47 protein-coding genes (1 of these 47 running past the window's edge) are annotated in these 57,671 nt (G+C 39.3%); 9 read left to right on the plus strand and 38 right to left on the minus strand.

Annotation, left to right across the window (positions count from 1 at the left end):
• Positions 1 to 374 precede the first annotated feature (374 nt).
• Entirely contained in the window at positions 375 to 3,407 is a 3,033-nt protein-coding gene (locus MLOOGBEN_RS24875) for an efflux RND transporter permease subunit (protein WP_179160976.1), read from the plus strand.
• 277 nt (positions 3,408 to 3,684) lie between these two features.
• On the opposite strand, the gene MLOOGBEN_RS24880 is transcribed toward MLOOGBEN_RS24875, so the two are convergent.
• On the minus strand, positions 3,685 to 4,476 hold the full coding sequence (locus MLOOGBEN_RS24880) for an IclR family transcriptional regulator domain-containing protein (RefSeq protein ID WP_179160977.1): 792 nt from the start codon (positions 4,474 to 4,476) through the stop codon (positions 3,685 to 3,687).
• Positions 4,477 to 4,658: 182 nt separating this feature from the next.
• On the opposite strand from MLOOGBEN_RS24880, the gene MLOOGBEN_RS24885 reads away from it, so the two are divergent.
• Genes MLOOGBEN_RS24885 through MLOOGBEN_RS24895 form a run of 3 tightly spaced genes read left to right on the plus strand, consistent with a single transcriptional unit; the run spans position 4,659 to position 7,169 of the window.
• On the plus strand, positions 4,659 to 5,324 hold the full coding sequence (locus tag MLOOGBEN_RS24885; RefSeq protein WP_179160978.1) for a CoA transferase subunit A: 666 nt from the start codon (positions 4,659 to 4,661) through the stop codon (positions 5,322 to 5,324).
• Positions 5,317 to 5,970, plus strand: coding sequence for a 3-oxoacid CoA-transferase subunit B (locus tag MLOOGBEN_RS24890; RefSeq protein WP_179160979.1), 654 nt, complete (start codon positions 5,317 to 5,319; stop codon positions 5,968 to 5,970). Before MLOOGBEN_RS24885 ends, MLOOGBEN_RS24890 begins: the two co-directional genes overlap by 8 nt.
• 17 nt (positions 5,971 to 5,987) lie before the next feature.
• Positions 5,988 to 7,169 carry a thiolase family protein gene (locus MLOOGBEN_RS24895; protein ID WP_179160980.1) on the plus strand — a complete coding sequence of 394 codons (1,182 nt, stop codon included), beginning with the start codon at positions 5,988 to 5,990 and terminating at the stop codon, positions 7,167 to 7,169.
• Between the two features lie 164 nt (positions 7,170 to 7,333).
• Here MLOOGBEN_RS24895 and MLOOGBEN_RS24900 read toward each other — a convergent pair whose 3' ends face one another.
• From MLOOGBEN_RS24900 to MLOOGBEN_RS24950, 11 genes are all read right to left on the minus strand, one after another.
• Positions 7,334 to 8,425, minus strand: coding sequence for a maleylacetate reductase (locus MLOOGBEN_RS24900; protein WP_179160981.1), 1,092 nt, complete (start codon positions 8,423 to 8,425; stop codon positions 7,334 to 7,336).
• 138 nt (positions 8,426 to 8,563) lie between these two features.
• Positions 8,564 to 9,322, minus strand: a complete 759-nt coding sequence (locus MLOOGBEN_RS24905; protein ID WP_179160982.1) for a gamma-glutamyl-gamma-aminobutyrate hydrolase family protein — start codon at positions 9,320 to 9,322, stop codon at positions 8,564 to 8,566.
• Positions 9,323 to 9,371: 49 nt separating this feature from the next.
• Positions 9,372 to 9,641: a hypothetical protein gene (locus MLOOGBEN_RS24910; protein ID WP_179160983.1), complete on the minus strand. Its 270-nt coding sequence runs from the start codon at positions 9,639 to 9,641 to the stop codon at positions 9,372 to 9,374.
• A 16-nt stretch (positions 9,642 to 9,657) separates the two neighbouring features.
• The gene (locus MLOOGBEN_RS24915; protein ID WP_179160984.1) at positions 9,658 to 11,142 is read right to left on the minus strand and encodes a glutamine synthetase family protein; all 1,485 of its coding nucleotides are present in this window, start codon (positions 11,140 to 11,142) and stop codon (positions 9,658 to 9,660) included.
• Positions 11,143 to 11,172: 30 nt separating this feature from the next.
• Positions 11,173 to 11,766: an aromatic-ring-hydroxylating dioxygenase subunit beta gene (locus MLOOGBEN_RS24920; protein ID WP_179160985.1), complete on the minus strand. Its 594-nt coding sequence runs from the start codon at positions 11,764 to 11,766 to the stop codon at positions 11,173 to 11,175.
• Positions 11,767 to 11,796: 30 nt separating this feature from the next.
• Entirely contained in the window at positions 11,797 to 13,098 is a 1,302-nt protein-coding gene (locus MLOOGBEN_RS24925) for an aromatic ring-hydroxylating oxygenase subunit alpha (RefSeq protein WP_179160986.1), read from the minus strand.
• 128 nt (positions 13,099 to 13,226) lie between these two features.
• Positions 13,227 to 14,054, minus strand: coding sequence for a dioxygenase family protein (locus MLOOGBEN_RS24930; protein ID WP_179160987.1), 828 nt, complete (start codon positions 14,052 to 14,054; stop codon positions 13,227 to 13,229).
• A 54-nt stretch (positions 14,055 to 14,108) separates the two neighbouring features.
• Positions 14,109 to 15,512, minus strand: coding sequence for a purine-cytosine permease family protein (locus MLOOGBEN_RS24935; protein ID WP_179160988.1), 1,404 nt, complete (start codon positions 15,510 to 15,512; stop codon positions 14,109 to 14,111).
• Between the two features lie 100 nt (positions 15,513 to 15,612).
• Positions 15,613 to 17,316, minus strand: coding sequence for a hydantoinase B/oxoprolinase family protein (locus MLOOGBEN_RS24940; RefSeq protein WP_179160989.1), 1,704 nt, complete (start codon positions 17,314 to 17,316; stop codon positions 15,613 to 15,615).
• Complete coding sequence (locus tag MLOOGBEN_RS24945) at positions 17,313 to 19,433, minus strand: hydantoinase/oxoprolinase family protein (protein WP_179160990.1); 2,121 nt, start codon at positions 19,431 to 19,433, stop codon at positions 17,313 to 17,315. The genes MLOOGBEN_RS24940 and MLOOGBEN_RS24945 overlap by 4 nt, the downstream gene beginning before the upstream one ends.
• 4 nt (positions 19,434 to 19,437) lie before the next feature.
• Positions 19,438 to 20,610, minus strand: coding sequence for a M24 family metallopeptidase (locus tag MLOOGBEN_RS24950; protein ID WP_256989265.1), 1,173 nt, complete (start codon positions 20,608 to 20,610; stop codon positions 19,438 to 19,440).
• Positions 20,611 to 20,892: 282 nt separating this feature from the next.
• On the opposite strand from MLOOGBEN_RS24950, the gene MLOOGBEN_RS24955 reads away from it, so the two are divergent.
• A complete protein-coding gene (locus MLOOGBEN_RS24955; protein WP_368737823.1) occupies positions 20,893 to 21,642 on the plus strand; it encodes a FadR/GntR family transcriptional regulator in 750 nt (249 codons plus the stop codon).
• 257 nt (positions 21,643 to 21,899) lie between these two features.
• On the opposite strand, the gene MLOOGBEN_RS24960 is transcribed toward MLOOGBEN_RS24955, so the two are convergent.
• Together MLOOGBEN_RS24960 and MLOOGBEN_RS24965 are read right to left on the minus strand one after the other, a co-directional pair.
• Positions 21,900 to 23,408 (minus strand): sulfatase-like hydrolase/transferase, encoded by a 1,509-nt coding sequence (locus MLOOGBEN_RS24960; RefSeq protein ID WP_179160991.1) that lies wholly within the window; start codon positions 23,406 to 23,408, stop codon positions 21,900 to 21,902.
• 311 nt (positions 23,409 to 23,719) lie between these two features.
• Positions 23,720 to 25,030: an MFS transporter gene (locus MLOOGBEN_RS24965; protein ID WP_179160992.1), complete on the minus strand. Its 1,311-nt coding sequence runs from the start codon at positions 25,028 to 25,030 to the stop codon at positions 23,720 to 23,722.
• 350 nt (positions 25,031 to 25,380) lie between these two features.
• On the opposite strand from MLOOGBEN_RS24965, the gene MLOOGBEN_RS24970 reads away from it, so the two are divergent.
• Positions 25,381 to 26,106 (plus strand): FadR/GntR family transcriptional regulator, encoded by a 726-nt coding sequence (locus MLOOGBEN_RS24970; protein ID WP_218781325.1) that lies wholly within the window; start codon positions 25,381 to 25,383, stop codon positions 26,104 to 26,106.
• A 159-nt stretch (positions 26,107 to 26,265) separates the two neighbouring features.
• Here MLOOGBEN_RS24970 and MLOOGBEN_RS24975 read toward each other — a convergent pair whose 3' ends face one another.
• Positions 26,266 to 26,841, minus strand: coding sequence for a chromate transporter (locus MLOOGBEN_RS24975; RefSeq protein WP_218781326.1), 576 nt, complete (start codon positions 26,839 to 26,841; stop codon positions 26,266 to 26,268).
• Positions 26,807 to 27,430, minus strand: coding sequence for a chromate transporter (locus tag MLOOGBEN_RS24980; RefSeq protein ID WP_179160994.1), 624 nt, complete (start codon positions 27,428 to 27,430; stop codon positions 26,807 to 26,809). The genes MLOOGBEN_RS24975 and MLOOGBEN_RS24980 overlap by 35 nt, the downstream gene beginning before the upstream one ends.
• 354 nt (positions 27,431 to 27,784) lie before the next feature.
• Between MLOOGBEN_RS24980 and MLOOGBEN_RS24985 the strand changes: the two genes are divergently transcribed.
• Both MLOOGBEN_RS24985 and MLOOGBEN_RS24990 read left to right on the plus strand, forming a co-directional pair.
• Entirely contained in the window at positions 27,785 to 28,750 is a 966-nt protein-coding gene (locus MLOOGBEN_RS24985) for a formylglycine-generating enzyme family protein (RefSeq protein ID WP_256989266.1), read from the plus strand.
• 59 nt (positions 28,751 to 28,809) lie between these two features.
• Positions 28,810 to 29,697 carry a LysR family transcriptional regulator gene (locus MLOOGBEN_RS24990; RefSeq protein ID WP_179160995.1) on the plus strand — a complete coding sequence of 296 codons (888 nt, stop codon included), beginning with the start codon at positions 28,810 to 28,812 and terminating at the stop codon, positions 29,695 to 29,697.
• A 239-nt stretch (positions 29,698 to 29,936) separates the two neighbouring features.
• On the opposite strand, the gene MLOOGBEN_RS24995 is transcribed toward MLOOGBEN_RS24990, so the two are convergent.
• From MLOOGBEN_RS24995 to MLOOGBEN_RS25025, 8 genes are all read right to left on the minus strand, one after another.
• Positions 29,937 to 30,740 (minus strand): metallophosphoesterase, encoded by an 804-nt coding sequence (locus MLOOGBEN_RS24995; RefSeq protein WP_179160996.1) that lies wholly within the window; start codon positions 30,738 to 30,740, stop codon positions 29,937 to 29,939.
• Between the two features lie 151 nt (positions 30,741 to 30,891).
• Positions 30,892 to 31,719, minus strand: a complete 828-nt coding sequence (locus tag MLOOGBEN_RS25000; RefSeq protein WP_256989267.1) for an alpha/beta hydrolase — start codon at positions 31,717 to 31,719, stop codon at positions 30,892 to 30,894.
• A 9-nt stretch (positions 31,720 to 31,728) separates the two neighbouring features.
• Entirely contained in the window at positions 31,729 to 31,872 is a 144-nt protein-coding gene (locus MLOOGBEN_RS29490; RefSeq protein ID WP_256989268.1) for a hypothetical protein, read from the minus strand.
• 169 nt (positions 31,873 to 32,041) lie between these two features.
• A complete protein-coding gene (locus MLOOGBEN_RS25005) occupies positions 32,042 to 32,836 on the minus strand; it encodes an XdhC family protein (RefSeq protein WP_179160997.1) in 795 nt (264 codons plus the stop codon).
• Between the two features lie 24 nt (positions 32,837 to 32,860).
• Positions 32,861 to 33,730 carry an FAD binding domain-containing protein gene (locus MLOOGBEN_RS25010; protein ID WP_179160998.1) on the minus strand — a complete coding sequence of 290 codons (870 nt, stop codon included), beginning with the start codon at positions 33,728 to 33,730 and terminating at the stop codon, positions 32,861 to 32,863.
• Entirely contained in the window at positions 33,715 to 34,191 is a 477-nt protein-coding gene (locus tag MLOOGBEN_RS25015) for a (2Fe-2S)-binding protein (protein ID WP_179160999.1), read from the minus strand. The genes MLOOGBEN_RS25010 and MLOOGBEN_RS25015 overlap by 16 nt, the downstream gene beginning before the upstream one ends.
• Positions 34,188 to 36,383, minus strand: a complete 2,196-nt coding sequence (locus tag MLOOGBEN_RS25020) for a xanthine dehydrogenase family protein molybdopterin-binding subunit (RefSeq protein ID WP_256989269.1) — start codon at positions 36,381 to 36,383, stop codon at positions 34,188 to 34,190. The genes MLOOGBEN_RS25015 and MLOOGBEN_RS25020 overlap by 4 nt, the downstream gene beginning before the upstream one ends.
• Positions 36,384 to 36,503: 120 nt before the next feature.
• Entirely contained in the window at positions 36,504 to 37,115 is a 612-nt protein-coding gene (locus tag MLOOGBEN_RS25025; protein WP_179161001.1) for a nucleotidyltransferase family protein, read from the minus strand.
• Between the two features lie 207 nt (positions 37,116 to 37,322).
• Here MLOOGBEN_RS25025 and MLOOGBEN_RS25030 point away from each other — a divergent pair, with 207 nt between their 5' ends.
• Entirely contained in the window at positions 37,323 to 37,832 is a 510-nt protein-coding gene (locus MLOOGBEN_RS25030; protein WP_256989270.1) for an HXXEE domain-containing protein, read from the plus strand.
• 193 nt (positions 37,833 to 38,025) lie between these two features.
• Here the strand turns inward: MLOOGBEN_RS25030 and MLOOGBEN_RS29630 are convergent, their stop codons facing one another.
• From MLOOGBEN_RS29630 to MLOOGBEN_RS25100, 14 genes are all read right to left on the minus strand, one after another.
• Complete coding sequence (locus MLOOGBEN_RS29630; protein WP_218781327.1) at positions 38,026 to 38,769, minus strand: DUF4253 domain-containing protein; 744 nt, start codon at positions 38,767 to 38,769, stop codon at positions 38,026 to 38,028.
• Positions 38,770 to 38,999: 230 nt separating this feature from the next.
• Positions 39,000 to 39,818 carry a formate dehydrogenase accessory sulfurtransferase FdhD gene (fdhD, locus tag MLOOGBEN_RS25040; protein ID WP_179161003.1) on the minus strand — a complete coding sequence of 273 codons (819 nt, stop codon included), beginning with the start codon at positions 39,816 to 39,818 and terminating at the stop codon, positions 39,000 to 39,002.
• A gap of 21 nt (positions 39,819 to 39,839) precedes the next feature.
• Positions 39,840 to 42,197, minus strand: a complete 2,358-nt coding sequence (locus MLOOGBEN_RS25045) for an FdhF/YdeP family oxidoreductase (RefSeq protein WP_179161004.1) — start codon at positions 42,195 to 42,197, stop codon at positions 39,840 to 39,842.
• A gap of 153 nt (positions 42,198 to 42,350) precedes the next feature.
• Positions 42,351 to 42,713, minus strand: a complete 363-nt coding sequence (locus tag MLOOGBEN_RS25050) for a Na-translocating system protein MpsC family protein (protein ID WP_179161005.1) — start codon at positions 42,711 to 42,713, stop codon at positions 42,351 to 42,353.
• 96 nt (positions 42,714 to 42,809) lie between these two features.
• Positions 42,810 to 44,081 carry an L-lactate MFS transporter gene (locus MLOOGBEN_RS25055; RefSeq protein ID WP_179161006.1) on the minus strand — a complete coding sequence of 424 codons (1,272 nt, stop codon included), beginning with the start codon at positions 44,079 to 44,081 and terminating at the stop codon, positions 42,810 to 42,812.
• A gap of 454 nt (positions 44,082 to 44,535) precedes the next feature.
• The gene (locus MLOOGBEN_RS25060) at positions 44,536 to 46,938 is read right to left on the minus strand and encodes a S8 family serine peptidase (RefSeq protein ID WP_179161007.1); all 2,403 of its coding nucleotides are present in this window, start codon (positions 46,936 to 46,938) and stop codon (positions 44,536 to 44,538) included.
• Between the two features lie 436 nt (positions 46,939 to 47,374).
• Positions 47,375 to 48,580: a YecA family protein gene (locus MLOOGBEN_RS25065; RefSeq protein WP_179161008.1), complete on the minus strand. Its 1,206-nt coding sequence runs from the start codon at positions 48,578 to 48,580 to the stop codon at positions 47,375 to 47,377.
• 140 nt (positions 48,581 to 48,720) lie between these two features.
• Positions 48,721 to 49,683, minus strand: coding sequence for an SGNH/GDSL hydrolase family protein (locus tag MLOOGBEN_RS25070; RefSeq protein ID WP_256989271.1), 963 nt, complete (start codon positions 49,681 to 49,683; stop codon positions 48,721 to 48,723).
• Between the two features lie 192 nt (positions 49,684 to 49,875).
• Positions 49,876 to 51,177, minus strand: coding sequence for an alpha-glucosidase/alpha-galactosidase (gene melA / locus MLOOGBEN_RS25075; RefSeq protein WP_179161009.1), 1,302 nt, complete (start codon positions 51,175 to 51,177; stop codon positions 49,876 to 49,878).
• Between the two features lie 217 nt (positions 51,178 to 51,394).
• Positions 51,395 to 52,975 (minus strand): ROK family protein, encoded by a 1,581-nt coding sequence (locus MLOOGBEN_RS25080; RefSeq protein WP_179161010.1) that lies wholly within the window; start codon positions 52,973 to 52,975, stop codon positions 51,395 to 51,397.
• The gene (locus MLOOGBEN_RS25085; RefSeq protein ID WP_179161011.1) at positions 52,975 to 54,069 is read right to left on the minus strand and encodes an S-methyl thiohydantoin desulfurase family protein; all 1,095 of its coding nucleotides are present in this window, start codon (positions 54,067 to 54,069) and stop codon (positions 52,975 to 52,977) included. Before MLOOGBEN_RS25085 ends, MLOOGBEN_RS25080 begins: the two co-directional genes overlap by 1 nt.
• 32 nt (positions 54,070 to 54,101) lie before the next feature.
• The gene (locus MLOOGBEN_RS25090; RefSeq protein WP_179161012.1) at positions 54,102 to 55,418 is read right to left on the minus strand and encodes a purine-cytosine permease family protein; all 1,317 of its coding nucleotides are present in this window, start codon (positions 55,416 to 55,418) and stop codon (positions 54,102 to 54,104) included.
• Between the two features lie 50 nt (positions 55,419 to 55,468).
• Positions 55,469 to 57,013 carry a hydantoinase/oxoprolinase N-terminal domain-containing protein gene (locus tag MLOOGBEN_RS25095; protein ID WP_179161013.1) on the minus strand — a complete coding sequence of 515 codons (1,545 nt, stop codon included), beginning with the start codon at positions 57,011 to 57,013 and terminating at the stop codon, positions 55,469 to 55,471.
• Positions 56,997 to 57,671: the 3' portion of a DUF917 domain-containing protein gene (locus MLOOGBEN_RS25100; RefSeq protein ID WP_179161014.1), read on the minus strand. The gene runs 432 nt beyond the window's last position; 675 of the gene's 1,107 nt are visible here — the last part of the coding sequence; its start codon lies off the right edge, out of view; it ends in the stop codon at positions 56,997 to 56,999. The genes MLOOGBEN_RS25095 and MLOOGBEN_RS25100 overlap by 17 nt, the downstream gene beginning before the upstream one ends.

Below are 57,671 nucleotides of genomic sequence, written 5' to 3' on the forward strand. Positions count from 1 at the left end.
ATTATATCAAATTAACGCGGTGAATCATTAAAGTTTATGAAAAAATAAAAGGCTGTCGAGAGTTTCTCGACAGCCTGTGAAGCGTTATTATAACGCTTCTTTTTTCTTTACTTGGAGGGAATACACAGTTAGGAGTAATGCGTAAGACTTAAGACGTAGAAAAAAATCAGTCTCCTCAAAGCAAAGCAAATATGGGATATTTAGGTAGGAATTTTGAAGATTTTAAAAAGGCGGTGTTGATCAAATTCATTTCAATTTTATTAAGAGTTTGTTAATCTCTTGCTACTTTATGGTAAATATTAGCTAAGCATTTCAGAATTTGTGTTAGGATTCAACTTGGAACTTTATATCTATGTTAAAGGAGAGATGTACCTATGTCAGTTTTCACAAAATGGGCTTTTCGGAACAAAGCCGCCGTCTCATTGATGACGATATTAGTATTAATTATCGGGGTCGTTAGTTATTTTAGATTACCGATGGAGTTCTTGCCTTCTGCAGACAATCCGCAGGTAACCATTATCACAATGGGCCAAGGAACCGATTCAAAAACAATGGAAAGTGATGTCACTTCTCCAATTGAACGGGCTGTTACCGGTATTAAAGGAAAAAATTCTATTTATTCCACAACGGGAGACGGTTTTTCAAAAGTAGATTTATTTTTTGAAGCAGGCTCCGACATGAAACAGGCAAAATTAGATGTTCAAGATGCTTTATCAAATGTGGCATTACCAGCTTACATATCAAAGCCAATTATTTCGCAGCTAAATACCTCCATGATTCCTATCTCCAACATCGCTGTAACCTTTAAAGATGGCCTCACGACCGAAAACCTGGAATTAGTAAAAGAAAAAATGGAACCGATGTACAAAGATATTGACGGTGTTGCCCAAGTTCAAATCTATGGTTTGGTTGATCCCGTTATCTCCGTAAAGATTGACAATCAAAAGTTAGCACAACACCAGATATCCCTTCAGAGTGTGCTGGGAATTCTTCAAGGGCAAAACACCGCGCTTGCAATCGGTGAAAAGAATATTGACGGAAAAACAAGCAATATTAAGGTGATTGGCGACCTATCAAGTCTCGAAAAACTAAAAAACCTGCCAGTTGCACCAAATGTAAACCTCGGGGATATCTCATCGATTGAGGAAGCAAATCAGTCCAATTTTCTTAACCGTTTTGACGGCAGCGAAGCATTAAGCATCAGTATTACGAAGGACAGCCATTCAAATGCTGTGACCATTAGTAAAGAAATCGAAAAAGTAACAAAGGAAATTAACAAAAAATACGATACACAAGAATCTACGATTTATGTCGCCTCAGCTGATATGGTTGAAACATCGGTGCAAACGATGATGAAAGAAGTTCTTCTTGGTGCGTTATTTGCAACGATTGTCATTATGATCTTTTTACGTAATATCCGAACAACGTTTATTACGATTGTTTCCATTCCGCTCTCACTTTGTTTTACCTTGTTCTTACTCGATCGTTCCGGGGTAACGTTAAACATTTTAACTCTCGGTGGTGTTGCCGTTGCCGTTGGGCGACTTGTTGACGACAGCATCGTTGTCATTGAAAATATTTACCGAAAAATGCAAACAGAGAAATTCTCGGTTCAAATGGTGATTGATGCCACGAAACAAGTTGGTGTTGCGATTACAGCCTCCACGCTAACAACTGTCGCGGTCTTCCTGCCAATGAGTTTATTAAACGGCGGGCTTCAGGAATTCCTTTTACCATTTGCCTTAACGGTTACCTATTCCCTACTGGCCTCCCTTTTGGTTGCCTTAACATTGGTACCGTTAATGAGTGCTGGTTTATTGAAAAACACGAAACTACCGGAACATAAACCTTCCGTACGTTTTCCAAAAGCCGTTCAATGGTCTTTAAATCATAAATGGATCATATTTACCATTTCAATCCTTTTATTTGCCGGATCGATTGGAGCTTATTTTGTTGTACCGAAGGGTGCCGTTGACAATTCTTCTGCCGACTTTATCACAGCCACCTTGAAATACCCGAATGAAACGCCTTTTGAAACGGTAAAAGAAAAGGCAATTGAACTTGAAAACTCGATAACTGACATGGATGAGGTTGAATATGTTTTTAACCAAGTCGGTTCTTCAGCCGATTCTGCTCAATTTGGACAAATCGGTTCAGCTACCGAAGCGGTAATCAGTATACTATTAAAAGATAAAGACGATACGGATAAGGTTTTAAAAGAAATAGAAAAGAAAAAGGACGACTATAATGACGCTGTATTAGAAGTCGCCACGGCTTCTTTCATGATGGGTGGAGCTGGCACCTCGATTACCATCGATGTGATTGGTGAGGATATCGATCAACTGGAAACAACAGCAAACAATATTAAAGAAACCATTTCTGATATTGACGGTGTTGAAAAAGTAACAACAAATCAAGACGAAAAGAAAACTGTCTACTCTCTAGTTGTTGATCCCGCAAAAGGCAACACACAGCAGATTGCCCAGCAGCTTGGTGTCATGTTAAATCAAACACCACTTGGAACAATTACGGTAAATGAAAAACAAACAACCGTTGTTCTTGAGCCTTTACAAAATACGGAAACAGAAGACGACTTGAAAAATATATCGATAATGACCGAAAGTGGAATGGTACCCGTTTCTGAGGTTGCAAGCTTAAAAGTGGCTGAGAGTTCAACCAGCCAATTCCATAAAGACGGAGAAACCTACCTTCGTGTCATAGCAACCGTCGATCCTGCTAAACTCTCTGATATTTCGACCAAGATAAACCTCGAACTATTCGGTGACCAAAAAGACAATAAAGGAATGGACCTTCCCGAAGACGTAGAAGTTCTTGTTGGAGGTGCAAGTGCCCAGCAAATGGAGGATTTTACCGATCTTTTCTTAACAATGCTTGTTTCCATCGGAATTGTGTTCTTGATTATGGTCATTACGTTTAAGTCAATCAAAGCACCAATCGCGATATTAACCTCCCTGCCGCTTGCGGCCATCGGTGCGATTTTAGGAATCTTAATCAGCCGGATTTCCGTTGATATCACCGCTCTGCTTGGAGCGCTTATGCTGATTGGAATTGTCGTAACCAATGCGATTGTTCTGATTGACCGTGTCAGACAAAATGAAGAAAAAATGACGATTCGCGAAGCAATAATTGAAGCGACAGCTACCAGAATGAGGCCGATTATGATGACAGCCATCGCAACGATCTGTGCGATGATTCCACTCTTGTTTAAAGCGTCTCAGAGCGGAAGCTTGGTTTCGCAAAGCTTGGCTGTAGTCGTGATTGGCGGTCTTGCTCTCGCTACCCTCTTAACCTTGATCGTCATCCCATGTGTCTATGAATTATTGTATTTTAGAAAATCAAAGAAACAAAGAATAGTGGGATCAACAGATCAATCGATTCAAATGTAAAATATAGTTTACACTACATTAGCCGAAAACCTGCAAAAGATAAACTTGCAGGTTTTCGGCTTTTTTTATAGCCAATATGGGAGTTTTAGTAAAAAATACTGGTCTACTAAAAATGGCTCTGTTAAAACTGAATGTTGATTGCACTGTGTTTAGAAAATAAGCGGAGAATTTCCGTTTAAATTGGAAAATAGCCATTTTACCTTATTCTCAACCCTGCACGAAAATCAACAAGGAATAATAATAGAGCCAAAATAGAAGCAGGAGAATCCTCTGCTTCCTAGCCTAACATGCTAACAAGCGTGTTGATCTCTTCTGCGCCATCTTTTAAAAGCGGCAGAAAGAGGTCATTAATTTTTTCTTCTGTGGTTCTTTTAGAGTTCGTTGAAATGTTGATGGCAGCGACCGTTTCACCTTTTTTATTAAAAATAGGGAGAGCAATCGACCTTAAACCCACTTCTAATTCATCGTTCCCTTCGGCATAGCCCTTTTTACGGCATGCTTGCAGACAAGTTTCGAGTAGACCAAACTCAGTAATCGTATGCTCTGTATAAGCTTCTATTGATGCTTGCTCCCAAATCGCTTTTCGCTCCTCCAACGGAAGCCAAGCAACAAGGGCTTTCCCCAAGGATGTCGCATAATAGGGCAGCCTCGACCCTACCCTTAAATTGGTTCCGATTATTCTTTTCGCAGCATTCACCCTTACTACATAAACAATTTCAGAACCATCCAATACGGCAAGATTGGTCGATTCCTTGATGGCTGTGGAGATTCTTTCAAGAATTGGATGGGCTATATCAGGCAAATTAAGTGATTCTAGATAATGTGCAGCGAGATTCAATACTTTAGGGTTTAGTTTGAACTTATTGTCCTCTGTTACGGTTAGATAACCCATATCGGCTAGAGTAAGTGCAAACCTTCTAACCGTTGCCTTATTTATTCCTGTTTTTCTTTCTAAATCACCCAAAGACATCAAGTTGGAATTGGAGTCAAATGCCGTTAAAACGGCAAGCCCTTTTGCAACTGAATGGACGAAATAATTGGCCTCTGTTTTCTCGTACAACTTTTCCACTCTCCTTTTTCCTATTAAACAATAACGCATTACATCAGACAATCTTATTGCCTATTTTCAGAAAATTCATTATAATAAAGGTATATTACACTATTCGTATTTGTGTACGAATAGTGTAACAGATAAACATACAAAACTCAACCATCACAAAAACATAACAATGATTATAAAGGAGGATAAAAATGAATAAGATTGTAACAATTCAGGATGCAATCTCGAATATTAAGGATGGCCATACCGTCGCCGTCGGCGGATTTGGTCTTGTTGGCTGTCCGTTGAAATTAGTCGATGCACTTGGTGACCTTCCTGTATATGGTTTAACTTTGATTAGTAATAATCTTGGAGAGCCTGGTGGAAAAGGCCTTGGCAGGATATTGCTGCAAGACAAAATCACCAAAGCGATCGGTTCTTTCTTTACTAGCAATATAGATGCCGTACGTTATGTCAATGAAGGCAAACTGGAAGTGGAGCTTGTTCCTCAAGGGACACTTGCTGAACGACTCCGTGCTGGTGGTGCAGGTATTGGTGGATTCTATACAAAAACATCGGCTGGCACACTCCTAGCTGAAAATAAAGAATCACGCATGATGAATGGCGAAGAGTATGTTCTTGAACTTCCACTTTGCCCAGATGTTGCCCTTATTAAGGCAAAGAAAGCAGACCGCTATGGCAACCTTGTTTTTTCAAAAACTGCCCGTAATTTCAATCCGGATATGGCAAAGGCTGCGAGAATCACGATTGTTGAAGCTGAGGAAATTGTCGAAATTGGAGATCTAAATCCAGAGGAAATTGTCGTCCCTCATTTATTTGTCAACTATATTGTGAAGGGAGAAAACTCGAATGAATAGTAAACAAAAAATGGCGATTCGAGCGGCCAAGGAAATCAGCAATGGCAATATTGTCAATTTAGGAATTGGGATCCCTACCCTCGTCGCTGATTTTTTACCAAAGGAAAAGAATGTCTACTTGCATACGGAAAATGGGCTGCTTGGAGTAGGTCCTACCCCGTCGAAAGAAGAGCTTGATCCGGAAATCATTAATGCTGGTAAATTACCCGTGACAGCGCAAATAGGTGCCTCCTACTTTTCCTCCTCCGAGTCATTTGCAATGATCCGTGGCGGCCATGTGGATGTCGCCATCCTCGGTGCTTTACAGGTTGCCGAAAATGGGGATATCGCCAATTGGGCTGTTCCTGGGAAAGATATTCTTGGCGTCGGCGGAGCGATGGATCTAGTTGCAGGGGCAAAAAAAGTGATTGTGACGACCCAGCATTGTGCGAAAAACGGTGAACCAAAAATTCTTCAAAGATGTACGTATCCCATTACAGCCAAAAACGTAGTTAGACTTTTAATTACTGAACTTGCTGTGTTTCGCTTTGAGAATGGAAAAATGATCTTAGAGGAAATATCAGAAGAAATCACGGAACAAGAACTAAAAGAAATCACACCTGCAGAATATATTGTTTCAGCGAATCTATCAAAATATCATGTTTAGCAGAAAGGAGAATTATGATGGCTAATGAATATGTAGTGGTTGAAGCGAAACGAACAGCTGTTGGAAAAATTGGAGGAAGCTTAAAATCCGTGAATTCAGGGGATTTGGCGGCGGCAGTCATCAAGGATGTACTTGCTGTTACTGGTCTCGGTGCGGATTCTGTCAATGAAGTGATATTGGGAGAAGTGAGACAATCAACCGAATCATCCAATGTGGCTCGTGTGGCTAGTCTTCGTGCCGGTATCCCTATTTCAGCGAGTGCACAAACGGTAAACCGCCTTTGTGCTTCTGGGATTCAAGCCGTTGTTTCTGGAGTTCAGCATCTTGCCTTCCACCCAGATGAGGTGGTGATTGCCGGGGGTACGGAAAACATGAGCAGGGCGCCAATCTATCTTCGCAATGCCCGATATGGCGAAGGAAACCCCTATACCGTTGACTCTAATCTTGAGAACGGCCAGCAGCCGATTGATCTGTACGGAAAAGATTTGGGAATGGGTGTTACAGCTGAAAACGTTGCAGAAAAGTATGGAATTAACCGTGAGGACCAGGATAGCTTTGCACTAGAAAGCCAGAAGCGGGCAAAACAAGCGTGGGATAATGGGAAATTCGACTCCCAGATTGTCCCGATTGAAGTGAAAACCAAAAGGGAAACGTTCCAATTTGCGAAAGACGAACATATGCGGGAAACCACTTTAGAACAACTTGCCGGTTTAAAACCTGTATTCAAGAAAGATGGAACAGTCACCGCGGGGAATGCCTGCGGTCGGAACGATGGCGCGAGTGCTCTCCTATTAATGACAAAAGAAAAGGCCCATTCACTTGGCTTGAAACCACTTGCAATTGTGAAAAATTGGGCCGTTGCTGGTGTAGACCCACGGTATATGGGCATAGGTCCCGTTCCAGCTGTCAACAAGTTATTGGAGAAAACGGGTCTAGGTCTAAAGGATATTGGTCTTTTTGAATTAAACGAAGCGTTTGCTTCGCAATCACTGGCAGTGATTCGGGAACTTCATTTGGATATTGAAAAAGTTAATGTAAATGGTGGCGCGATTGCACTCGGACATCCACTTGGGGCAACTGGTGCCGTCATCATAACGAAGCTTATCCATGAAATGATCCATCGCCAAACCCAATTTGGAATAGCAACCCTTTGTATTGGCGGCGGTCAGGGAATGGCGATTTTATTGGAATCCCTTTAGATGATGTTAAGGAATTTTCGTTTTTAGTAATCTGTACACGAAGGGGCGGATCAAAGTTAAATTCTAACTTTGATCCGCCCCTTTAAGGTATGAACCCTTGATTTAATTACATTTTTACCTACAAAAATGAACTGAAATTACTAATCTCATCTATTTTAAAACTCTTACTTCACCGTCATCTGTTCAGACACAGGTCGCTTTCCGTGGAAAGCAGATTCAAGCAGGTTACGTATTGATTCCCTGTTTATTGGACGCGGATTGTAATATGGATTTTTCGTTGCTAACTCGGCTGCTCTATCTAAATCACCTTCATTCAGCCCGATACGCTTTAATGAAACGGGCACACCTAATGATTGAATCAGATCGAATAAAGAACCTGCTACATCCTGTGGATCAGACCCAATTGCTCGTGATATTGCTTGAATCGCTTCTGGTGCATGATCAGCATTATAAGCAATGACATAAGGCAGAACCACCGTATGTGTCTCCGCATGTGGAAGATTAAACGTTCCCCCAATTGTATGACAAAGCTTATGATGCAGCGCCATCCCAACAGTTCCTAGTACGGTGCCACCTAACCATGTTCCATAAAGTGCATCAGATCTGGCCTCCATATCGAGCGGGTTTTCAATGATTTTAGGCAAACTCTTTCTTAACGCTCGGATGCCATCCTCAGCCATAAGCGAAGTTATTGGATTGGCACTCTCAGAGTATAACGCTTCTACACAGTGGGCAATCGCATTGACACCGCTTGTCACAGACAGTGCTGCAGGCAAGCTAGTGGTAAGAGCTGGATCATAAAGCACAGTCTTTGGCTTAACAATCAGATTTTTCCCGGTTTTCTTCACACCTTTTTCCGTAATCCCCCAAATCGGAGTCATTTCTGATCCGGCATAAGTAGTTGGAATGGCTATGATCGGAAGTTGAGTTTCAAGTACATTTGCCTTCGCTAATCCCATGGACGACCCTCCACCAACAGCAATCAGTCCATCAATTTTATTCTCGTTAACATAGTCCACTGACGCTGTAACACTTTCGATTGGAACATGTTGAACGGCTTTTGCATACACCCCATGACTGAGTTCGCCTAGATTTCCGGCTAATTCTCTCCCAATTGACACTTCATGTTCACCAGGGGTAGAGATAATAAGAACATTTTTCAGCCCTAAATTTTCTACTTCTTCGCGAATATTTTCAATTACCCCTTCCCCAAACACAACCCGAGTAGGTAATGACTCATATAAGAAACTTTTCATTGTTGTATCCTCCCTAAAACTATCATTTATTAATAATAAGAAAAATAAGAAGCGAACAACTTATTTAGGTTATTCGCTTCTATTAATAAGATAAACATCACTCTTCTTTTGGTATGAATCGGATTCTATACGATGCATCTATGAGGGAACGGCGGTACATTTCCCTGCCATTAGATCTGTCACTCTTTGAATAAAGAAATCAAATACCTTCTGTCCTAAGTGACCAAGCAATTCAGGATGCCATTGGATTCCAAAGGCCAACCATTCGGTATCAGATTGTGCCGCTTCAATCATTCCATCCGAACTCCAGCCAATCGCTTTGAATCCTTTCCCCACTGTTGCAACACATTGGTGATGAAGTGAATTCACCATTAGTTTATCCGTTCGATAGATTTCATCTAATAGACTTCCTCTTTCTAAGACAACCGGATGCTCTAAGTGGGTATGAGGTGGTTCTTTTCCCATTCGCGGATGATTCGGATACCTATCATAAATGTCCTGCATCAATTTACCGCCAAATGAGACCTGTAAGATCTGGTGACCTCTGCAAACTCCCAATATCGGAATATACCTTTTGGCAGCCTCGCGAATGAGTTCAATTTCAAATTGATCCGCAATATTTTGAATCCCCAATGATTGTCCAGTGTTTTCCTCTCCATAAAAAACAGGATTTACATCTCCTCCTCCTGTCACAATTATGCCATCTACAAAATCCAAATATTGGACCAGGTCGGTGATTGGAGCGTGAGGCAAAAGGACAGGTACTCCCCCCGCCTCAGTTACAGCTCGGTGATATTGCACATGCAAGGTATAAAGGTCATTTTCCCCTGTAAAATTTGGTATCTCACGTCTCCAAGTCGTAATCCCAATTACAGGTTTTTTAAAAGTCTTTGGCATGACATATTTCTCCCATCATTTCAATATTAGGAGGTTAAAGCTACTTATCCTACCTGTTATGACGCCTTAAGATTTCCGTACTCCATGGCCTCCAAACATCAAGGTTTGAGAGGGATTCCATGATTTCATCATAATCTTCACGATCAATGGAGAGCCAGTCGTGACTTGGGACTTCTTCATAGATGCTGAAATCCATTGTTTTAGCAGTACGAACGGTCTCAGCAAACTGTCGATATTTTTCAATCGTTTCATTTAATCTAGTAATTTCTGAAACTAATTCTAGTCGTTCTTTTTCCCATTGCTGCTGTTGATCAACCACTACCGCTCCTCCTTTATTAATAGATTTCAAAATATTCTCGATGCTCCCACTCTGTCACGGTATACTGGTCCTCTTCAATCTGATGGTCCTTTAAGAACTGTTTATATCGGTTTAATTCACTCATTTTCAAACTCACTAAGTAGTCAATAAACAATGCACCCATTTTCTCCTTAAAAAATGAATCATTTTTCAAGACATCTATCGCTTCTTCCAGACTCTTTGGAAGAGCTTCTTTCTCGTCACTGTATCCTTCCGTACTAGGATTGCCTGGATCGATATTATTTTGGATGCCATCTAATCCAGCATAAATTTGAGAGGCCAAATATAAATATGGATTTGCTGCAGGTTCCCCGACCCGGTTCTCAAATCGAGCGTTTTTAGGGTCTTCCATCACACGAATCATGGTTCCTCGATTATCCAAGCCCCATCCGGCACGATCTGGTGCAAGGGAATTTTCCCTAAAGCGCTTATACCCATTCACTGTAGGAGTAGTAAACGCAGTGGCAGCACGTGCATGTTTTATTATTCCGCCAATAAATTGTCTGCCTATGTCTGAAATCGGTTCATTCACTGATGTTGGAACAAAAGCGTTTTGTCCTGTACGGAGATCCACTAATGATTGATGCATATGCCATCCATTTGCAGCCATCCCTTGGAAAACAGGTCTACACATAAAGGTGGCAATATACCCATGTCTGCGGCAAATTTGTTTGACTGCCGTCCGTAAAAGCATCATCGCATCGGCCGCTTGAATTCCATCCATTGGAGCAAACGTAAATTCAAGTTGGCTAGGACCGAATTCGTCTTCAATGGTTCGAAGCGGTAAGCCTAAATTGGTAATATGACTTATTAACACTTGGAGAATTTCATCAATTTCATCATTATGTGATTCTAGCTGATATTGATACCCTCTCGAAACCGGACGTACCGTTGGAGGGATGGTTGGAGAACCAGGAGCACCTAAGTTATCCATCGTTAAATTCGTATCCTCGATTTTTGTGAGCACAAATTCCACTTCAAGACCGACCTTCATTTCATACCCTTGATTCCTTAGGTCTGCAAGCGCTTGTTTACAAATTTGTCTTGTGTCATACATGAGCGGCTGACCACTTTTTAAATACGCATCACATAAAATCCACCCCGTGTTTGGCGCCCATGGCAGGATTCGGAATGTCAACGGATCGGGAACCAGTGTATAGTTCGGACACCCGGTCATTTCTTCTAATCCCACACCGCCTCCCCATTCAAAAGGATTATAGACAGGCAAATTAGCCGTATCAAAAAAGAGCGGACCCATGTTAAAATCCATTCCATTTTTTAAGATACTGTCAAAATTATTTGCTGTAATGGTTTTCGCACGGGAAATCCCATGCTGATCAGCCCAAGCAATCCGAATCAACTGCAACTTATTTTCTTCCACTATTTGCTTCACACGGACAACTGCTTCCTTTTGTTCTTCATTCCAATTTGGATGCTCCAACAATGCGATTTGTTCACTCATACACTCATCCCCTTTACCCTAATCTCCTATTTATAAAAGCAGCGTTAAATTTTCATGTGCCTGATCTGAATCCAACAAGTTGTTTTGCTTTACTTGTATCTTCCAGTCGTCCTTTTCTTTTGTTAAAAGATATCCATACCAGCCAGAAAGAAGTTTCATCCTGCCTGCACGAAGCTCAGGCAGCAGAAAATTACATCGTGCTCTGTATAGATTTTCTTCATTTTCCTTCCATACTTCGACATTACTAATCACTCGAATCGTCCGGGAAGCTGGAACTTGGGACCATGCATAACCGGTTCTCAAGCGATAGATTCTATCTTCCAATCTTCTGCGATCATCAAAGGAAATCGTCACTTCTTTTGAAGGGTCGCCTCCACCAGGTGTGACCGGCGTCCAATATAGGCAATCCTTCGTAAATAGCTGCAGCCACTCTTCCATCTTGGCTTCATCTAATAGACGCGCTTCTCGGTACAAGAACTGTTCCACTTCAATAACAGTAGGGGTATCAGCTTTTGTACCTTCTGCTGTCCAGGCATTTATTTTTTTTGCTAGTTCCTTATAGTAGTCAAGATCCATATAATAGGAATATCTAGAAGTATCCTCTCTTACATGACTATCTATCATTTTCCTCACCCTTTCATCAACAATTTCTGCTTACTTCCCACAAATGGCCGCCAATTCAATACTTGCTTTCATTAAACGCTTCCACTCTTGGAAGTAATTGCGCATTGGTAATTCATCGGTTACCGGGCCTTTTATGACTCCCTGCTCATCCACTATTTGTCGTCCTTCGATACCATACCCACGAGAGGTATCCACCCATTCCACTTCTGGAATTGTCAATCCAAAATGACATTCTTCAAAATTGGTCATATCATCGGGTTCTCCAAATGAAGGGAAATCCTCTTGACTGCGCATACGAAGAATATTGATTTCTTCTGGCAGCCCTTCCACTTGGGTTGAATACCAGGTGAGTTCCGTTCTATCCACATCAATCGGCTGAATCACCTGAATTTGATTTCCTATTAGGAGTAAGTTCGGGAAGATGCAGAGATTCATTTGGCCGCCAATCGCTTGATCCAATAGACGGTCAGCTTCCTCTCCATATTTCGCACGGACGGCCTCTTCCATTGCTTCTCTTCCAGGCTGTGGTCGCTGCTGTTTCCAATAATCTCCTACATTCTTATAATTTGGCCGCTGGTCGACAAAGGTGTGACCATTCCCTAGATATTGAATCGTCATCTCGCTATGGTCAGGGTTTTGGGCAAAGTAGGTCATATCCTTATTTTCACCAAGACGTTGACCAACTGCGAGAAGCGAACGATGTGAAAAGGCTACATGATATCCATCTGCACCATTATCATAAGAAAGTTTCCAATTGCCGTTATAGACCATTCGGTTGGCGTTGCGTAGAACAATATTTTTTCCTTCATAACGGTCCAGCCATTGATCCATTAAGGCTGCAGCTGGCCCTAAGTGGTCCATTAATTCTGGTGCTTCCATGTTTAAAGTTCCAAAGATAAAGCCGCGGTAAGATTCCACACGAATATGAGAAAGATTCAAATTTGAACGGTCCATATCTTTTGCATATCCGCTCGGCCAAGGCATCCCAGCTAATTCTCCTGTGTTTTTAAAAGCCCAGCCGTGGTAAGGACAAGTAAAAACCTTACTATTTCCTTTTTCTTCCCGACAAATCGTTGCCCCGCGGTGTGTACAGCGATTAAACATCGCACTAAAGTGGCCATATTTATCGCGAACAACGATGATTGGTCGTTTACCCATATTGACCGTCTTAAAATCATTATGTTTGGGAATTTCACTTTCATGAGCTAAGTACACCCATGAACCCCCGAAAATTTTGATCATTTCTTGGTCGAAAATTTCTTTTTCTGTATACAGCTTCCGATGTACACGATGCGGTTGAACCATATCATCTAAACTAAGATATTTTTCCATTCCGTTGCCTCCTACATTTTCTACTCTCTTTCACGTTCGGAAAAAACATATTTTTCGCTTATTTATAAACCGAATATTACGAATCTTCTGAAATCTATTTGCCCAAGTCATTCTATTTGTACTCAAAGTTATTCTTCATCTATTAATCTAAAATCATACTGACATCGGTAATATGGCTGGTTGACACCTTTCACTTGGCATTCTTCCATGTCTGTAACTTTTTCTACCTTCATAATTAATTGCTCTTTTACCGCTCCAATCGCATCTGAATCTAACCAAGGAACATCTGGCGGGAACAACTGAGTAGTAAGTGTTTTATATCCCTCTCTCTCAATCTTGAAATGAATGTGTGCAGGTCGCATCGCGTGTCGTCCAACGGCTTTCATCAATTCTCCAACCGGACCTCCTTTGCCAATATCATACCCAGCTGGAACAACTGTTCGGAATTCAAAGCAACCATTGTCATCTGCTAAAATCCTTGCTCTTAAATTGTAATCAACCTGACGTTCATCCTCGTTTTCATAATCACCAAGTGCATTAGCCTGCCAAACATCCAATAATGCATTTGGAATTGGCCTTCCATTGGCAGCAGATACGACTTTCCCATGTACAAACAAAATATCTCCTGGTTCATCAATTTCACATAAACTTCCTGGAGTTGTTTGTAATGGGGCTTCTTCCCGATATAACGGACCTTGCACATTAAAGAGTGTCGCATCCCCAACAATTTCATCACGGTGAGTAATTTCATCTACGACAACCGAAACCCCTAATACGTCTGATAATAAATGAAACTCGCCTTTTTTACCTACTTCATTTAAAAAGGAAATTGCCTTGAGCAGTTCATCTTCATTTATTTCGCATTCATTTACGGCATCTATGATCGCTTTGGTTAATTTATCGATCACTTCTATTAATCTTGTATTTTTAATAACTTCTACGGTACTCTTATTCACTAGTAGTCCCCCTTTGTCGTAATATTCAAAATTCAAAAACAGAAAATCTATTATTTATTGACTAACTATTTGTTTTTCCTCCACTACTATTGATTTCTTGAAATAGCATAGGGTGGTATAAAGCAGAAAAGCAATAATAACTGATACAACAAATGGAATCGGAAACCAGCCTAGCTGATAGACAACCATTCCTATAATAGTACTTAGAACAAGGGTAATTATCCCGGACAAATTAAAAGCAGGTAGTTGCTCTAAATTCTCAATACCCCTTTTTGCTTTTCCCATAACACCACGATAAATATAATAATCAGTTAAAACAATCGTTACCCAAACTCCAAATAGAACACTTCCAAGTGAAAGGAACTCTTCAATATAATGCAGAATATCCCCGAAAATAAAGATTAGTGAAATAATATTTGTAAGGACAACCATAATAGGTCTTCCTGGCTTCCAATTAAAACCACTATCGAATAAATTAACTAATGATAAGGCTCCTTCATACGAGTTCCCTACTTGAACTTTTGCTTGAGAAAGTAAAATGATTAATACACCTATCATTCCCCCTGCAAGGGTAAGAGTAACACCAGGATTCGTTATGGCAAGATTACTTGCAGCAGCTGCATTATAACCTTGTTCAAGATAATAATTATAGGTTGTTTGATAACCAAAGTATGTGATTACTGCTCCAATTAGCGTTGTGATAATAAACATGAACATACCTGCAGAAAGACAAACTTTCGCTACATCTTTAGTAGATCGGGCAAAACGTGTAGAATCCGTACAAACTAGGGCGTTCAATCCTGCCAATGTAATAGTTGCATTTAATGCAATGGCAAAACCACCGCCAAGTGAAACTCCTGGAACCATAATTCCATGGGTAAATACCTCGCCTATCGAACCATTTCCGATAAGTTGATAGATCATATAAATCAAAAATAAGAATAAAAATGGTAGAGTAATCTGTGCAACTCGAGCCACCATCTTCATTCCAAACAATGATAGCAATATCCATATTGACGACATAACTAAATACATAATTATTTTTATTGTTAAATTGGCTTCAATATTAAAATAAAATAATATGGAATTTCCAATAAATACACTTTCCATCCCCAGGAATCCTATTATCATAAATGCCATAATAATTGAACTAATAACAGAGCCTCTTGAACCAAAAGCATAGGCACGAGAAATAACATTACTAGAATAGCCTTCTTTAAAAGCAATTTTGCCTAATAAGAAGGAAAAGAACAAACTAATTAAAAATGCGAGAACTGAAGCAAGCATGCCCATCCAAAACCCAGCCATAAAAGTAATTAGACCGCCAGTCATAATAACTGCAAGGCTAGTTACAATTCCAACTTGAAACGAAGCTAATTCTTTCCATGGTTTCCTCATATCTGCTGGAACAGACTCAAGCGAAAAATCCTCCATCATTGTTGACAATTTACCGGCCATAAAATCACTCCATTAATATAGTCTAGATTTGGAAGAGTTCCTTAGATTGAGCCCGACCCAATTCAAAAATGAATCAGGAAGGGCTGCCATCACTTATATATTAAACTGAGATGCCATAAATCTCTTTTGCTTTTTCAGGGGACAATAGACCATCTAATACTTCCTGTTTAATGAGTTCATGGTTTCTCAGTTTCGGATCACCATATCCCCCTCCTCCTCCACAAACCATTTCAAGGATTGTGCCAGTCGGAACATTTGTTACCAAGTCTTTTGAACCAAGTTCAACTTTCTCTCCATTTAGATAGTGAAGAGTAAGTTTATTATGTGACCCTGCATGTCCTCCAAAAAGTCCATAAGGAATTGGAGCACCCTCGTTTTCAACACCATCGCCGATCGTACCAACAGAATTGTTTTCACCGTCAATTCGGATTCTTACATAGGTCCCATAGCCGCCCCGATATTGACCTGCGCCAGCGGAATCTGGGAGAAATTCATATGTTTCTATGAAGAATGGATCTTTAATTTCCATCATTTCTGGATCCTGTGAACGCATACATCCCGCAGCACCAGCAAAGCCAATCCCGTCAAATCCATCGAAGCCTTTTAATGCACCTTGGCCACCTTTTCCGAGAAATCCAAAATCAAAATAAAAATCATTTTTACGCGGATCCCATCCAGAAAAAACAGGAGTACACAATTTTGCCCAAGAGGCTGTTGCCTGATCAGGAACGGCATCTTTGAACGCGTCCATGATTGCTTCTAGTAGTACATCAGCAAGTTGATTTCCAAATAGGGTTGCTGCAGGAAAATTCGGATTTAAAATGGTCCCTTTTTCAAAAATACAATTTAAGGAACGGAACATGCCTTCATTTTGGGCAATCTCATTACCTGGGTTAATAATCATAAGATAGGCAATAGCACATGCTGCCTTAGCAGATGCTGTGGGCATATTCGTAAAACCAGGGGCTTGTGGTGCTGATCCAGTAAAATCCATGGTTACTTCTTCATCATCAATGGTGACTTTTACCACTACCTTGTATTCTTTATCTTGATTAATCCCGTCAGAGACCATTTTGCTTTCACCATAGAAAGTGCCATTTTTCCACCCTCTAATAATTTCTTTTACATGTTTTTCGGTTGCATCAATAATATAATCCAAATGGGCACGGAAGGATTCTAAACCGTATTTCTCAATCACTTTCACCATTGATCGTTCCCCAATGTTACAAGCACCAATCATGGCTTTAACGTCTTCCTCTACAACTTTTAATCGGACATTGGAAAACAACATTTTCCATACATCTGGGATAATCTCTCCACGCTCCACTATTTTTAAACCTGGTATTCGAATGGCTTCTTGCCACACTTCCGTATGCTTAGGGTTGTAGCCGCCAAGTGTTGCCCCTCCTAGATCCGACAAATGACCCTTACTAACAGTCCAACCAACTAACTGATCATGATAAAACACTGGCTTATAGATCCCTACATCATGTGTTTGATTTCCACCCTCAAAAACATCATTGTGAACGATAATATCCCCAGGATAAATACGATTTTTAAACGATTCAATTATATAGGGCAATGCAGGTTGGGCACCAAACCCGATAATGGGAATATTTGCACTTTGCTCTACCATTTTCGCCTCATGATCAAATAATGCGGTTACAAAGTCCCCCGCTTCATTAAATACTGGAGACCTTGAAGTCCTTTGGAGAACTTCAGCCATATCATGTGTAATCGCACTTAATCTTCTTTGAATAACTGACGCTCGTATTGGATCTACCACAACTTTTTCTCTTGTCATGCTTTTACACCTCGATTCGCCTCAATAAAACTTTGGACATAATCTTCTCCAAGTTCTTTATCATAAAGAATGGCATTATCATTTTTATCGTAAATAACATTAAAAGAATCGTGAACAATGGTTGTCGTAACTTTTTGTTCAATAATGGCGGGACCAGATACCCGGTTTCCATGGACTAATGTATCGCCATCATAAACGGGTATGGAAATAAATTTCTCCTTCTCTCCCCTATAAATCAACCTATTCCCTTTTAACGCATGTTTTGGAGACTCTCCTGCATATTCTGTTTGTCTTATTTTCGGTTTTAAAGTACGCCCGATTGCCGATACATTTACATTTACAATCATTACAGGCATTTCTGGTGAATTGTATCCAAACAATTGATTATGCAGCTCATGAAAATGATGCTCAATATACTCTTTAGTCAAGAGATGCTTTTCTTTGATTGAAAACGGTACGCTTACTTCATAATATTGTCCGGCATACTTCATGTCTAAATTATATTGAAACTCAATATTATTTTTATGAACTCCTTCGGAACTTAGCGTTTCCATTCCTTTTAATTCCAAGGAATCTAGAATATCAACAAGCTCCCCTTCCTCTAATTCATTAGTTAACCCTTGATAGACTTTAATATAATCATGACGTAAATCTGACATTAACATTCCGGCTGCACAAAAGATGGATGACTCTTTTGGAACCATGACTAGAGTACAATCTAGTTCTTTTGCAATTGCAGTAGCATGAAGTGGACCTGCTCCTCCTGCACAAACTAAAGGAAAATCTCTTGGGTCAAATCCGCGTTTGATGGTAATCTCACGAATTCCATTCGCCATTGAGACATCTACAAGATCTATAATTCCCTTAGCAGCATCTTCGATTGAAATATTTAATTTATCTGCCACATGAGTCTCGATGGCTTCTCTAGCTTTCTCTAAATCTAGTTTCATTTTACCGCCCAGGAAGAAATCAGGGTTTAAGTAGCCAAGAACTAAGTTAGCATCTGTAACGGTTGGCATTTCTCCGCCAAATCCATAACAAGCTGGTCCTGGAAAAGCTCCTGCACTTTTAGGTCCTACATGTAGCAAACCGCCATCATCAACCCACGCTATAGACCCTCCACCTGCACCAATTGTGTGAATATCTACAATAGGTAGACTAATTGGCCATTCTGCTATTTCGCCTTCAGTACGAATTAAAGGCTGACCATCTTTCAATAGAGCGACATCAAAGCTTGTTCCACCCATATCCATAGTAAGAGCATCCTTAATATCATGTGTTTGCAGATACCATCCGCCGGCAACAGGTGCGGATGCCGGACCCGATAATAAGGTGTTCGCTGCTTTTTCAATGGTGGCATTTGGTGTAGCTACCCCACCATTCGACTGCATAATAAGCAGTGTTCCGCCAAACTGTACGACCGCCAATTTTTCAATCAGTTTTTTAAAGTATCCTTGTATAATTGGCCCGATATAGGAATTAAGTACAGTCGTGCTAGAGCGGTCATAGAAACCACCTCTAGGAATAAGTTCACTTGATACAGTAATATAACGTCCAGGTAACCGTTCCTTAATCAACTGTGCTGCTAGTTTTTCGTGTTGGTCATTTGCGTAGGAATGCATGAAACAAATAGCTATTGCCTCAACATTATTTTTTTCAATATAATCTATTGCATTGATTACATCTTTTTCTATTAAAGGTTTAATTGCTTCTCCCTTAACATCTACCCGTTCGTCTATGCCAATCCTTAGATGTCGAGGAACAAAAGGATTGGGCATAACATACTGATTATTATAAGGATCAGGACGAATTCCACGCCTCATTTGCAGAATATCCCTAAACCCATTTGTTGTTAATAATGCTGTTTTTGCCCCTGAATAAGTTAAGGCAGCGTTTGTTCCTACTGTAGTACCGTGTACAATTAGATCTACTTTTTCTATAAATTGATTGAGTGATAGATTATGATCCTCCGCCATCTCACTAAGGCCGTTAAAAAACCCGATAGTTGGATCATTTGGCGTAGAAAGAGTTTTATAAACTTTTGATTCTCCTGTTTCAGTTATAAGTAAGAAGTCGGTAAAAGTTCCGCCTACATCAATTCCGATTCGAAAATTCATTGAATCACTTCCCATCTATAAAGATTACTTCATGGTTTCTATTTGATAAACGTTCTGCTCCGTTTTCTCGGATAATAAAAACATCAGACATATATGCCGACTTTTCACGTCCTGGTTTAATAATTTGTGGGTGGTAACTAATAACCATTCCTTCTTTTAAATATAATAGAGCGTCATCATCTTCGTTTGACACCTCAACCCCAACAAACTTTGTATTCGTCTTTCGTGCAACGAATGGTCGTTCAATCACATCCATTCCAATCCCATGTCCACTTAGATGTCCACATTCATAACCGTATTCATTAGCTATTCTGTCTAGGCCAGCTTGAATATCGGAAAGTCTTATTCCAGGTTTCATATTTTCCTCTGCATATCCAATTCCTTCTGCCACCACAGATGCTAACGCTTCTGTTTCTGCATCTCGTTCACCAAAGCAAAACATTCTTGAGAATTCTACCCAGTGTCCCGTAGGTCCAGTAATTTCAAGGGATACAATTAAGTAATCGTTTTCTTTAATGACCTTATTACGAGGAGGTAAGAAACAAGGTACAACTGCCCCAGGTTGTTCACTTGACAAAGTTAAGAATAAATCATCCTTGGCTCCCATAGCGTGTACTGTTTGATAGGCTGGAGCAACAGCTTCCTCTTCCGTCATTCCTACTTTTATGTTTTTAATAATACTATCGAACCCAGCTTCAATAATTCGATTTGTTTCAATAATCCCTTGGATTTCTTCCTCACTTTTAATGCTTCGAATTACATCAAACTCGACACTAGCATCTTCCCACTCAACTTCTGGTAATTCCTTTTTTAAGTAAAGGTAATCTTCTACCTTCATCGTGCTATTTAAACCAACTGCCCCAACAACTCCATTAGTGATATTATTTTCCTTTAACTTGCGAACCATTTCCATAACTTCATGATCTTCCGGGAAAATCACATCAGGGGATCGTGGATCTGTACCATAATGTAAGCCAGATGGTAGAATTTGATATTGTTTATCCTCAAAGACAACCCCGTAGCCATATCGATGATATAAATGATTGTCAAATAAATAACGAAGTGAACCCTTTTTACCTAAATATGAACTGGCAGCAAAAATCATCGCCTTATATCCTTTGTTCTCCATTAATTCACGTACTTTTGACAATCTTTGTTCTCTTTCTTGTTTTTGCATTGATATGATCATCACTAACTATCCCTCTTTTCTGAAAATTTAATATATTGTAAGATTACCAAATGTTAACCGTTTAGTAAATATTTTGAATTGTATGAAATTATTACGTTTAATATTTAAATAAAGTGCTAAACGTAATAAATTGGCATTGATCCCTCTATTTAACAATCAATTCCATAGTTCACCAACTCAAAATGTTTACATTTACCTTAATTTTTAAAAAAGTAAAAAATATTTACAATTTGCTAAATCCCCAAATTTTGATTAGAATTATAATTGGAGGTGAATATTTTGAATATTAAAAATAAAAAACTATTAACTCTATCTGAACAAATAGTTGAACAAATTAAAGAGTCCATTGTTGAAGGCCATTTAAAAAAAGGGGATAAATTACCATCTGAACAAGATTTAGCTGTCCTTTATCAAGTAAGTCGACCTACTGTTCGGGATGCAATTAAAATTCTTTCTGCCTCAAAACTGATTTATACGAAACCAGGTGCTAAGGGCGGTCATTTTATTACAGATATTTCTGCTCAGTCATTCATTGATGATTTTAGTAATTACATTAATATTTCTTTGGTTTTAGAGGGATTTTCCATCAATGAATTAATAGAATACAGAAGATTATTTGAAGTAACTACATGCGTTCTAGCGGCTAAAAGAAGAACTGAGGATGACTTGATTGAGTTAAAGAAGCTGATCCCTACCCCCGAAGACAACCTGACGAACCAAGAATATTTTGAACGTGATTTTGATTTTCATCGGACTCTGGCTAAATCCACTCATAACTTATTATTTATCATCACAATGGAAGCAATCACAAATGTATTAAAACCTATGTTTCAATTTGTTCATGGTACGCCTGAATTAAGAGAGAAACTAACGAATGAACTATTAAATATTTACAAAGCGGTTGAAAAGGGAGACTACGAATTAGCAGAAGAAGAAATAAATAGGCATCTAAATAGATTTGAACGAGATTTTTCAATAGACGGTCTCCCTTTAGAAAATAGGAAAAAAATAACTCTTTGATGATAGGATTTAAATTCGATTGAAATAATCCACTAAATGTGGATAGCCGCAGGAAAATCTTAGCGTTATCCACATTATCTTTTCAAACTGAAATTGCATCAAATTACTTACCTACATTTAACAATACAAAGAGGAACTTATATAAATAAAAAAATCCACGTCAAAAAGATCGTGGATAAATTGAGGTTGGATAATTGGGGGATGTCAAATGAGCCATGCCAAGTTTATGCTCAACGATTTCGTTCCTAGATTATTTTTTAACGTTGCCCATATGGATGATTATAGGCCCACTCCGTATTTAAAATTTTCACTCTCTCTTTAGGAGACATTTTATATCCAGGAGATGATACTATTAATTGTCCACCCTCTACAGCAGGATCATTTTCTCTATAAGATAATACTTGAACTAGTTCATTTCTCCATTTGTCCCTTAGATAAGTTTCTTTCTTTGCTAGATTTCTCATTTCGTTTGGATCCTCTTTAAGATCAAATAGCAACTCGTATCCATCTTTTTCATACCAAATATACTTCCAACTTCCATCAGTTAACATTAGGGAGCGTTCTCCTACATTTCCAAATTCCCCTAGAATATGGTCTCTTACTGAAAGTTTTGAATCTTTCACAAGAGATACTAAGCTTTTTCCATCCCTGTACTCTTCTATTGAGCCCGTAGCTATATCGAGACACGTCGGTAATATATCTTGTAGTCCAATTACCGACTGGTTCACTTGCCCTGGAACCCATTCTTGATTAAAAAGGTGATCATAGTCACTGTTTAATGGAGGAGTAATTATAAAAGGAATATTACAGGCTCCTTTTAAAAAATTAGCTTTTTGCCAAAGATGATGGTCACCCAAACAATCTCCATGGTCGGAAGTAAAGATAAACCATGTATTCTCTAAAATTCCTTCCTCACGAAGAGTACCAATAATTCGATTAACCTGTCGGTCTACTTGAGTCACCATTGCATAATAGGCTTGCCTGGCTAATGTAATTTGTTTGGGGGTTTTCCCTTCACCAAATGCGATATTTGCCGTATGGAATGCCGGATGCTCCTCTACCCAATCACCTATCATAGGTTCCGGTATTTCTTCTCGGTCATACATATATAAGTCTCTCATTAATGGTGTTAGTGGTGGATGGGGGGCAGTAAAGGATGCCCACATGAATAATGGTCTGGTCCAATCTCTTCTCTTAATCTCTTTACATGTTTGAGTCCCAATCCATTCTGTAGGGTGAGTATGATCAGGCAAATGCCACGGAGTCGTTGCGTACTCATTAACTGACATTCCATGACCAAAGGCCATTCCAGGATATCCTTGTTCTGTAAGCCAATTTTCATAGTCATCATATCCTCTGTGTTCCCCTACATATTCTCCTAAGCGACGGCCTTCTTCACACAATTGCATCGTTTCAAATCCATAATGGCATCTTTCAGGAAAAGTATGCATTTTGCCAACCACTTTGGTTTGGTATCCTTCATTTCTTAATAATTGTGGCAGTGTTTCTTTTGTAGGCAGTTGAAAGCCTGATTTAAAAACAGTTAAACCTAAATTATGACCTTCTAACGCGGTCATAATGGTTGCCCGTGCAGGAATACAGATTGGAGTAGTTGAATAAGCCTGCTCAAACCGAACACCATTTCGCGCTAACTGATCAATATGCGGAGTTTGAATTGTAGGATGACCAGCACACCCCAAATGATCAGACCTTAAATGATCGCAAGTAATTAAAACAATATTAGGTTGTTGGTAAGTTTCACTCATATGATTTCCTCCATCATTCTATTTTTTTATCTACCTACATTTTGAATTAGCATCATCGTACTATCATTTTTCCAAGTTTGAAAAATTCTCTAGCTACAACCAAAGCTTTTGTTATAAGTATTGAATAAACATTGAGAATCCGAATAACAGACAATTGTCCATTATTCGGATTCGTATTTTGGTAATTCATTAAGAAAAGTGCAGAAAACCCTGCCTCCAATTCTCCAATTAAATCAAAGCAATATATCAGTTGTTTTTTCTTGCAATTCTCAAACTAAAACTAACTCTATAACAAAACATTTGATATCATCCTAAAATACACTTTCTTTAAACTCCTCTTTTTCCACCTTTATAGAACTATCTGGTCTACAACCTATCCAGAACAATGTTCCGAAAACGATAAACAATAAAGCTAAAAATTGAAATGAATTAGTAAACCCAGCTGCTTGAGTTGAGGAAAACTGAATGATATTGCCGGTAACAAACGGTCCAATAATACCAGCCAGTGTTACAAAAGCCATTAAAATCCCCATCCCCTTTGCACGATGTTGAGGAGGAACAAACGAATCTATGACAGACGGCGAAAGGACGAAAAACACTCCACTTAATCCCAAACTTAAAGAAAACATTATTACTACCATGATGTTTGAACTTACGAGTGGAGCAAAGTAAAAGAGAATTCCACATGTAATAGCTATGGCCCCCAAAATATAAACACGTGATTTCCGAACATTTCCTGTTTTACGATAAATTTTATCTGATAATAAAGCAAATGAAATTTGCGCAATAGCTTGGGCTACCCACACCCAACCGGTAGATGCTTCGCTTATTTGACGTACGGATGAAAAGTAGTTTGGTAACCATGTAAGAACAACGGCAAATGTCCAATGTGATGCGAAACCAACAAGGACCAACAAAATAAAATTTTTATTAAAAAGAAATAAGCGGATTTCTGAAAATGAAAAAGAAGGAGCTGATTTCTTTTTGTCCAATTTTGGAATGGAATCGAGATGGGGACTTTCCTTTGCAAATAAGTGCCATAATATCAACCAAATAACACCTACAATAGCCATAGTGATAAACCCTGATCTCCAGCCAGCAGTGGCCATGATATATACAATAATAGGTGTTGCAATTGCCACTCCAATATTCCCACCGAGATTGATCATGGTTAGTCCGATTCCAAGTTTATCCTTTGGCAGCCATTTTGACCCGGATGCCATTGCAACGGGATAAGCAGGGCCCTCCCCCGCCCCTAAAAGAACTCGGGAAACGATGAGATAGGGTAAGCTAACAGTGAATACTATTGCAAATTGAATAATAGACCATGAACCGGCCATAAAACTCAAAATTCGTTTTGTTCCGTATTTGTCTGCAAGAAAGCCCCCTACCATCCCTGTAATAGAAAATAACCAAAAAAACGAACTTCCTACTAATCCCCATTGATTTGGACTTAAATTAAGTTCATCTATCAGCTGAACTGAAGCTAACCCTATGATTGCTTTATCCATATAGTTGATTACCATAGAGACGAATAGAAATAAAATCATTCCCCATCCCATTCTTGAAATCTTGCCTTTTTTTACTTCTTCTTGATTAACTATGTTTTCATGTACTTGCATTGCAACCACCTCCTAAAAATTAAAGAGCATTAATAGACTTATTAGACAAAACTTTAAAGCGATTACATTTTTAAATAAGGTTTAGTGCTGGGAATCTAGAAGAAGAATTAACGGACAAAGTGCATCAGTGCTAGCAATCCTAAAGTAGTAAAGAGTTAAGGGTATTAAACAAACATTATTACCTTAAATTCAATACAAACGCATCAACCACCTTTTTGAATATTTAGAAAATTGCATGGATTAAATTTAACAGACATATCTCAATGTGTAAATATTATGAATTGTATGTTTTTATAACATTTGCCCAAATTTAACTTTTCTATTATGATATAAAAAAAGGAGTGAACATTTTGAATATTAAAAATAGGAAATTGTTAACACTACCTGAGCAGATAGTAGAGCAGATAAAGGAATCTATCGTAACAGAAAATTTAAAAAAGGGGGATAAACTTCCATCTGAACAAGAATTAGCTAATCTTTTTCAAGTAAGCCGTCCTACAATCCGTGATGCAATCAAACTATTGTCTGCCTCAAAACTTATCTATACAAAACCAGGTGCAAAAGGAGGGCATTATATTACAGAAATTTCGCCTCAGTCTTTTATTGATGATTTTAGTAATTATATTTCTCTCTCTCTTGTTTTAAAAGGATTCTCTTTTGATGAACTCATTGAGTATAGGAGAATTATAGAAATTAAAACTTGTGCTCTTGCAGCCCTAAGGAGAACAAAGGAAGACTTAATCGAAATAAAAAAAATGGTTCCAAATCCTGGTGACCCACTTTCTGACTTTGAATATTTCGAATGTGATTTTCAATTTCATCGAGCAATTGCAAAAGCAACTCATAATTCATTGATCATTATCACAATGGAAGCAATAATAAATGTATTAAAGCCTATGTTTCAATTTGTAAGTGGAACAAAGGCTTTAAAAGAAGAACTATCCAATGAACTAAATGAAATTTATCGAGTAATAGAACAGGGTGATCCTGATTTAGCAGAGGAAAAAATGAACGATCATCTTTCACATTTTGAAAAAGATTTTTCCGTTAAAGGTAATAGAAAAGTTTCAAGTTAACCAATAACTTTAACTTCTATCAAAACATAAATTAGTATATTTAAAAAATAAACCCGATGTTGCCTGAGGAACAAATTATATAGGATTGATGCCGTCCTTAATAACAAAAGCATGATCACTCATATATGATTGATCATGCTTTTGTCATGAGATATTTACTTATGAGTATATTGCCGCACCCAATATTCCGGACATAAGGATGACTAAGGCCGGATGTAAACGAAGTTTTATTAAAGCAAAAAGAGATAATACAAATATTAGTATTAGGCTAAAAGAGTGCCATGTAACGGAATCCACTAGGTGATTGCTAATTGCAAATTTGATCGCTGCATATCCGATTAGCCCGGTAATAATCGGTCTTAAGCCATAAAATGCAGATTCCACATGTTTATTTTTATTGAATCGTTTAAAAAACAACGCGATAATGATTACAAGGATTAAAGATGGAAGCACCATACCCAAACCTGCTGAAATGGCACCCGTCATCCCTTTAACATGATAGCCGACAAAAATTGCACTATTTGTGGCAATTGGTCCTGGTGACATACCTGCGACTGCTATGACATCCGTAAACTGTTGTGTTGTCATCCAGCCCTTTTTTAATACCTCCATCTCAATGATAGGTATCATCGCATACCCGCCGCCAAATGAAACAAACCCTATTAATAAGAAAGACCAAAATAATTCGAATAGTATCACTTTAAATCCCTTCCCCCATAAACCATTCTCTTTCATCTTTAGAAATGTGTTTTTCCTTTTTTTCAGTAGCACATCCCAAACGCTGTTTGATCTGAACAAGAACGATCCCAAGAAGAATGCCAAATAAAATAATTAACACAGGGTGTATATGGAAAAATAATAAAACAAACATGGCTCCAAAGGAAATGATTAAAGTTGTTTTATCAATTATTGCCGTTTTGCCAATCATATACCCTGCATAAACAATTAAAGCTACAATCGAGGCACGTATTGCCTTAAAAGCTGCTTCAATTTTTGGGTTATCCTGAATCTGCAGAAAAAGGATACTAAGTACCACTACGATAAAAAAAGTTGGTAAAAATACACCTAATAATGCAGCAACTGCCCCTTTTATTCCACCAATTCGGTACCCAATAAAAGTTGAAGAATTGATGGCGATGGCCCCTGGTATGGACTCAGCAAGAGCAAACACGTCCGTCACATCCTCAATTTTCACCCACTTCTTTTTATGGACGACTTCCCTTTCTATTAGCGGGATCATGGCATACCCTCCGCCGAAAGTTACTGGTCCAATTTTAAAAAAAGTCCAGAAAATCTGAAATAACCTTTTCCATTCATCCTTCATATACATTCTCCCTTCGTTCCATCATAGCCGATAAGGAATCCAACGTTAAGTTGTTCTTACCTACTACGGTAACATGGATAAGGTAGGAGGTATATTGCAACAAATGCATAGGTTATAACATTTTGTTATACTTATATATTCCCTTTCAATGTGTTAGCCTTAGTGTAATCAAAGTGCAACATTTTCTATGATGTTACGGGTGCATTTATTTCAAATAAAAACAGAAATGGTACTCTATATCTAAGTATCTAAATATGATAAACTCTATTAAAACTATTTGAGTGTTCCTAATTGTAACTACTATCCCTTAAGCAAAATTAAGAGTATTTATTTAGAAAAATAAGGAGTGAAAATATGACAAACGAAGTGAATATGTCCTGCTGTTCTATAAAAAGAGATACCTCCACCAATAAAACCGAAATACAAACACATCCTATTCATGACAGTGAACCCAACAAAACCTTATTTCAGGATAAAATGGTGTATATCCCTGGCGGGGAATTTTTTATGGGTACAGATTCAAAAGAAGGCTTCCCCGCAGATGGCGAAGGACCAATAAGAAAGGTAAAAGTGAAGCCATTTTTAATAGACACATATGCTGTAACAAATGCTGAATTTAACGAATTTGTCAAAGCAACAAATTATACGACAGAGGCAGAACAGTTTGGCTGGTCGTTTGTATTTTATGGTTTCGTTTCACAAAATCCTTCAGTTCAAGCTCAACAAGTAGTGAATACGCCTTGGTGGTATGGTGTTCATGGTGCCTATTGGTACCAACCAGAAGGACCCGATTCAACGATTGAACATCGTATGAATCACCCTGTTGTCCATATATCCTGGAATGATGCAACTGCCTTTTGCAGGTGGGCTGGAAAACGATTGCCTACAGAGGCTGAGTGGGAATTTGCGGCTCGTGGCGGTCTTGAGAAGAAAATGTATCCATGGGGAGATGAACTTACTCCAAATGGTAGACATTACTGCAATATTTGGCAGGGAAAATTTCCACATGAAAATACGAAAGATGATGGTTATGAAGGTACTGCTCCTGCTAAGTCTTTTCCTCCTAACGGTTATGGTCTTTATAATGTTGCCGGAAACGTGTGGGAATGGTGCTCAGATTGGTTTAGTCGAAGCATTCATAACAGAGGAGGACGGACAAATCCTCAAGGACCTGTAACAGGAGAAACGAAAGTTATGCGTGGTGGGTCGTATTTGTGCCATAAGTCTTATTGTAACCGTTACCGCGTTGCTGCCCGCACCTCTAATACACCTGATAGTACATCAGGCCACCTTGGTTTTCGTTGTGTTGCAGATGTGTAGCAAATATAAAAAAACATATAATAGTTTTTCCATATATTAAATAAGGCGGGATAAATTAGATGAATTTAGAAAGCTTAAGAATGTTCTGTCTTGTGGTCGACGAAGGAAGCATTAGTAAGGCTGCGCGCTTAAGCTTCGTATCACAGCCTGCTGTTACTAGGCAGATCCGTCAATTAGAGGAACTATATGGAGCTAAATTATTTGAGAGAACTGCTGGTAAGTTACTCCTTTCAGAGGCTGGTGAAGTTCTCTACCCTTATGCTAAAGAAATAGTTCAATACTCCAAAAGATCTTTTGAGGCCATTCAAGAGATCACGGCAATCCAAGAAACCGTGCTTAATGTGGGGGCAAGCTCAACCATCGGGGAATACTTGTTACCTGGTTTGCTTGGAAACTTTAGCAAAAACTACCCTGAATTAAAGTTTAGTCTATCCATCGGTAACACACCGAATATTCTATCAAAGTTGGAAAACTATGATATTGATATAGCATTCGTTGAAGGTGCTGTAGAGAATGATGAGTTTATTACAGAAAAATTTACTGATGATGAGTTGATTTTAGTTATATCACCTCATCACCACTGGAAGAAGAAGGGTAAAATCGATATTGATGATTTGTCGGAAGAAAAAATGATTTGGAGAGAAGCTGATTCAGGAACACGCCAAATTGTAGAGAATGCATTGCAAGAATATGGGGTTCTTGAAAAAATCAATAGTGAGATGGAGCTAGGAAGTTATCAATCTATTAAAAGTGCTGTGGCGGCAGATTTAGGTGTTAGTATTCTTCCCAGGTTAACCGTTGCAATGGAGTTAAAATACGGTATTTTACATGAATTGAAGGTTTCTGATTTTAATATATCAAGAGATTTATGGATGGTACAAAAAACGAATCGGTTTAGGAAATCGGGTTTGAAGTATTTCATCAATTTTATTCGTAGTTATTATTGAACACCTTCATTCATAATAGTAGAAAGAGGCAAACAGCTGTATTTAAATTACAATCGTGCGGAGTTGTTTACATTCAAATCTCAAAAAGTCAAAATAGGAATGGGTTATTCCAACTTATACCCAAGTTTTCCTCCAAATAAAAACACCACCATCGTCGTTTATGATCCTATACGATACAGGGGTGTTTTTTATATGTTTATTTATTTGAGTTTTCCCAATAACAGCAATCCATTTTATGCTTAAAGTTCAACTATTTTAATTGCGGAAAAGATTTCATTTTCAGGGGACTGATTATTCCATTCATCTGGAAAGTATCCCAGTGGGTTGCATATCATTTCAATCTCTTTATAGGTTTCATGGTGCCGGGTGTGGATATGACCGAATATGTATTTTTGAACACCATATTTCACAGCCAATTCCCCGAACAGATTGCTTCCCATCATCGCATTGAAAAAATCCCATTCAGGATCATTTTTGCACTGGACAAATTGTTCGAAGGGAACCGTATGTGTAACCATAATAATCTTTTTCCCGCTATTTTCCCGCAGCCAGTGCTCCAGCTTCCTTACATAACGGTTTGTCTCTTCTGTATCTGTTCCTTGCCAATTTGCAAACTGCTTATCAGGCCAAGTAAAGTCTTTGAAGATTCCAATCGAAAACTGTTCACTCGTATATTCAGGCATCCCAAAACTATAATCGTACCAGCCTCCATCGCCAATCATTACCCATTCATCCGTCAGTTGTACTGGACCATTCCCCAAATTACCGGGGAACTGCAACAATGTTTCATAGGCACTTGTTGAGTTTTCACCATAAATATCATGATTTCCATGGACGAACAAAAGTCTGGTTTGAGGGCATTCATTTTGTAAGCGGTTCAAATGGGTAAGAGCCTTTTCCGGCTTGGCTGTCATATCACCAGCTATGATAAATACATCAGGTGAATGGGTTTCTATCCATCTTTTGATTATATCTAAGATATCTGTTTTCGTATTTTTCCGATTCAACCCTTCATGAATGTCAGATAAAACAGCTATTTTCATCCGGATTCACCCCTTATATGTAATTAATCTCTCACACTTTCAGTTTAACAGGGAAATACTCAGTTTTGTTATTCTATTTTGTTCTCAACGGGTTGCTGTAGCATCACCAGTAGACAGTGTCGAGTTCCGCCTCTAAACTAGATCTGAAGATTCATTTTACCAGCATTTCAGATTTATCGATTTTAACCTGTCTGCTCTTCCAATTTCTTAACCAATTACTAATTTTATCTTTTAGTTCAGCGTCAAGGGGTTGTTTCAGCGATTTTTTATTATGATTCATGATTTTGCTTATGCTGTATTCAATATCTGTTTTACGAAGCAAATGAGTCATATCTTGAATCATATGTGTTTCACATTCACCTTGAACCAGTGCTTTAATCTTTTCTAGGTCGCTGACCTTTACGTTAACATCCTTTGTACCTGTAATCGCAAGGACAGGACAAGTAATCTTTTGTAATGGTTGTGAAACATCAAAGTGTATATGCTCTCGATTCCATTTCGCGTTAATCTTTTTCCCTTTATACTTAATAACCGGCTCATCCGATGCAAGCAGCGCCTTTATTAAATCATCATTCATTTTTGTAATTTTTTTATCTACTTTTAATAATCGAAGTAACCAGCCTTGAAACCCTTTTACAGATCTAACATCATTGATGATTGCCTCACGCTGCCATGTCATGGTATCGGCTAGAGGTTCTGCTGTACCTGCTAGGAGAATGATCCCATCGACCGGAACCTTTTCATTCACAAATGGCGTTAAAATACTACCTTCACTATGTCCTAGTAAAATTACATTCTCTTCGTCTATGCTTGGATGATTTTTTGCAAACTCTAATACAGCCTGTGCGTCATCAATTAAATCGTGCACTCCCGCTTCATAAAAGTCCCCTTTACTCGCTCCGACTCCTCGTTTATCATATCGTATACTCGCAAACCCTTCTGTAGCAACGACTTCACTTAATTCCTTAAAAATATTCATCGGCATTCCTTATGCATTGGAATCCCGATCGGTTGGACCACTTCCGTGTACCATTACCACTATTGGATATTTTTCAATGCTGCCTTCTGGGATGGTTAATGTAGCGGCTAATGGAAATTGCCCTGGTATCGTCAGTTCCAACTCTTTACTCATCCTATTCATCGCCTTTTATCATTTATTTAACTTACTTATCTTATTAATTTTATTCATTAAAGATAGTACGTCTAAACTAGCAAAATCGTTCATTTATTTATGTTCGTTTTTACAATATTCATTCATAAAGGTGCCTGTCACTGTTATGACAGGCACTCTATAATTATTCTTACCTCGTTAATTGTTTCACTTTTGTTGGCTTGGTTTCCTTGGTTAATTTAATGATTTCTCCGATAATACTAATGGCAATTTCTTCAGTAGTTTCCGCACCTATCTCTAAACCAATTGGAGAATGTACCTGCTCAAGCTGTTCTTCTGTGACACCTTCACTTTTTAGTTTTTCAAAAATGGTTATCGTTTTGCGCTTGCTGGCAACCATCCCCACATAAGCAATCGGAAATTGTAATGCTGTTTTTAAGACAATATCGTCGCGATCTTTGGTCACAATAATCACATATGATTTTTCATTTAGATTTGCGGCGAGCATAGCCTCTCCAATATCCTCGTTCACAAATATGTTGGTCGCATTAGGAAAGCGTTCCTTGGTTGCATAACCTGGGCGATCATCGACAATGCAATAAGGATATTCAAGGGAATCGGCAAGCTTTGATAACGCATGTGCTAAATGACCGGCTCCAGCTAGGACAAGTTCTGGCCTGCTAGTATAAACTTCAATGAACACCCTTAATGTACCGCCGCAATTCATTTGGATTCCATCTTTAGCATGTTTATTTAGTTTGTATTCAACAATTTTCGATTTACCAAGTTGGATTGCATTTACACTTTCTTCGATGATATAGTGTTCAGCTAAACCACCGCCGACAGTCCCTTCAATCGAACCATTACGGTAGACAATCATTTTTCCAACATGCCTGGGAGTTGAGCCCTTTGATTCAATAATCATGGCTAGAGCAAAGGTTTCGTTTTGACGATTCAGCAAGGCGATTTTTTCTATTAATAGCATATATAGCTCCCCCCTTTTTTAACATTAATTATGTTGTAATTGTTTCATGCTAAGAAAATAACGCAGGAGATTTAAGGCGACGGTCTTTCTGTATATAGCAGTCGAGCGCTGATCGTCAATGGGTTTAATGATTTTATCGAAGGCTGCTACGACCTGAGCGATGTCTGAATCTGCTAATGGTATGGTCTTTCCTAATAGCATCTTCTCAATATCTATGGAACGAACCATTGTAGGACCGACCGCCCCGAAAGCAAAGCGAACATCATCAATCACAGCACCATTTAACCGGATATATCCTGCAAACCCTACTTTGGCAATAGCGTCTGCGTTGCGGTTGCCGACTTTTTCAAAAACAACATGAGCTCCTTCTTCTAGTACGGAGGGCAATATAATTTCAGCTAGAATTTCATTGGACTCACGTTGAATTCTTCGCACACCTTGAATAAAGTCGCTAATGGGAACGATGCGATCACCCTTTATAGACCGGAGCAATAGTTTTGCGTTGTAAACATATAATAATGGCAATGTGTCACCCGCCGGGGAGGCGTTGCAAATATTTCCTCCCAGAGTCCCTCTGTTTCGAATCGCCGGTGCCGCGATGGTTTTGATTGCCTTCTTTAAGACGAAAGGAATGAGCGGGTTTTCAAGTAATTCACTATAGGTACAGCAGGCCCCGATGTGAAGATCCTTCTGCTTTTGATACACCTGCTTTAATTCAGAAAGATGATCAATAAAAACAATCGGTTTCGGGATTTTAGGGGGTACTCCTCTTCGACTTTTGTACATGACCATGACATCTGTGCCTCCGGCAATGATCGCACAGTTTTCTTTATTCAATTGGCTTAAGGTTTGGTCTAACCGATCGAACCGATACGCACTTATTTTTTCTGCCATAAGCCGTCCCCTTTTTTCGATGCGAGGTTTATCGCATCCACAATCATGTTGTAGCCCGTACATCGGCATAGATTTCCGGATATCCCTTCCCGAATTTCTTCCTCTGAAGGATGTGGGATTTGAGATAATAAAGCTGCACTTGCCATGACCATCCCAGGAATACAGTAGCCGCATTGTACTCCTCCAGCATTGCTATAGCTTTCATCTAAAATCTTAAATTGATCACTTTCCATGATTCCTTCTATTGTTACAATATCGGCTCCCTCAATGGAGCCAATTGGAATCAGACAGCTGTTTTGCAGGAGGTTATTTACAAACACGCTGCAGGCGCCGCATTCTCCTTCTCCGCATCCTTCCTTTGTTCCAATTAACAGTTGATCCTCTCTTATAAAATCTAGCAATCTCACTGTCGCAGGGGCATCTGTTTCTACCGTTCTTCCATTCAGGGTAAATTTAATCAACCATCTTCACCTTCTCTCACATAAAGACTTTCTATTATGACTTCCGGTGTAATCGGTATTTGCTGAAAAGGAGTTTGCAATGCATCCTCAATCGCCGCTTGGACTGCTGGAGCTCCGCCGATTAATGTTAATTCACCAGCGCCCTTCGCCCCGTATGGCCCATCCGCATAGGGATTATTAAAAACTTTGCTTTGTATTGAAACAACATCCATTGAGGTTGGGGGTCCATAATCCGTTATGCTTTTTTGTTGGATTCTTCCTTCTTTTGAAGTCATCTTCTCTAAATATCCGTACGCCAATCCTTGTGCTAAACCACCGTCAATTTGGCCCTTCATCACCCGGTCATCAATGACCTTGCCCACTTCATAATTGGCGTATACTTTTTCAAACTTTATATTTCCTGTTAAGGTATCCACTTCTACTTCAACGATATTCACCCCCCATGAGTATGCCGGGTAGGCATCTCCTGTAAAGGTCAACTCGTTCCAAGGAATCATTTCACGATGAACGTAGTCCTCCGTTACTTCCTGTTCCACCCCAGTCTGCCACTGAGTCTTCAATTTTTTCGCAGCACGTTCAAGTAATTTCCCGACAATCATTGTCGTTCTTGAGGCAACAGTCGGACCAGAGTCAGGAACCTCCTTTGTATCGGGATAAGGGTATAAAACTTCTTCGTATGGTAGATCTAGTTCTTTGGCGACAATTTTACTTAGCGTCGTTAAAATGCCTTGTCCCATATCAGAATTTGATATTTTAAGTGACACCTGGTCGTCTTTTGATTTAACCAGCTTTACTTTTGCTTTAATATGATCTCTTTCTCCGCTGCCTGTAAATCCACAGCCGTGGAGGAACAATGATGTACCAATGCCTTTTTTATAGCGCGGATTTTGTTGATTGAACTGCTGATATTCCCGCTTTTTCTTTTTGTAATTTGAGGTATTAAGTAAGTCTTTAATCATGTCTTCCATTAAGATGGGGTCGCGGAAATTTCCTTTGGTGATGGTGAGATCTCCTTGTTTGACGAGGTATTTTCGTTTATATTCGAGTGGGTCGTTGTTTGCTAATTTACTAAGATGACCGATATGGCTTTCGATTCCAGCGAAGCTTTGAGGAGCTCCAAAGCCTCTAAACGCACCATTCGGAACCGTATTTGTTTTTAAGACATAGCCTAATGCATGAAAATGAGGAATTTTATATACACCGGCACTATTTAGTAAGGCGCGCTGCAGTACGACTGAGCTCAAACCCACATTCGCTCCGCCATCTAAAAAAATCTCCACACACATGCTCAGAATGTTTCCTTCCTTATCTATGGCCGTTCGATATTTAAGCTTGGCCGGATGCCTTTTCGTCGTTACCACCATATCCTCTGAACGATCGAACACGAGCATCACTGATTTTTTCACTGCTTTTGCTGCTACAGCTACATGGCATGCCATCATCGAAGGAAATTCTTCTTTGCCGCCAAACCCTCCGCCGGTAGGGCTTTGAACCACTCTGACGTCATCGTCGCCACAGGCTAAAGCATTTACCAATGCATTTTTTATATAATAAAGACATTGCATCGACCCCTGGACAACGATTTCATCATCCTTATAAATGGCGAGCATTCCTTGAGGCTCAAGATAGACATGTTCTTGATAACCCGTATCATATTCTTCTTCGATGATTTGATGTGCTTTTAGTTCAATAGCTGTAATGGTGTCCAAGCTTTCCCCAAATTCATAGCTTGCCATATTAACCCCTGGTGCTGATTTTTGCTTGATGGCTTCCTCCAATGTATATATAGCCTGATGTTTTTCAAATTCAATCTTCACTTCATCTAGCAAACGATATAGGATATCTAGATCTTTTCCCACGAGCATAAGAATCGGCTCGCCAATATAATTGACCCACTCATTAGCAAAAATAGGCTGATCTTCTTTGATAATTTTGACATAATTCGGTCCGGGGATATGCTCCGCCCCAACCGCTTCATAGCCTTCCGGAAGATCTGGTAATTGAATGGATTTGATTTTTCCATAAGCAATGGGTGAGCGATACAAAACACCATACACCATATTTTCCACTTTCACATCACTAATGTAGGGTAATTGACCAGAAACCTTACCTTTATGGTCCTTTCTGGGCACTGAGGTGCTTATGTCTTTAAGATTCATTCCAACAACACCCTTCGACTCATTTTTAAACAAAACCTCTTCCTACGATTTTATAAATAAACATGAGGTTTTATGATTAATTTCATATAAAAAGACCGTGGGGACGGTTCTATTGGTCTACTTGTTGTCTTACTTGGACCAAGTGAACCGTCCCTATGGAGTTCTGGAGCTCCAATGGAGTTTGTAATCAATGGCTTTTTGGTAATCTTCCTGTGTATCAACGTCCATGATTACTCCCGGGTCTACTACATTTAAGTATTCTTTTTCGAAACCATTGAGAACTGCACGCAAATTACTTTCTGGATTGGTTTCAAGAATTTTTTGTTTTACTTGTTTTGTTAATTTGATAGGGTGACCACCTTTATAATGAAAACTTGGAATCACCACGTTCCCTTTTTGTTCAGTTAGTAGCAGAAGTGTCTCTTTTTTTACAAGCGGACAATCTCCGGGTGTTATGAAGAAAGTTGAGGCATTTACTTCTTGGCACCCCTTTTGAATAGAAGTAAACATTCCCTGCTCAAAGTTTTCATTGTAAACAACCTTTATCTGAAATGAATAAGCATTTTTACTACTGATTTTTACCATTTCGTCATGAATGAGTTCAGCTTGAAACCCAGCAACGACGATAACTCTGCTGCATAATCCCTCAAACTTGGAAATCGTTTGCTCCAACACGGTCATTCTCCCCAGTGGCAAAGTCATTTTAAATGCATTCGCTCGACTGGAATATCCAGCAGCTAAGACGATGGCTTCTATATTTTTCACCCTCTATCTACTTTATTACCATAGCGTATAAAAAACTACAGATTGTAAAGCTCTTCTCACCATTAAGATTAATTGCACTTTTTTATTCTATATATCTCTGATTCTGTTAATCTAGGAGTGCTCGAAAACTTTATGGTATTATATGGTTAGAAGTTTATTCAGCAAAAGGCAATTAGGGATTATATTTTAAGAATGAGGTATGAAAACTTGAATTCTAAATTGAAAAAGTTACTAATACTGTTTCCGTTTCTCTACTTACTTCACGATCTAGAAGAAATCATTACTGTAGAAAAATTCCTCAACACCTATTCAAATATTATTCCATTTCAAGTTACAACAGGAGAATTCGCCTTGGCTTTTACTATGTTATGGATTCTAGCTTCAATAGGTTGTTTCAAAGCGTATGCAGGGAGAAGTTTTTTTAGAATGCATCCAACCACTTATCTGGCATTTTTAGTTCCAGGTATATTATTAGCGAATGGGATCGGCCACTTATTTCAATGGATTTTCTTTAAAGACTATGTACCAGGTATCGTTACCACTGTATTTATTATTTTTCCTTATTTCTTTTTGACAATGAAGTCACTTATCACTGAAAAGTTATTAACATTTAAGAGATTTCTAAGTTATTTCATAGTAGGTTTTATTTTACAAGCACCTCTTGCATTGGTTGCACATTTTATATCTAAATTAACTTTTACTGTGTTATTCAGCTAAACCAATCATGTAAAAAAGGCATTGTCGACAATGCCTTTTTTACCGAGTTATATTTACAAGTAAGTATTAACCTATTAAGATTTTGTTTTTCTTACATAGGAATCTTTTTACATTTCTCCAGTTCCACCAACAATTCCGGCAACCTGGGTACCATAAAAAAAATACTCCTTCCACTTTCAATTCCCCGTACAACCTAATCCCACCAAAAATACCAAACGGATGAATGAATAAGTGTTCCAGCTAGACCATTAACGGTTCCAATCCCTTGCCAGACAATATCACTACAAAATCCATATTGCTCCCACGCAAGTGATTCTACCTCTTCCTGTGTATTAGGAGGATTCTCAACATATAGTTCCCATACATCATGGGTTACTAATGCTGGAGCTGCACCATATTTTTCATACCAGTATTTGAATATTGCTATTTGCTCCTCTGGCAACGGGCATTCATTAAACCCGCCCATTGGGACCCATGCAGCAACTTCCCAAGGTTTGGAGGTCGGAATCTTTGCGAGAATGACTTTCTCATTCATACCCTCTTGAATTGAGAGAAATTGATTTGTCTGTTCCTGTATCGAAAACTCACCTGTGAAATCGACTTCTTCTTCCTCATCCATAGGCATGACATCTTCAAGCATTCTCTTTAATAACTCTTTTACGTTGATATCCTTCGCTTTCACAATAATGGACTCTCTATCGTCATTCGTGTTTTCTGCACTTAGATCAAACATTTCTACCATCAATTCGGAAGGAATAATAATAAGTGGCGTGTAGCCTTCTTTCTTGCCCTCTATAATTGCTTGATGATACTTTGCCATAACTCCATGAACATCGTTCTCCTCAATAATCAAATAGTCGCAGCCCAATCTGGCAATTATTTCTTCAATAATATCTTCCTGTTCGTTTTTTCGCTTGAAATTATCAAATATCCCCACAATATTCAACTCCTAGGTTTTGTTATTGGATTAAGGTGACCATTGTATAAATTCAATAATCTTTGCTTAATTCCTCTATGTAATTTCAAAGAGTTAATTGGACAGTTCTATTGGACTTTAGCGAACCGAACTGCCCCTGCAACAACAAAAAGTGCCAGCATATCCAATTCTTGGATGTTGCCTGGCACTTTTTTTCCTTCGATGATATTCCTTGCAATACGACTATTTACTTATAACACCGAAGACGAACGATCATTTTCAATTCCTTGTATCCGTTCTTGATGGGTGTAAACATTGAATCCGTTCCCTCTTATAAAACCAACGGCCGTAATTCCCAGTTCCTCAGCTAGATTTAAGGCTAGATTGGTAGGTGCCGATTTGGACAGGATAATTCCGACACCGATCTTGGCAGCCTTTAGTAAAACCTCGGATGAAATTCGACCACTGAAAGCAATGATTTTATCCTTTAATGGAATACGATTCATCATACAATAACCGAATAATTTATCTAGGGCATTATGACGGCCGATATCGGTTCTTGAAATAACGATTCCCTCACTTGTACATAATGCAGCATTATGCACACCGCCTGTTTGCTGAAAATGGGAGGAGCTTTCCTGCATCCTCTTCATCAGCTCGCGGCATTGTTCCGGTGTAATGGTCAATTTCGTCATCACTGTCTTTGCTGTCTTCATGTCATTATGGAAGTAAAATTGTCGACCTTTTCCGCAGCAGGAGCCAATAAAACGCTTTGAGTGCAACTCCTTTTGAATGCTGTGTTTATTCACAAGTTCAACATAAGCGAATCCCTTTTCTTCATCAATGTGGAGAGATTCAATGTCTTGATAAAAGCGTATAACACCCTCGGATGCTAGGAACCCGACTACCAATTCGTGCAGATCAGAAGGAGTGCAAACCATGGTGGCAAACTCGTCACCATCTAAAATAATCGTTAAGGCTGTTTCAACAGCAATCTCATCCTCTTCTTCCAAAAAGCCTTGTCCATTATACCTGACAATGTTTTGAGAAGTGGTTATCTCCTTAAACAATAATGCCGCCCTCTTTCCTCATTAACTTACCTCTGTTTCAAGATCTGCAATTGGCTTTTCTACATATTGAGTATCTTTACGAGCGTTATACCGCTCTGCTTTTTCAACATTTACAGTAATGTTGTAATCTGGGATTCCTGCAAATTTCTCATACCTACCCCGAGGCAGCAAGAAGTTTCCTTCTGGGAAGTGTACTTCTATATTACCGGGCGCAATATCAACGAACTTTGCCGTACCCTGGAAGACACCAAAACCGTTATATACAACAATGCCTTCGCCCTCAGCGATACTTAATTTCCGCCCATCAGCCGGACTCATTAGAACGTCATAGCGACCCGCACCGTTTAAAGGGTCAACTTCTTTATATACCATTGAATTAAACTGTTTACCCCGACGAGAGGTGACGATAAACTGTTCTGGTTTTTTATTTAAATCTGGAATTTCCACTGGAATTAGGGTTCCCCTTCCATCTGGAGTTGGACAAATCCCATCTTCACATAGCCAAGCTCCACCCCATTGGAATACGTCCCCTTGTTTTTTCAAGTGTTGGATGCCTTCGTAATCAGGATTTGCTTTTGCGATCTCTTCTCGAATCTCAAAACCATCTACAAAATCAACCAAGTGGGCTGTTTCTGGTTTTACCCGCTTGGCAAGGTCAATATAGATCTTCCATTCAGCACGTGCTTCTTCAATCTTGTTTTTGTTTCCTGTGATTTCAGGTGAGAAATAAACCATACGCTCTGTTGATGTGCTCGTTCCGCCATCCTCTTGTTCATAACGCGTTTTCGCCGGCAATACAATGACAGCTTCTTTTGCATCGACTAATGTCGAGGTATTTAGAATAATATCTTGATGCACACGAACTTCAAGCTCTGATAAGGCGTATTCAATGAAATCCGGGTCTGGCATTGTTTCTAAAAAGTTTCCGCCAGATAAGTAATAAAGTTTCACTTTCCGTTCATGATCTTCTGGAAGTACGATGTTTTCCAAGGTTACACCAACGATATCCCCCTGCCATTTTGGAAGCTCAAATCCCCAAATTTGCTCCATTCTTTCCACATTCTTCGCATCCCAGCCGCCACCAGGAAGCACAAATGGATCTGCTCCCATTTCACCGCTCCCCTGAACACTCGAGTGTCCACGGAATGGCATTAGACCAGCGTATTTACGTCCTAAATGGCCGCGAAGAAGCGCAAGATTTGCGACTTGCGAGATATTATCCGTTGCAAATGAGTGCATCGTTAGACCAAGCGCCCATGCATAGACAGCATTTTTACTGTTTGCTAACAGCTCCGCTAATTCAATAATCCGTTCTTTTGATACACCAGAAGATTCAATAATTTCTTCCCAGCCTTGCTCCTGGACTTTGCTCTTCAGTTCTTCATATCCGTTCACATGATCTTTCACAAACTCATGGTTAATTGCTGAACCATAAGATTTTTCCTCCATCGTAAACCAATGCTTCATAATTCCATGCATAAAGGCAATATCTCCGCCGATATTGAGTTGATAGAAATCATCGGCAATTTTCGTTCCGAATAATGCAGACTCAGGATTTGACGGAATCCAATATTTATCCATTGCCGGCTCACGGTATGGGTTGACAACGATGATTTTCGTTCCTTTTTTCTTCGCTTCCAGCATGTATTTAGAAGATACAGGTGAAGAGTTTGAAGCGACACTCCCCCAAAACAATAAAACATCGGTTCCGATCCAATCCAAATAATTTGAAGTAGAAGCCCCTACGCCAATCGAGCGTTTTAAAGCTGTTTTACTTGGAGCGTGACAAATTCTAGAAGCATTATCAATGTGGTTAGTCCCAAGAAAGCGGGCTACTTTGGCAGCAGCATAATAGCTTTCATTGGTAATTCCACGAGCCGTTAGGTAAAACGAATATTGCTTTGGATTCAACTTTTTCATTTTCCCCGCTATTAAATCCATAGCCTCATCCCAAGTAATCCTAGAGAATTTTCGTTCTCCTTTTCTGCGGATCACCGGATAAGGAATACGACCAAGCTTCCGAAGCTCCGTGCTATCATACTTTCTTAATTCATCAACATCGGCATGTAGAATTTCAGGCTTAACTGCTGGCATTGTATTGAGCCTAAGTACATTCATACGTGTCGTACAAACATGCGGTCCATCCAAGGTTTGATCATATAAACCCGATACACCAAGAGCGCAGCCGTCACAAACACCTTTGGTAATAATGTTGGTTGCATAGCCTATATTATCTCGATTATCCCAAGCGATTTTCATCGTATCTCGAATATGCTTCGGTTTAATTTTCCCTAGTCCGAACGGGATTGGACTTACCCAATGTTCAGGCGCAGGCATTTTTGCTTTTTTTTGTGGTCCTGGATGTAATGTTTTTCCCATTTTATTTTTCCTCCTCTAGAGTTCCCAGTTCTCAAACCAATAAAAAAACCACCAGGGAGCGCATCTAATACATAGATGAATTCTCCGAGGTGGTTAGTCTTTAACAGGTTCGCTGCCAAGTGCCAACAAGATGTAGTTGGGTAGATGTATTCGTTACAATTCTTCAAACTTTTTTTCAATATCTTGATCAAAAACGAAAATCGACATCCCTCTATCCTCTTCAATATCAATATCGACAAATACATGAAGGAAGCTGGCACCTAACAGCTCCTCCATTTCAGTAGGATGGTTTTTCTTATAAATTTCTTTAACCATTTCTGTACGAGCAGCACGGAGCATTTGTTTTCCATCATCTGCAGTTGCAATAAATTTTTCAATCGGTGATAAATTTCCTTCTAATTCACAGATTGCCCAGCACTTACAAAAGGTTGTTCTTACTTGACTTGGGCCTTTTCCCATATGACGTTTTCGATACGCGCGAACAATATTACTAAATTCTGCTTCATATTTATTCACAATAATTTCATCTCATTTCACTAACTTTTGATTCTTATATTCACTGTGCCAATGTTGTTTTTATGGGATAAGTATACAATATTATGAGCCCAATTTCTAAACTGCTTGATTTTTTAATAATGAAGGATCACTTTTTTGGTCCTTCAATTTCTTAATATCAAGTCGAATCAGTATGGAGATGATAAATGCGACCACAAATAATCCTGAAAAGAATGTTAAGCTGCCTGAATAGCTTCCTGTTGTATCCTTAATCCATGCTGCAAATAATGGGCCGACAAGTCCTGCTGCTGCCCATGCGGTTAAGATGTATCCATGAATAGCTCCCAACTGCTTTGTACCAAAAATGTCACCAATAAATGCCGGTATTGAAGCAAATCCACCGCCATAACAGGTGTAAACGACAATTAACAAGCCCATGAACAACCATTTAATCGATACATCTGGAAGGATAAAGAAGATGACCATCTGCAGTACAAAGAAAGTCGTATAGGTAGTTGGTCTGCCAATAATATCTGAAAGACTTGCCCAGCCAATTCTACCGAGACCGTTAAAAATTCCAATCGCTCCAACAAGAGCTGCAGCCGCGGCCATATCAATGCCGATACTTTCCATCGCAAGCGGTTTAGCAACTGCTAAAATGGCGATACCGCAAGTAATGTTAATGAATAACATCAACCACAAATACCAGAACCGTTTCGTTTTAACAGCTTCATTCGCCATAAGCTGCGATAAATCCATTGTGGGTTTTGCTTTACCACTTTGAATTTTTTCCTTGAAGCCTTCTGGCATCCACCCTTCCTCTGGCTTCTCAAGATAAAGAGAAGATAGGGTCATAATGACAAAATATGAGCTTCCTAGGATGAAAAATGTATTTGCCACTCCCACTGAAGCTATGAGAATGTTCATAACAGGGCTGCTGATCGCGGCTGCGAAACCAAAACCCATAATTGCAAGTCCTGTAGCTAAGCCTCGTCTATCCGGAAACCATTTAACAAGCGTTGATACAGGAGCGATATAACCTACCCCTAAGCCAATGCCACCCAATGCTCCGTAGAAAAAGTATAATAACGATTTCGAACCTAAATTAATAGCAAGACCAGAACCTATGATGCCTATACCAAAGAATGTAGCTGCAAGTAAGCCGGCTTTTCTTGGACCGTGCTTCTCTACAAAGTGCCCCATGAAAGCAGCAGACAAGCCTAAAAATAAAATCGCAATGCTAAATGTTAGTGCCACTTCTGAATCAGACCAGCCAAATAGATCTTTTAATGGGGCTGTAAAATTACTCCAAGCATAGACGGAACCAATTGATATGTGTATTCCGACCGCTGATAAGGCAATGAGCCACCGGTTTTTTTTCTTTTTCATTTAGATCTCTCCCTATTGAAAACATTTTCATTAAGCAAATCGTGAAAAAAATAAAAAACCGTCATAAAGATTCATTACATCGGTTCCAAAAAATCAGAATCCAACATGAATCCTTATAACGGTTTGCCTTAAACAGGGACGCTGTTAAGTACCAACTGTTATAATATGTACCCATAATATGAGAATTAACCCTCTTAACCGATAAACAGGTTCGCTGTTTCGTATTAATAGAGTCTCATATTTTAGAATAAATGTTATATTTCACAATTTGTTCACAATTTATTTTTTATATTAACATGGTAGCGAATACATTACAATAGATTTATTTCATTTATTCCCTTATAGAACAAACCTTTACAATATATAGTCCTTCCACACCTTACCTCTTCCGGTTCACAATAAAAAACGGCACCATAGAGATGCCGTCTTTATTTACAAATTTTACAGAATCCTTTTAATACTGTGCATAGTAGCGGGAAATAGCTACTGCAAAATCACCTCTTGTTACATGATTTCCTGGTTTGAATTTAGCTGTTACAGTTGGCAGCAGATCATAAGGACCTTGTGTAACCTCGAAGTAAGCATTCAGAATATTCAAGTCCAATGCAAGCTGAACATAGCCTCGAAGATGTGGGGGTACTGAAGCACTATCAGCAATGGCAATCCTTGAATCACCGTATTGTACAGTTAATGACTCGTTCATTTTTGCTTCTGCCTCTGCTTGAAGGCCGAGGTTTTGTACTAGGGTATAGGCTAAATCAGTACGTGTTAGAGCTTGTTTTGGAGAGAATTTTCCAGTAGCTGTAGCAGCTATGACGCCTTTTCCATTGTATCCCGGGTCACGTAGTGCCGCGCCTTTTGCTGCCACTGCTTCAGCGAAGGCTAAGTCCTCCCCTTTAACATCTAGGAAAGTAGTGGTGCCTGTCACCGGTAAATATTGACGAACCCCTGCACCCATAACCACATATTTTGCTAAATCGATACGCGTTAGGTTGTCATTTGGACGGAAGCTTCCATCCGCATAACTATCAAGTAATCTCTCATTTACACCTATCTTGATAGCTGATTCGGCAGGGTGTCCGGCGATATCCGATAAACCTGTAAAGCTACCGGCTTTCTTTGTTGTTAATTCACCTTTGATTTCTTCATCAAGAGCAATTCCGTCTAAGCCCTCAAGCTTCATTGTCCATTGGCCAGCTTTTGGTGAAGTAACTTGAACCGTACGATCGGTGTAAAGCGGGAAGAGCAAATAGATTCCCGAGCTATATTCGTTTCCATCTGGATCAATTAATACTAGGTTAATCGTGTTTCCGGTCTGATCTAGCAATCCTGCTGCGTTAATCCGGGCAGTTAATTCAGATACACCAGGTTCAACATCGAAGGGTTGAACATTACCATTAAGGTTTAGGTTGCTATAATTAAGAGTAAAGGGTGTTCTTTTAACATTTAGGTTAACATTGGCGTTAAATGTACGATTTGCATTCACCGTCGTGCCATATGCACGGTTGTTAAACGCAGCGTCAACAGCAGCATAAGCATTTACATATCCAGCGCCAACCTCCCATGCTTCATAGCCTGACATATTAGAAGCTGTTTGGTGTAAAATTTCTTTTACCTCTGTTGGTGATAAAGTAGGATTTGCTTCTAGTAACAGAGCAACGATACCCGCAACATGCGGGGCAGCCATCGAGGTGCCACTCATTGTCGTGTAATAAGGAAGATGCGCTGGCTCAATGTTCTCTAGGTCGTCGGTTGCTCCAAGACTTGAAACGGGTGCTGCGACTCTAGTAGAAATAATTCCTTCGCCAGGTGCAGTTACCGTTGGGCGGTCCTCCCACTTAAAGGTTTCACCATCGACCACAACGGTTCCACCTTTGCCGCTCACTCCACGCGAAGAGAAATCGGCGAGTTTTGCTTGTTTCGTACCTACCGCAACCGTGATTACCCAAGGGGCTTTTTTATAATTCCCAGAAATGGTCGATTCACCTGGCCCTGAATTTCCCGCAGAAAACACCGTCACGATACCACGGTCATATAACTTCTTGGTGGCAATATTAATCGGGTCAAACGGATCGAATTCCGTACCGGCATCGCTCGTAGTTCCCCATGAATTCGTAATCACGCGGATGTTGTATTCCGTTTGATGTGTTAGCGCATAATCAAAACCGCCGATGGTATCAAGAATGGCTACAGCTGCGCCTGAACCATATCCAATCATATCGGCACCAGGTGCTACGCCTTCATATTTTCCACTAGACATTTCTCCAGTTCCGCCCACAATTCCGGCCACATGGGTCCCGTGACCGCCAGTTGTATCAGTGTTTGGAACATCTTCCACGTAGGAAATCGGCAACAAATCACTTAATGCATGCAGATTTGTGGATGCCATCACATTTTGGACTACATGATTTCCAAATTCTAAATCAGGATGTGTGCCATCTATTCCACTGTCGTTCACCACAACCCCGATCCCTTTCCCTGAGACCGGCAGTCCGCCATTTAATTTACGGAGAGTGTCATCTTTTCGCAATTGGTCAACACCCGTTAACTCTGTTCCCGTTTCATTTTCGTATGTTACCTTCTCGTTATCATAGATGGACAAAACCTCTGGATTCGCAGCCAAAGCACTAATTTGCTCGGGCGTGGCTACGATACCTGTGATTGGTAAACTTTGAAATGACAGCCCCTGCTTGATTCCTAGTTTTTCTAGTACTCCTAACTGAGACGCAGATGGTGCTCCATCACCTTTGAAGGTAACAACCGCATCGATGGAATCCACTGATTTTTGCAGTAGTTCCGTTACATCTGGATCCATATATGCACCTGCCTGCGTGGTCGCATTGGACACAGATGCCATGGAAAAAATAGGTGAAATAGTAAGTATGCATGATAGTAAAAATGCTTTTCAAAATTAGCCCCCCTAAAGTATGTGTTATTTTCTCTCTATTATCTATTAGAAAATGGAAGATAACTATTCTGCAAAAGGGGTATCTTTTGTTGTCATTATACCTATTTGTTCTAGTACGGAAGTAGTATACAAAATCACTTTCTTCAAAAACATAAACCTTCTACTTTCAATTCCCAATACAACCTAATCCCACCAAAAATACCAAACGGATGAATGAATAAGTGTTCCAGCTAGACCATTATATGCCATAGAAATAGCCCTTTAATTCTTTCTTTTAAAGTTAACATAATATAATTATATAATAGATATAGTTTCCTTAAGAACCGGCTGTGCGGAGTTTCCTTCGTCATCCTTCCTACAGAAAAAAGTGCTGGCACTTTTCTTGTTATCTACCGCAGCATTTTTTATATTTTTCTCCACTTCCACAAGGGCATGGCTCATTTCTGCCTATTTTAACAATCTTTTCGCTATCACTATTGTTGATTTTAGAGGTTGGAAGAGGTTTTAAATACTTATTTCTCTGTGCACTTAATTCAGTTGATGTATATCCTTTAAGAAACCATTCTCTCGTGTTATGCATCAGGTGAACAACTTTATCCATTAACGCTTTGACGGTATCTAAACTATCAATTTCGAATTGTTTACTTAAATAATTTAGAACATCATTAGGGCCATGGCCAATCCTCGTGGCATAAACACATTCTTCTACGATACTATCTGCTTTCACTTTATTTATTTTAAAGTTTTGTATAAGAAAGTTCACTAATTGTGTATAACTTATATTCCTGTCAACAAAACCTGGTTCACCAGCTATTAGGAGTTGTTGCTTTGAAAAAGGAAAGTAAGGTACTGTTTTTCTCGCTTGCTGTTCCTTAATAACTTTTTTCGAATCAAATACTCTTAAAGTAGAATAGCCATCCTCATTACTATAGTTTTCCTTACGATAAGTATTAGCTTCATAAATTACATTGAGGTATTCTCTGATGTTTATCTTTGCTTTTGTATAACTTTCCAGCATTTCTAGTAGTTTTGTTACACTCAATGTTCCATAATAATATAAAAGACCGTTTGTTAGCCTTATCCACTCAGTATTTCTAGCTACAGTTTCCCTTATTTTTAAATTGTTTTGTAAATCTAAGATTGGATCGATAATTTCATTAGGGACAGCTATCATTTTATTCCCTTCAAAAGTCCCCGTGTAAACCAACCCGCTATCACGAAAATACTCAATTTGATTCGCCTCTAGGTTTGGTACAATGATTTGACCGCCATTACTGGCTATATTGGTGAGGATTTTAAAACGTTCTATATCCCATAATGAGAAAAGGTTCTCAATATTCTCAGGAATCCTTTCTACCAACAAAGCAATCAACTCTGACTTTTTCAAACTACTTGCGTTTTTGAGGACTAATTTTTTTCTAATATCGTCTAGGTCTGCTTTTGTATAGGAACCTAATCCTTCTAATAGTGTAAAAGGAAACTTCCTTTGCCCCCAATGTTTTTGGTATTGTTTTTCCTCTTGTTCTCTTTGCAAATTTTTCAATCCATTGAATGCCTTTACCAAAGCATCTTCCACTTTTTTATCGCTCATTTTATACACCTACTCTAATACCTATTATATATAGTGAAGAATACACCAAAACCCTTTACTCCACAACCAGAAGTCCATAGGGACTGTTCTCTTGGTCAAAAAAGACCAAGAGAACCGTCCCTACTGCATCCATCACAGCATCATGATGCTACTTCGACTTTGTCAATTTCGGTTTCTTTATTGGATTCCTTCAAATATTCTAAAACTCGCTTGGCCATTCGTTTATAGCCATTTGTGTTTGGGTGGAATTCATCTTCAGCCAATAAATCAATATTCGAATTACTAAAAAGGTCTTTTGTTGGAATATACCTTACATTCTCATATTCCTCCGCAAGTGACTTTCCAGCATCATTCCAATTATCAATAATCATTCCAAGTTCTTTTATTTCACCAAAGTGCCGTTCAAACGGATTATAAAACCCAATTAGATAAATTTGGGCATCTGGATTCAGATTATTGATTTTATCAAAAATGGCTCTTAATCGCTCCATATATTTCAACCTCTCCACTTGGAAGGGTTCCATCGTCACATTCAAGAAATTGGATTTTAGTACATTCATAATGTCATTCGCACCAATTGTGATTAGTACCATGTCAGCCTCCTTAATGGCAGAGGCAATCTCTTTATTTTCCATCCGTTTTAGTAATTGATCTGACCTCTTTCCTTTTTTACCGAAGTTTTCAACCGAGATATTTAGGTTATTGTCTTCAAAGGTGTGACTAAGGATGCCGACATAACCGCCATTCTCCGTTTCATCTCCTACCCCCTCGGTTAGAGAATCACCGATTGCCACAATCTTTTGATCCTTTTTAAAGAAATCTAATGCAATTTCCACTACTTCCCTGACCTTCGCCTTAATATCTTCCTTTATCGGTTTATCGTTTGCGTCTTCCGGTTCTGTCTGTGCCTTTTCAACTACTGGAGCATTTTCAGTGGCAGTTTCTCCTGTATTTTCTGTTTGGTCTTGATTAACAGAAGCGACCGCCTTTACACTTTCCACCTCTGTTTGTTCACGATCTGGCAGAAATAAAAATAGGAGAAAACTCACAAATAACAAACTGCCAATAATCATCATCATCGTCGTTGTTTTTTTTCTCTGCAAAATTCCATCACACCTATTACTTTTGTAAATTCATAATCTAAGTAAATAACATCTTAGTAATATATAGTTATTCATTTTATCATGGGAGGCAACATTCCGAAAGACAACAAATATTAGAAATCAAAGGGGGACTGTTTTCATGCTTCTTCGTTAACTAACCGAAGCGTGAAAACCTCCCCCTCAATTGTTTTTTTATGAAAATGGAGGAATCCAGCTTCCGTGTGCTTCAAAGAGGTCATCACACAGTGAGATAATATCATCGATGGACAACTCTGCACTTGTATGTGGATCCAACATCGCTGCTTGATAAACGGCTTCCCTTTTCCCGGTGATGGCGGCTTCAATGGTTAGGAGCTGTGTATTGATATTGGTTCTGTTAAGTGCTGCTAACTGTTCTGGTAAATCCCCTATATAACAAGGCATGATTCCACTTCTATCGACTACACAAGGCACTTCTACACAGGCTTTCTCTGGTAGATTACTGATTAACCGTCCACTGTTTAGAACATTGCCGCCAAATTTATATGGTACATTTGTTTCTATGGCTTCTATTATTCGAGAGCCATATTCTCGAGACCGGGTATGTGTGAGTTTACTATTATTCACCATCTGCTGCCTCATCGTTCTCCAGCCTTCCATTTGTTTCACACAACGACGTGGATATTCATCCAATGGAATATTAAATTTGTCTATAAGCTCTGGGTATCTATTCTTGATAAAATAGGGATGATACTCCGCATTATGTTCGGAGGATTCCGTTACATAGTATCCGAATTTATCCATTAACTCATAACGCACCATATCTATGTGCTTTGATTTTTGCTTTTCCTTTGCACGTTTCTTAATTTCTGGGTATAAATCCTGGCCATCACGTTTCACCTCTAAGAGCCATGCCATATGATTGATCCCCGCGATTCTTTCCTCAATTCCTTCATGGTCGATTCCCAAATCTCTAAAAAGGTGCTGTGTACATACTTGAACGCTATGACACAGCCCTACCGTTTTCACATTGGTGTAACGGAGCATCACTCCAGTCAGCACTGCCATGGGATTGGTATAATTCAAAAACAGCGCATCTGGACAAACCTCTTCGATATCCCTGGCAAAATCGAGCATGACGGGAATGGTTCTAAGCGAACGAAAGATCCCGCCAATCCCTACGGTATCCGCAATCGTCTGACGAAGACCATATTTCTTCGGAATCGCAAAATCAATTACAGTACTAGGCTCGTAACCGCCGACTTGAATGGCATTAATGACATATTTTGCGTCTCTTAAGGCTTCCTTTCTATTAACATACGATTTAATCGTAATATCTTTATTGTAATTATTTTTTAAATTCGTCAACATGTTCTCTGAATCTTTTAACCGCTGCTCGTTGATATCATAAAGAGCAAATTCAAATCCCGCTAAGGCTTGGACAAACATACAATCACCTAGCACATTTTTCGCAAAAACCGTACTACCTGCACCTAAAAACGTAATTTTTGACATACTACAACATCCTTCCTGTGTAAAAGCTCTCTATTATTATTCGTTCACTACTAGTCTATTTCCTTGCTACTTAAGTCATTTCAATTATCTGCAGAAAGCAGCATCAATAAAGTGGGAAAGTTATTTTATCAACCTCTATAACTTCTACACTCTTTATATAAAAAAATCCGGTTACGATGATCGTAACCGGAATCCTTACTCATTCTTTAAATATGAATCAAACGAACTCATGTGTTTTAAATTGTGCTAATTCGCCAGCCGCTTTGACACGGATACGTGTTGCGTTTCCTGGCATATAGGCAAGTGGAACGTCTTCAATATCAACGATAACAAGTGATTCAGGATTTGCTCCCGCATTGATGGCTTCATTCATAGCGATTGATTTTGCATCTTCTAACGCTTTTTCTCTTCCAATCACATCAAGTGTATATACCTTTTCGATTTGGCCGCTAACCTGTGAAATCGCTGAACCAATTGCATTTGCTACACCGGAATGTTGTGGTCGAATCACCTCTGAGGCGCCTTTTAATTCTTCAGGGAGTAAGATACTGCCTCCGCCAACTAAAATAACAGGGACAGGAGTTGCGCTTGTTTTCATTTTATCAATCGCTTCCTCTACCATCTCTACTATTTTTTGATAGATTTTCTCCAATAACGATTTATCTAGATGTGCCACCTTTGAAGCATCCCCCAATTCAACTTTCCCAAGGGCTACAGCAACATCGGTTGTTGTTAACGTATCTCCGCCAAAAATTAATCCCTTTTCAGGAAGTCGGTATCCGACACTGTCTGGTCCAATCGAGAATTCACCATTTTCTTGAATTCTTACAATCGTACCTCCCCCGAGACCGATGGAAACAAGGTCAGGCATGCGGAAATTGGTACGCGCACCGCCAATTTCAACAGCTAATGAAGATTCTCTTGGGAACGATTGAACTAAAACCCCAACATCTGAAGTTGTCCCGCCAACGTCGACCACAATCGCATCGCTAAGATCACTCAAATAGGATGCTCCGCGTAAAGAATTCGTTGGTCCACATGCCACAGTGAAAATAGGATATCGAACAGCGTACTCGACTGACATAAGCGTACCATCGTTTTGTCCAAAAAATACTCTCGCGTCAATCCCTTCTGCCTTTAGTGCATTAATAAAGCCATCAGCCGCTGTTTTCGCCACATTCACAACGGAGGCATTTAAGATCGTCGCATTTTCTCTTTCCAGTAATCCGACGGAACCAATTTCTGAGGATAAAGAAAGAGCGACATCTTCACCAAGTACTTCTCGTAAAATTTCTCCAGCTCTTTGCTCATGTGATTGGGTCACGGGAGAAAAAACGGAAGTTATCGCGATAGAATCTACCTTCCCTTTAATTTCATTCGCGATTTCGTATAAACGCTCTTCATCTAAGTCAACAATTTCTCTGCCGTCAAATTCATGTCCCCCACGGATTAGATAGACATGCCTTCCAAGTGCATCACGAAGGTCATCTGGAACACCGATCAAGGGTTTTACCGCTAAGGTGGCTGGTGCTCCGATGCGGATTGCAGCCATTTTATTCAATCTTTTCCGTTCAACGATGGCATTGGTACAATGAGTTGTACCAAGCATTGCGTATTTAATTTGGTCACGAGGAACCTGCGCTTCGTCAATGATTTTTTTCAGAGCATTGTAAATACCAGTCGCTACATCCTCAGTCGTCGCTGATTTCGTTTCTGAAATCACCTGGTTATGTTGATCTAAAAGTACAGCATCTGTATGTGTTCCCCCAACATCGATTCCAATACGATAAATACTCATTATAAAGCCACTCCTTTCTTTACAAGCTCTTCAACTGGAACATAATCTACGTCATAGCCAAAGTATTTAGGACCTACTGTTTCAATTCCCTTAGCTGTTCTCCACTTCGGATTGCATGGAATTCCAATCACCACACATCGTGCACCATAGCGTATACCTTCTGTTGTAATCGGAAGACCTGTTTCCGCATCAAGTACAGCGATGAGGTCAGGTGTGACACAAACAAGACGCTGCTCTGTCTGAGCAAGTAAATGTTCATTTTGAAAGCTCAGCGTGAGCGTTTCACCCTTATACTCATTGAGTCCCTCAATTTTCGCTTCACCTCTGGCAAAACCTGTTTCTGTTTTTCGGTTAATATCATTTACTTTTCCACTAAACAATTCAAATCCGCCAACGGTTTTCATGACTTCTTGGATTGGATTTACATTGTTTACTTTTGCAAGCCTAATCGCTTTTCCAATCTCTTCTTCGAGCTTCAAGATACCGCTTATTCCGCTCTCTTTCAATTGCTTACCGGTCATCGGATAAATTGCACACATAACAGAACCACCCATTTGAATCGTTGCTGCACGAGCAATTCTCTCGGTCCAAACATTATTAATCGTTGATAACAACATCGTATTCCCTTTCTCATCGGAAATCACTCCAGGTGTTGCTGAAATGCCATCTAAATAAAAGGTCACCATTTGCAACTCAGGAAAGGCTCTGCCCATTCCATCCACATCAATGACAGGTAAACCTAATCTTGCAGCTGTGGCAAAAGGAAGCATTGAGTTCACTCCTCCTGCTTCTATCGGAAACGTTCCATAAATCTTTTTCCCTAAATATTCTTCTAGTTTTTGAAAGGCTTCAATTGCTTCTTCTCCACTCGGGGCTTTTTCCAGCATGACCGTCGGTGCTCCCATCATGGATGAAGGGACAACTAATGCGTCTTCCGGTACCTCATCACCTTCTAATAAAGTGATTTCTCCATATTCTTCAATAGCTTGAAGTGCCATAAGTTTCCCAATGTAAGGGTCACCGCCACCGCCCGTTCCTAGCAAGGCTGCTCCTACTGCTATATCTTCAATTTCTTGTTTTCCTATTTTTCTCATAATCTAAAAACCTCCAATATTCCAAAAATTTATTAGGCAGCTATCTTATTTGCATCCTTTTTGTTTCTCATAGTTATATAGATTTTTGAACCGAAGTAATAAACAACTGCACTTACTACAAGTGAATTGATTGATGGAATACCAGCTGTCACGAAATATCCAGCTGCAAATCCTGCTGCCCATGCGATCAATGTCACAGGACTCATTTTTTCAACATCTGCAGGCAACGTTCCATTTGCCCTGCTTTCATCTAGTGCTTTTCGATGTGTTTTTAAAATGAAATAATCGATTACCATTATTCCTGCTACTGGCGGAATAAAAACACCTAGTAAAACGAGAAAGCCGACAAACATATCTAGAATACCCATAACCGAGAGCACGGTGCCAATTACACCAATGACAAGTGTGACCATCCCGCGATTTAACTTGATATTAAAAACAGAATCAAAAATATTTGTAAAACCTAATGATGAAGAATACAAGTTTAGATTATTGATTTTAATAGTAGAAAAGACAACTACGATCGCCCCTAGCCAGCCAGATGTTTGCATCATAATGCTGACCACGTCATTTGTTCTTGCAGCATGTGCCATGAGCACTGCAATCATATTAATCCCTAACTCTCCAACAAAGGTCCCAATCATTGTCATCCAAAAAACATCTTTTCCACTTTTAGCAAAGCGGCTGAAATCAGGTGTGATAACCGCTCCGATAATAAAACCACCAGCAACCATTGTAGCAGCCACCCCCATTGTCAATGGATCGCCTGCAGGGGCAGTATGCGTTAAATCAAACAGAGAATGTTTGCTTAGGACTGCATAAATCCCCACTCCTACCGCCAAAAGAAAAGCAGGTACGGCGATGGTTGCTGTTGCACTTAGTAATTTAAATCCAAAAATAACAAGAATGGTTACACCTAATCCCGTAAGCGTTGCGGCAACAGGAAGACTTAACTTACCATTCGTTGCCTGAACGAGTCCATCTGCAAAAACGGAATTCTGGACACCAAACCAACCGATACAAGCAATGGCAATGATAGCTCCAATAATACTTGATCCATAGCGACCAAATCCGGTCCATCGTGATAATAGACTCGTCGACAGACCTTCACGTGCCCCCGCATAACCTAAAAGAAAACTAATGACCTGTAAAATGACGCTGCCGAACATCGTAGCCCAAAACGCTTCCCAGAAAGTCATTCCGTATCCTAATGCGGCACCTAATATGAACTGTGAAATGGTTGCAAGGGCACCAACCCGTACAATTGTGATACTCCACAATGATTGCCGCGCAGATTGCGGAACACGTGATAACGAGTAATCATCACCTAAAACCTTTTTGTTTTTCATTTTAATCACTCCTACTCGATTTTTTATCTGCATGATCATAGCCAACAGAGCTAAATCTGCAGTTCTCCCAAAGCCTTGATACGAATCCTTAATACTTCTCCTTTAAAATAATCAAACGGGAACTCTTCGATTGAAGCCACCTTAATGCTCTCCACTTTTGCACCTTTTAGGATGAGCTGTTGAAAAAGTCTTTCTTTCTCAAGCTCAATGATTTCCTCTATCGTTTGGTTTTTCAGCCAAAATACTTTGTCAGTTTGAGCACTCAGGGGGGCATAGCAGGCACCTATTGCATTACTTATATGATGACCTGATGGGTGAATAACCCTTTTGTATTTGCCGAATAACCGATTCACAATTAATGTGCTTCCCCCGCCAACCAACACAACAGGAAGGCCTTCGCTATTTAGCTCTAAACGAGTAATCTTTTCCTTTATCTCCTGAGTCACCTTTTTTACGACTTTCTGACAATCTTCATAGGATAATTTCATTAGCCCGCCAAGAGACAACTTTTCGTTAGAAACTGAATCCAAAGCCACCTTAAAGAATGAATCTGTTACGGTCCAGGAATCTCCTCCCCAAGAAATCCCTTGATGTTCAAGGTCACTAGCAATCGTTGCCTTTATTTGTATTTCTTCATTATCCAGCGAAATCAGACTTCCGCCTCCATAAGGCAATGAATATATTTTCGGAACTCTCATATTGACATCGATGTTTAAAAAAGAGGTTGAACCCACAGTCAATTCCGGCTGGCCATTTCGAATTTTCCCGATTTCAATCGTACTTCCCCCAAAATCAACAACTATACAATCTTGTAAACCACTTATGATGCTTGCCCCTCTGAAACTATTTGTTGCTCCAGATCCAATTGTGAAAATGGGATATTCTATTGCATCTTGAAGTTCTAACAGAGAACCATCATTTTGGGTTAACCAACATGGGCATTGTAAGGAAAGCTTTTTAAATAATTCTGTTAAGTCCATCATTGCCTGACGAATAACTTTTGAGAAAACAGCATTTAAAAGGGCAGCATTTTCTCTTTCTACAAAACCCATAACCCCCAATTCATGGGACATGGTAATCGGAATTTCAGGAAATTGTGTTTTTAAATCATCTCGAAGGTATCGTTCTTCCGTATCAATTAGTGGTGAGTTTACACCAACAATGCAGATAGACTCAATGTTATCCTGTTGAATATGCTCGTAAAGCCTGTCCATATCTCCAGGGTCTGGCGTTTTAGTTAGATCTTCATAAAAACTAGTAATATGAAAGACATTACCTATATATTTTTTAAGATGTTCTGGCCAAAATAGACCTGGTTTAAGAAGTGTCGGCTTTTTCATAATCCGAATTAACGCTGTTTTCGAGAGTTGTACTGGGTGATAAAGTGCATTTTGAACATGAGTGGTTCCAACAAAAACACCCTCAATTTCATTCGGTGCTATACCCGCCTCACTAATTACTTTTCTAGCTGCGTGCTCAATCCCCGAAATAATATCCTTGGAGGTTAATTGTTTATTCCAAGAAAGGAGCTTCCCGTTGCTTCCTATTAAAACAGCATCTGTATTGGTACCTCCGACGTCAATTCCAAGCTTCATGCGACTGATCTCCTTGCAATGGTTGATAGGTAACAGTTAGACCATAATTTTCAGGGCCCACCAATTCAAGCATATCCTTTGTCCGTAGGATATTGGGTGCTGGAACAGCAAATATTGTTACTGCCAAGCCTACTTGTATTTCGGAAACATTATAGGGGCTAAATTTTTCATCATCCAATACAAGAATTAGATCAGGCGTCATGCAACGATATAGTTTTTCTTTAATCGCAATAAATTCATTTTTAAACTTTATTTCCATTCTTTTATTGGAATGAGACGACCTTCCCTCTATGGTGAATTTCCCGATCAATGCCCCTTCTTCAAACCATCTGCTAACTTCTGTTATGACACCCGTGATGATAGATATCGGTTTTCCATAAAGTGAGTTTTCAAAGACTGCCATCATTTCTATCCTTTTTTCACTAACCGATGTTTCTTTTATTAAAGCTGAGCCTAAACGATAAATTAAGTTTAAGGAACCTGAGATCATTGATGTTTTCATCTTCCTAGCGTTTGAACCAAAGCCAACAAAATGAACATACCCGCCGCTTTTCGCAATAAAATTCTTTGTCTTTTCAGATGTAATTTGAATATTTTCATTTCCCTGTATGACTGTATATTCCTCATGAGTTTCAAGGACCATCGGTGAAACAGGAAT

The organism is Bacillus sp. EB106-08-02-XG196, from assembly GCF_013396335.1.
Classification (GTDB): Bacteria; Bacillota; Bacilli; order Bacillales; family Cytobacillaceae; genus Neobacillus.

Excerpts from the sequence above, each read along its gene's own strand:
- MLOOGBEN_RS24875 (WP_179160976.1), top strand. The coding sequence starts at position 375 with ATGTCAGTTTTCACAAAATGGGCTTTTCGGAACAAAGCCGCCGTCTCA.
- MLOOGBEN_RS24885 (WP_179160978.1), top strand. The coding sequence starts at position 4,659 with ATGAATAAGATTGTAACAATTCAGGATGCAATCTCGAATATTAAGGAT.
- MLOOGBEN_RS24890 (WP_179160979.1), top strand. The coding sequence starts at position 5,317 with ATGAATAGTAAACAAAAAATGGCGATTCGAGCGGCCAAGGAAATCAGC.
- MLOOGBEN_RS24895 (WP_179160980.1), top strand. The coding sequence starts at position 5,988 with ATGGCTAATGAATATGTAGTGGTTGAAGCGAAACGAACAGCTGTTGGA.
- MLOOGBEN_RS24900 (WP_179160981.1), bottom strand. The coding sequence starts at position 8,425 with ATGAAAAGTTTCTTATATGAGTCATTACCTACTCGGGTTGTGTTTGGG.
- MLOOGBEN_RS24905 (WP_179160982.1), bottom strand. The coding sequence starts at position 9,322 with ATGCCAAAGACTTTTAAAAAACCTGTAATTGGGATTACGACTTGGAGA.
- MLOOGBEN_RS24915 (WP_179160984.1), bottom strand. The coding sequence starts at position 11,142 with ATGAGTGAACAAATCGCATTGTTGGAGCATCCAAATTGGAATGAAGAA.
- MLOOGBEN_RS24920 (WP_179160985.1), bottom strand. The coding sequence starts at position 11,766 with ATGATAGATAGTCATGTAAGAGAGGATACTTCTAGATATTCCTATTAT.
- MLOOGBEN_RS24925 (WP_179160986.1), bottom strand. The coding sequence starts at position 13,098 with ATGGAAAAATATCTTAGTTTAGATGATATGGTTCAACCGCATCGTGTA.
- MLOOGBEN_RS24935 (WP_179160988.1), bottom strand. The coding sequence starts at position 15,512 with ATGGCCGGTAAATTGTCAACAATGATGGAGGATTTTTCGCTTGAGTCT.
- MLOOGBEN_RS24940 (WP_179160989.1), bottom strand. The coding sequence starts at position 17,316 with ATGACAAGAGAAAAAGTTGTGGTAGATCCAATACGAGCGTCAGTTATT.
- MLOOGBEN_RS24945 (WP_179160990.1), bottom strand. The coding sequence starts at position 19,433 with ATGAATTTTCGAATCGGAATTGATGTAGGCGGAACTTTTACCGACTTC.
- MLOOGBEN_RS24950 (WP_256989265.1), bottom strand. The coding sequence starts at position 20,610 with ATGCAAAAACAAGAAAGAGAACAAAGATTGTCAAAAGTACGTGAATTA.
- MLOOGBEN_RS24960 (WP_179160991.1), bottom strand. The coding sequence starts at position 23,408 with ATGAGTGAAACTTACCAACAACCTAATATTGTTTTAATTACTTGCGAT.
- MLOOGBEN_RS24965 (WP_179160992.1), bottom strand. The coding sequence starts at position 25,030 with ATGCAAGTACATGAAAACATAGTTAATCAAGAAGAAGTAAAAAAAGGC.
- MLOOGBEN_RS24975 (WP_218781326.1), bottom strand. The coding sequence starts at position 26,841 with ATGAAAGAGAATGGTTTATGGGGGAAGGGATTTAAAGTGATACTATTC.
- MLOOGBEN_RS24980 (WP_179160994.1), bottom strand. The coding sequence starts at position 27,430 with ATGAAGGATGAATGGAAAAGGTTATTTCAGATTTTCTGGACTTTTTTT.
- MLOOGBEN_RS24985 (WP_256989266.1), top strand. The coding sequence starts at position 27,785 with ATGACAAACGAAGTGAATATGTCCTGCTGTTCTATAAAAAGAGATACC.
- MLOOGBEN_RS24990 (WP_179160995.1), top strand. The coding sequence starts at position 28,810 with ATGAATTTAGAAAGCTTAAGAATGTTCTGTCTTGTGGTCGACGAAGGA.
- MLOOGBEN_RS24995 (WP_179160996.1), bottom strand. The coding sequence starts at position 30,740 with ATGAAAATAGCTGTTTTATCTGACATTCATGAAGGGTTGAATCGGAAA.
- MLOOGBEN_RS25000 (WP_256989267.1), bottom strand. The coding sequence starts at position 31,719 with ATGAATATTTTTAAGGAATTAAGTGAAGTCGTTGCTACAGAAGGGTTT.
- MLOOGBEN_RS29490 (WP_256989268.1), bottom strand. The coding sequence starts at position 31,872 with ATGAGTAAAGAGTTGGAACTGACGATACCAGGGCAATTTCCATTAGCC.
- MLOOGBEN_RS25005 (WP_179160997.1), bottom strand. The coding sequence starts at position 32,836 with ATGCTATTAATAGAAAAAATCGCCTTGCTGAATCGTCAAAACGAAACC.
- MLOOGBEN_RS25010 (WP_179160998.1), bottom strand. The coding sequence starts at position 33,730 with ATGGCAGAAAAAATAAGTGCGTATCGGTTCGATCGGTTAGACCAAACC.
- MLOOGBEN_RS25045 (WP_179161004.1), bottom strand. The coding sequence starts at position 42,197 with ATGGGAAAAACATTACATCCAGGACCACAAAAAAAAGCAAAAATGCCT.
- MLOOGBEN_RS25055 (WP_179161006.1), bottom strand. The coding sequence starts at position 44,081 with ATGAAAAAGAAAAAAAACCGGTGGCTCATTGCCTTATCAGCGGTCGGA.
- MLOOGBEN_RS25060 (WP_179161007.1), bottom strand. The coding sequence starts at position 46,938 with ATGGCATCTGTGTCCAATGCGACCACGCAGGCAGGTGCATATATGGAT.
- MLOOGBEN_RS25065 (WP_179161008.1), bottom strand. The coding sequence starts at position 48,580 with ATGAGCGATAAAAAAGTGGAAGATGCTTTGGTAAAGGCATTCAATGGA.
- melA (WP_179161009.1), bottom strand. The coding sequence starts at position 51,177 with ATGTCAAAAATTACGTTTTTAGGTGCAGGTAGTACGGTTTTTGCGAAA.
- MLOOGBEN_RS25080 (WP_179161010.1), bottom strand. The coding sequence starts at position 52,975 with ATGAGTATTTATCGTATTGGAATCGATGTTGGGGGAACACATACAGAT.
- MLOOGBEN_RS25085 (WP_179161011.1), bottom strand. The coding sequence starts at position 54,069 with ATGAGAAAAATAGGAAAACAAGAAATTGAAGATATAGCAGTAGGAGCA.
- MLOOGBEN_RS25090 (WP_179161012.1), bottom strand. The coding sequence starts at position 55,418 with ATGAAAAACAAAAAGGTTTTAGGTGATGATTACTCGTTATCACGTGTT.
- MLOOGBEN_RS25095 (WP_179161013.1), bottom strand. The coding sequence starts at position 57,013 with ATGAAGCTTGGAATTGACGTCGGAGGTACCAATACAGATGCTGTTTTA.